42 protein-coding genes are annotated in these 42566 nt (G+C 28.1%); 16 read left to right on the forward strand and 26 right to left on the reverse strand.

Going from position 1 to position 42566, the window contains the following annotated elements; translation table 11 throughout:
* Window positions 1-256: 256 nt before the first annotated feature.
* The 5 genes from aldA to AVBRAN9331_RS07635 form a co-directional block, all read right to left on the reverse strand.
* On the reverse strand, window positions 257-1699 hold the full coding sequence (aldA, locus tag AVBRAN9331_RS07615) for an aldehyde dehydrogenase (RefSeq protein ID WP_336612734.1): 1443 nt from the start codon (window positions 1697-1699) through the stop codon (window positions 257-259).
* A 165-nt stretch (window positions 1700-1864) separates the two neighbouring features.
* Window positions 1865-3814: a BCCT family transporter gene (locus AVBRAN9331_RS07620; RefSeq protein ID WP_214118060.1), complete on the reverse strand. Its 1950-nt coding sequence runs from the start codon at window positions 3812-3814 to the stop codon at window positions 1865-1867.
* A gap of 710 nt (window positions 3815-4524) precedes the next feature.
* On the reverse strand, window positions 4525-4947 hold the full coding sequence (locus AVBRAN9331_RS07625; RefSeq protein WP_336612735.1) for a MarR family winged helix-turn-helix transcriptional regulator: 423 nt from the start codon (window positions 4945-4947) through the stop codon (window positions 4525-4527).
* 30 nt (window positions 4948-4977) lie between these two features.
* On the reverse strand, window positions 4978-5835 hold the full coding sequence (gene bla, locus AVBRAN9331_RS07630; RefSeq protein WP_336612736.1) for a metallo-beta-lactamase: 858 nt from the start codon (window positions 5833-5835) through the stop codon (window positions 4978-4980).
* A gap of 68 nt (window positions 5836-5903) precedes the next feature.
* Window positions 5904-6827 (reverse strand): hypothetical protein, encoded by a 924-nt coding sequence (locus AVBRAN9331_RS07635; protein ID WP_214118062.1) that lies wholly within the window; start codon window positions 6825-6827, stop codon window positions 5904-5906.
* Window positions 6828-6932: 105 nt separating this feature from the next.
* On the opposite strand from AVBRAN9331_RS07635, the gene AVBRAN9331_RS07640 reads away from it, so the two are divergent.
* Both AVBRAN9331_RS07640 and AVBRAN9331_RS07645 read left to right on the forward strand, forming a co-directional pair.
* Complete coding sequence (locus tag AVBRAN9331_RS07640) at window positions 6933-7355, forward strand: MarR family transcriptional regulator (protein ID WP_214118064.1); 423 nt, start codon at window positions 6933-6935, stop codon at window positions 7353-7355.
* Window positions 7356-7412: 57 nt separating this feature from the next.
* A complete protein-coding gene (locus AVBRAN9331_RS07645) occupies window positions 7413-7772 on the forward strand; it encodes a cupin domain-containing protein (RefSeq protein ID WP_239802943.1) in 360 nt (119 codons plus the stop codon).
* Between the two features lie 23 nt (window positions 7773-7795).
* Here the strand turns inward: AVBRAN9331_RS07645 and gltS are convergent, their stop codons facing one another.
* The 10 genes from gltS to prfB form a co-directional block, all read right to left on the reverse strand.
* Window positions 7796-8986 (reverse strand): sodium/glutamate symporter, encoded by a 1191-nt coding sequence (gene gltS / locus AVBRAN9331_RS07650; RefSeq protein WP_239802944.1) that lies wholly within the window; start codon window positions 8984-8986, stop codon window positions 7796-7798.
* Entirely contained in the window at window positions 8983-9855 is an 873-nt protein-coding gene (locus tag AVBRAN9331_RS07655; RefSeq protein WP_214150026.1) for a formimidoylglutamase, read from the reverse strand. Before AVBRAN9331_RS07655 ends, gltS begins: the two co-directional genes overlap by 4 nt.
* 113 nt (window positions 9856-9968) lie before the next feature.
* Complete coding sequence (gene citF, locus AVBRAN9331_RS07660) at window positions 9969-11513, reverse strand: citrate lyase subunit alpha (RefSeq protein ID WP_214118076.1); 1545 nt, start codon at window positions 11511-11513, stop codon at window positions 9969-9971.
* A gap of 2 nt (window positions 11514-11515) precedes the next feature.
* Window positions 11516-12406: an aldolase/citrate lyase family protein gene (locus AVBRAN9331_RS07665; protein ID WP_214119889.1), complete on the reverse strand. Its 891-nt coding sequence runs from the start codon at window positions 12404-12406 to the stop codon at window positions 11516-11518.
* Window positions 12400-12690, reverse strand: coding sequence for a citrate lyase acyl carrier protein (gene citD / locus AVBRAN9331_RS07670; protein WP_239802947.1), 291 nt, complete (start codon window positions 12688-12690; stop codon window positions 12400-12402). Before citD ends, AVBRAN9331_RS07665 begins: the two co-directional genes overlap by 7 nt.
* 56 nt (window positions 12691-12746) lie before the next feature.
* On the reverse strand, window positions 12747-13745 hold the full coding sequence (citC, locus tag AVBRAN9331_RS07675; RefSeq protein ID WP_336612737.1) for a [citrate (pro-3S)-lyase] ligase: 999 nt from the start codon (window positions 13743-13745) through the stop codon (window positions 12747-12749).
* On the reverse strand, window positions 13745-14656 hold the full coding sequence (locus AVBRAN9331_RS07680) for an SDR family NAD(P)-dependent oxidoreductase (RefSeq protein WP_214118083.1): 912 nt from the start codon (window positions 14654-14656) through the stop codon (window positions 13745-13747). The genes citC and AVBRAN9331_RS07680 overlap by 1 nt, the downstream gene beginning before the upstream one ends.
* Before the next feature lie 9 nt (window positions 14657-14665).
* Window positions 14666-15466 carry a DnaJ domain-containing protein gene (locus AVBRAN9331_RS07685; RefSeq protein WP_275591982.1) on the reverse strand — a complete coding sequence of 267 codons (801 nt, stop codon included), beginning with the start codon at window positions 15464-15466 and terminating at the stop codon, window positions 14666-14668.
* Window positions 15463-15930, reverse strand: coding sequence for a TM2 domain-containing protein (locus tag AVBRAN9331_RS07690; protein ID WP_336612738.1), 468 nt, complete (start codon window positions 15928-15930; stop codon window positions 15463-15465). Before AVBRAN9331_RS07690 ends, AVBRAN9331_RS07685 begins: the two co-directional genes overlap by 4 nt.
* Window positions 15931-15957: 27 nt before the next feature.
* On the reverse strand, window positions 15958-17064 hold the full coding sequence (gene prfB, locus AVBRAN9331_RS07695) for a peptide chain release factor 2 (RefSeq protein ID WP_239802950.1): 1107 nt from the start codon (window positions 17062-17064) through the stop codon (window positions 15958-15960).
* An 80-nt stretch (window positions 17065-17144) separates the two neighbouring features.
* Between prfB and rimO the strand changes: the two genes are divergently transcribed.
* The 3 genes from rimO (at window position 17145) to AVBRAN9331_RS07710 (ending at window position 21786) form a co-directional block, all read left to right on the forward strand.
* On the forward strand, window positions 17145-18458 hold the full coding sequence (rimO, locus tag AVBRAN9331_RS07700) for a 30S ribosomal protein S12 methylthiotransferase RimO (protein WP_239802951.1): 1314 nt from the start codon (window positions 17145-17147) through the stop codon (window positions 18456-18458).
* Window positions 18448-19446, forward strand: coding sequence for a tRNA lysidine(34) synthetase TilS (gene tilS, locus AVBRAN9331_RS07705; protein ID WP_239802952.1), 999 nt, complete (start codon window positions 18448-18450; stop codon window positions 19444-19446). Before rimO ends, tilS begins: the two co-directional genes overlap by 11 nt.
* A 399-nt stretch (window positions 19447-19845) precedes the next feature.
* Window positions 19846-21786 (forward strand): TonB-dependent receptor, encoded by a 1941-nt coding sequence (locus tag AVBRAN9331_RS07710; RefSeq protein ID WP_336612749.1) that lies wholly within the window; start codon window positions 19846-19848, stop codon window positions 21784-21786.
* A 308-nt stretch (window positions 21787-22094) separates the two neighbouring features.
* On the opposite strand, the gene AVBRAN9331_RS07715 is transcribed toward AVBRAN9331_RS07710, so the two are convergent.
* The 3 genes from AVBRAN9331_RS07715 to AVBRAN9331_RS07725 are packed head-to-tail and all read right to left on the reverse strand — an operon-like array spanning window position 22095 to window position 26816.
* Window positions 22095-23246, reverse strand: a complete 1152-nt coding sequence (locus tag AVBRAN9331_RS07715) for a M20 metallopeptidase family protein (RefSeq protein WP_336612739.1) — start codon at window positions 23244-23246, stop codon at window positions 22095-22097.
* A complete protein-coding gene (uvrA, locus tag AVBRAN9331_RS07720; RefSeq protein ID WP_336612740.1) occupies window positions 23243-26041 on the reverse strand; it encodes an excinuclease ABC subunit UvrA in 2799 nt (932 codons plus the stop codon). Before uvrA ends, AVBRAN9331_RS07715 begins: the two co-directional genes overlap by 4 nt.
* Window positions 26034-26816: a sulfite exporter TauE/SafE family protein gene (locus tag AVBRAN9331_RS07725; RefSeq protein WP_214118121.1), complete on the reverse strand. Its 783-nt coding sequence runs from the start codon at window positions 26814-26816 to the stop codon at window positions 26034-26036. The genes uvrA and AVBRAN9331_RS07725 overlap by 8 nt, the downstream gene beginning before the upstream one ends.
* A gap of 85 nt (window positions 26817-26901) precedes the next feature.
* Between AVBRAN9331_RS07725 and AVBRAN9331_RS07730 the strand changes: the two genes are divergently transcribed.
* From AVBRAN9331_RS07730 to thrB, 7 genes are read left to right on the forward strand one after another with little or no spacing between them, the layout of a single operon-like run.
* Window positions 26902-27330, forward strand: a complete 429-nt coding sequence (locus tag AVBRAN9331_RS07730; RefSeq protein ID WP_214118123.1) for a chemotaxis protein CheX — start codon at window positions 26902-26904, stop codon at window positions 27328-27330.
* Window positions 27330-27632: a flagellar motor switch protein FliN gene (gene fliN, locus AVBRAN9331_RS07735; protein WP_214118125.1), complete on the forward strand. Its 303-nt coding sequence runs from the start codon at window positions 27330-27332 to the stop codon at window positions 27630-27632. Before AVBRAN9331_RS07730 ends, fliN begins: the two co-directional genes overlap by 1 nt.
* Complete coding sequence (locus AVBRAN9331_RS07740) at window positions 27632-28429, forward strand: hypothetical protein (RefSeq protein WP_214118128.1); 798 nt, start codon at window positions 27632-27634, stop codon at window positions 28427-28429. The genes fliN and AVBRAN9331_RS07740 overlap by 1 nt, the downstream gene beginning before the upstream one ends.
* A 9-nt stretch (window positions 28430-28438) precedes the next feature.
* Window positions 28439-29815 (forward strand): M23 family metallopeptidase, encoded by a 1377-nt coding sequence (locus AVBRAN9331_RS07745; RefSeq protein WP_214118130.1) that lies wholly within the window; start codon window positions 28439-28441, stop codon window positions 29813-29815.
* Window positions 29816-29824: 9 nt separating this feature from the next.
* Entirely contained in the window at window positions 29825-30718 is an 894-nt protein-coding gene (gene lpxC / locus AVBRAN9331_RS07750) for a UDP-3-O-acyl-N-acetylglucosamine deacetylase (RefSeq protein ID WP_214119904.1), read from the forward strand.
* 8 nt (window positions 30719-30726) lie between these two features.
* The gene (locus AVBRAN9331_RS07755) at window positions 30727-31143 is read left to right on the forward strand and encodes a tRNA threonylcarbamoyladenosine biosynthesis protein TsaB (RefSeq protein ID WP_214119905.1); all 417 of its coding nucleotides are present in this window, start codon (window positions 30727-30729) and stop codon (window positions 31141-31143) included.
* Window positions 31144-31151: 8 nt separating this feature from the next.
* Window positions 31152-32042: a homoserine kinase gene (gene thrB / locus AVBRAN9331_RS07760; protein WP_442862297.1), complete on the forward strand. Its 891-nt coding sequence runs from the start codon at window positions 31152-31154 to the stop codon at window positions 32040-32042.
* On the opposite strand, the gene recG is transcribed toward thrB, so the two are convergent.
* The 7 genes from recG to rarD are packed head-to-tail and all read right to left on the reverse strand — an operon-like array spanning window position 32039 to window position 38720.
* A complete protein-coding gene (gene recG, locus AVBRAN9331_RS07765; protein WP_214118136.1) occupies window positions 32039-33838 on the reverse strand; it encodes an ATP-dependent DNA helicase RecG in 1800 nt (599 codons plus the stop codon). The genes thrB and recG overlap by 4 nt on opposite strands.
* Window positions 33831-34961: a M16 family metallopeptidase gene (locus tag AVBRAN9331_RS07770; protein ID WP_336612741.1), complete on the reverse strand. Its 1131-nt coding sequence runs from the start codon at window positions 34959-34961 to the stop codon at window positions 33831-33833. The genes recG and AVBRAN9331_RS07770 overlap by 8 nt, the downstream gene beginning before the upstream one ends.
* Window positions 34954-36108: a dehypoxanthine futalosine cyclase gene (locus AVBRAN9331_RS07775; RefSeq protein ID WP_214118140.1), complete on the reverse strand. Its 1155-nt coding sequence runs from the start codon at window positions 36106-36108 to the stop codon at window positions 34954-34956. Before AVBRAN9331_RS07775 ends, AVBRAN9331_RS07770 begins: the two co-directional genes overlap by 8 nt.
* Window positions 36109-36115: 7 nt before the next feature.
* On the reverse strand, window positions 36116-36931 hold the full coding sequence (locus tag AVBRAN9331_RS07780; RefSeq protein ID WP_336612742.1) for a fumarylacetoacetate hydrolase family protein: 816 nt from the start codon (window positions 36929-36931) through the stop codon (window positions 36116-36118).
* A 1-nt stretch (window position 36932) separates the two neighbouring features.
* Window positions 36933-37415 carry a hypothetical protein gene (locus tag AVBRAN9331_RS07785; RefSeq protein ID WP_214118144.1) on the reverse strand — a complete coding sequence of 161 codons (483 nt, stop codon included), beginning with the start codon at window positions 37413-37415 and terminating at the stop codon, window positions 36933-36935.
* A 1-nt stretch (window position 37416) separates the two neighbouring features.
* Complete coding sequence (locus tag AVBRAN9331_RS07790) at window positions 37417-37860, reverse strand: hypothetical protein (RefSeq protein WP_336612743.1); 444 nt, start codon at window positions 37858-37860, stop codon at window positions 37417-37419.
* A complete protein-coding gene (gene rarD, locus AVBRAN9331_RS07795) occupies window positions 37857-38720 on the reverse strand; it encodes an EamA family transporter RarD (protein WP_336612744.1) in 864 nt (287 codons plus the stop codon). The genes AVBRAN9331_RS07790 and rarD overlap by 4 nt, the downstream gene beginning before the upstream one ends.
* A gap of 72 nt (window positions 38721-38792) precedes the next feature.
* Between rarD and AVBRAN9331_RS07800 the strand changes: the two genes are divergently transcribed.
* Together AVBRAN9331_RS07800 and AVBRAN9331_RS07805 are read left to right on the forward strand one after the other, a co-directional pair.
* Window positions 38793-40127 carry a class II 3-deoxy-7-phosphoheptulonate synthase gene (locus tag AVBRAN9331_RS07800; RefSeq protein WP_214119911.1) on the forward strand — a complete coding sequence of 445 codons (1335 nt, stop codon included), beginning with the start codon at window positions 38793-38795 and terminating at the stop codon, window positions 40125-40127.
* A complete protein-coding gene (locus AVBRAN9331_RS07805) occupies window positions 40124-40720 on the forward strand; it encodes a shikimate kinase (RefSeq protein WP_336612745.1) in 597 nt (198 codons plus the stop codon). The genes AVBRAN9331_RS07800 and AVBRAN9331_RS07805 overlap by 4 nt, the downstream gene beginning before the upstream one ends.
* 1 nt (window position 40721) lies before the next feature.
* On the opposite strand, the gene AVBRAN9331_RS07810 is transcribed toward AVBRAN9331_RS07805, so the two are convergent.
* Window positions 40722-41042: a winged helix-turn-helix transcriptional regulator gene (locus AVBRAN9331_RS07810; protein WP_336612746.1), complete on the reverse strand. Its 321-nt coding sequence runs from the start codon at window positions 41040-41042 to the stop codon at window positions 40722-40724.
* Window positions 41043-41139: 97 nt separating this feature from the next.
* Here AVBRAN9331_RS07810 and AVBRAN9331_RS07815 point away from each other — a divergent pair, with 97 nt between their 5' ends.
* Together AVBRAN9331_RS07815 and AVBRAN9331_RS07820 are read left to right on the forward strand one after the other, a co-directional pair.
* The gene (locus tag AVBRAN9331_RS07815; protein ID WP_336612747.1) at window positions 41140-41727 is read left to right on the forward strand and encodes an NAD(P)H-dependent oxidoreductase; all 588 of its coding nucleotides are present in this window, start codon (window positions 41140-41142) and stop codon (window positions 41725-41727) included.
* 167 nt (window positions 41728-41894) lie between these two features.
* A partial coding sequence (locus AVBRAN9331_RS07820; RefSeq protein ID WP_336612748.1) for a cache domain-containing protein occupies window positions 41895-42566 on the forward strand: 672 nt, incomplete at its 3' end.

The following is a 42566-nucleotide window of genomic DNA, read 5'->3' on the forward strand; positions in this document are numbered from 1 at the left end:
CTTCGTGGGAGTGATTATGGTGTTCTTGTGAGTGATTATGGTGTGAGTGATTGCAAGAATGATTGTTTGAATGTTGTTTTATTGGTTTATGAATTAAGTCTTGATAGGTGCAAGTCATTGTTTTTCCTTTAAATTTAGTTTAAACAAATAAATAACAAATGTAACATTTATTTCTTAATTTAAAATAAACTTAAAAAATATATTTGAATTAAAATTAAAATATTTTATAATTTTAGGAGCTAAAAAGCTCCTATTTTTAGCCGTTGAATTTAGTATTGTAATCAAGATAAACAACATGAGTTGCAAGGTATTCATAAAGTCCGTGCTTACCATCAGCACCACCTATGCCACTTTTTCTAAATCCTGCGTGAAAGCCTTGCATAGCTTCAAAATTCTCACGATTGATATAAGTTTCGCCAAACTTAATCTCACGGCAAGCTCTCATAGCTGTGTTTAGATTTTCTGTATAAATACTACTTGTAAGTCCATATTCACAATCATTTGCCATATCAATTGCTTCATCTAGTGTATCAAAACTTGTAACTGGTAAAATCGGCGCAAAGATTTCTTTTTGCATAATATCACTCTTATGGTCTGCATTGCTAAGTAGTGTAGCTGGGTAGAAATATCCACTAGTATCAGTAATCTTACCACCAACTTCTAATTTTGCACCTTGCTCAAGTGCGCGTTTTAGCGTTGCATCAGCATTTTTAACACCCGCTTCATTTACAAGTGGCCCCATATCAAAATTACCTTTTGCAGTATTTCCGAATGTAATTTTGCTAAATTCATCAGCCATTTTATTAATAAACTCATCATATCTTGATTTATGCACATATACGCGTTCTGCACAATTGCAAACTTGTCCGTTATTACAAATTCTACTTGCTTTAATTGCAGGAATTACTAAATCCATATTTGCATCTTTACATACTATTGCAGGTGCTTTTCCACCAAGCTCAAGATTTACTTTTATAACATTTTTTGCAGCTGCTTGCATAACTCTAACTCCAGCTTCTACGCTACCTGTTACGCTTACCATTCCAATAAGTGGGTTTGAGCTTAGCTCATCTCCAACCTCACTTCCTTTTCCGCTAACAAGTGAGAAAACTCCTTTAGGAACTCCAGCTTCATGAGCTAATTTTGCAAATTCAAATGCGTTGTTTGGAGTTTCGCTACTTGGCTTAATTACTATTGTATTTCCTGTTACAAATGCAGGTGCAAGTTTTCTAACTATTAAGAAAAACGGGAAGTTCCAAGGTAAAATCCCTGTCGTAACACCAATTGCAGTTCTAAATAAAAATATATTTTCATTTGCCCTATCACTTTGAATAATTTCGCCTTCATAAGTTCTTGCAAATCCTGCCATATAATCTAAATAATCAGCCGCAAAATCAATCTCAACTTCAGCTAAACCTCTAACCTTGCCTTGCTCTTCTTGTAAAATATCAGCTAGTTTTACTCTATCTCTACGAATTAATTGTGCGATTTTTTTAAGGTAATTTGCGCGTTCAACTGCTGGAAGTGCTTCCCATTCTCTACCCGCTCTTTTTGCAGCTTCAAGCGCTCTTTTAGCATCATCTCTTGTGCCTAGTGGATATTCACTAACTTGCTCTTTTGTAGCAGGATTATAAACAGGTGCCATTTCCCTTTTTTCGCGTACGAACTCACCATCAATATACATTTGATAACTCTTCATAACTTCTCCTTTTTTAAATGATTTTGAAATATCTTATCAAGGAATATTAATTATTTTTGTATATTCAAAAAAAATTATAATTTTTTTACGAGAATGTGAAAAAAAGTAACACTTTAGTATTTTTAAAAAAAGAATTTGAAATAAGTATTTCAAATTCTGTAAAAGTTATTTTCTATAACCCATTGTAAATATTTCATTTGAGCTATCATCTAAAAGATTTAAATACCTTTCATAATGCTTTAAAATATCTACTATTATTTCTTTTTCATTTAAATATTTTATATCATAACCTAGTCTATCATCGCCAAAAAATGTTATAGGTCTATATTCAAATTCCTTTGATAAATTAGGCAAATTCTCATCATCTAATAAGGTTTTATTTACTTCGTGTTTTTCTATTTTTACCCCGTAAATAAAATCTTTTGATAAGTCTTTTTTAATCACTAAACTAATTTTATTTTTTTCTTCTTTTATTAGTGCTTTTAATCCACGCTCGCTTAATTTATCACAAATCTTTTGCATAGCAGGTTTTACAAGCTCGTTTAAAAACTCTTGCATATCTTTTATTTGAGATTGTTTTAAAATTAAATCAAGCCTTTGTTCCCAAAAATCTCCACTCCAATAAACACTAGCCTTGCTAACTCTTGTATTAAAATATCTACTATCAACTATTAAGCCTTTAAGTAGTGATGCACACATAATTACAAGCATTAAAGCAAACGGAAGTGCAACTATCATAGTAACGCTTAAAATAGTATCAAGACCACCAGAATATGATAAAGATATTGCAATAGCAATTAAACTAATGCCCCATAAAATACTTTGCCATTTATAAGGTTTTTCTTTGCCGCCACTTGCTAAAGAATTTAAAACAAATATCCCACTATCAGCAGAAGTGATAAAAAATAAAACTAAAACTACTAGAGCTAAAATAGTGCTAATTTGTGAAAATGGTAAAAGATTTAAAAACTCAAATAATAATTTTTCAGAACTTTGAGAAAAATTACTTAAAATTTCATTATATTTTAAAGCAGAATTTCCAAATACACTAAACCATAAAACATTAAAAGAAGTAGGAACAATCAAAACTCCAAATATAAATTCTCTAATAGTTCTACCACGAGAAATTTTTGCTATAAAAAAGCCAACAAAAGGCGCCCAACTAAGCCACCAAGCCCAATAAAAAATAGTCCAAGAATTAAACCAGCTAATATAATCTTTATTATATGTATAGGTTTTAAAACTAAGCTCAACTATATTTGAAAAATATAGCCCTAAATTAGAACTAAAATCAGATAATAGCTCAACCAAATCACCACTAACTAATACAAAAATCATTAGTAAAAACGCTAAAAGCAAATTAATCTCGCTTAATATTTTAAGCCCTTTATTAACTCCACTAATAGCTGAAATAGTAGATAAACTAACAACTATTAATATAATAATTGCTTGTTCGCTAAATGAAATATCACTAAGCCAAGCAATATTAACAAGTCCTGCATTTAAAGAACTTGCAGAATATCCAAGTGTTGTGCTAATTCCAAAAACGGTTACAATTAATGCCAAAATATCAATAACATTGCCCCAAAATCCGTAAATTTTATCTTTTAAAAAAGGATAAAAAGCACTTCTTAAAGTTAAAGGCATTTTATAACGAAAACCAAAATAAGCCATAGCTAAAGCACAAACCCCATAAATAGCCCAAGGATGAATTCCCCAGTGAAATAGAGTATGAATTAAAGCTTCTTTATCATCTATATTTAATGATTTTTTATGAATTATAGGCTCAGCCACACCAAAATACATAAGCCCAACGCCCATTCCAGTAGCAAACAACATAGAAAGCCACGAAAAAAAGCTAAAACTAGGCTCATCATCATCTTTACCTAATTTTATATCTCCAAATTTAGATAAAGCTAATAAGACCATAAATCCTACAAAAAAACTAACACTAAGTATAAAAAACCAAGAAAAATTAGTAAAAACTGAAGTTTTAATATTATTTAAAATACTACTTGTAAATTCTGGTAAAAATATACTTAGTAAAACTAAAATTACAATAAATACTATGCTTGGAACAAACACAGCGGGTAAAAAACTCGTTTTTATCTTCATATTTTCTCCTTGAGTTTTCAGTCTAACAAGGCTTAGTTAATGAGATTTGCAAGATTTAGATGATAATTACATAATTTGTCTATATAAAAGAAAAATTAGCCATTAACCTAAAAAATTTTTTATATCAATTTCTTCAAAAAAATTTATATAGTTTTTAATAAATTTTTTATAAATATATATGTAATAATCATAAAAGATAATAATAAAAAATAAAAATTATAATATGCAAAAACACTTAAAAAATCTAAAATTAAAATATTATAAGATTTTAAAAAAGATTGATATATCAGCATATTAAGAATTAAAATAGCTAATATAAATAACTTAATAAGTAAAGATTTTTGACTTGTATTAGTGTTTATATTAGTATTAAGATTTGCAAAATCATTATAAATAAAAACAACAATAAAAATACAAAATTAAACCCTAAAAATAAAGCTTCACTTTTTAATAAATAATAATTTATAAAAGGATAAGATAAAAATAAAATCAATAAAATATTTTTATATACTTTCTTAACCCTATAAACCAAGCTAATGCCTAGAATATAAAGAAAAATAAATACAAAAGATATATTTAAAATTTGAAAAACATATTCAAATAATATATAAAAAAACAAAAAATATACCTATTAAAGCTAGGAATTTAAAATAAAGTTTTTTAGATAAATCTATATGAAATTTAATAAAAATATATTTAGCAAAATCTCTTTAATTTCTTTCATTTTCAATAATCTTTTGTATATTATCTAGCTTATTTATAAAATAATCAAGCTCATTTTTATCTTTAAAAACACTTAGAATTTTATCTAACATAATATTGTCTATTTTGGTGCAAATTAGTGCTAATTCTTTGGCTTTTTTTGTAGGACTTAAAATAAAGGCTCTTTTATCATTTTGATTAGTTTTTCTAATTACTAAATCTTTTACAACAAGCTTATCAACTATTGCTTTTATGGTGTTTTGGTCTTTTTGGGTAAGTTCTGAAAGCTCTTTTTGTGAGATTTTTGGGCTTTTACATAAAGCATTTAAGACTATCCATTGTTCAGGTGTAATGTCTAAGTCTAAAAATGATTTATGTAAATGCTGATAAATAATCCTAGCAGTCGCACAGATTTTAATACCTATGTTCATATTATCTCCTTGCAACTGCTATTTTAACTATTAATTGTTATCTAATTTTGCTTTTATATGTCCTTTGTATTCTTTATACCAAGCATCTATGCCTTCTTTTCCTATGATATATGGATGGGTTTTGAAATTATTATTATAAATGTTTTCTAATTTTTCATATCCATTATTTCTAAATAAATGTGATTCTAGCTTTGCTACTACATTGTTTTTATCAAGCTCTTTTTTAAACTCATCTAAAGATTTATCATAAGCAATTTGTAGATTTTTATCTTTTGAAATTCCATTTCCACCCCATAAAAATACATTAAATTTCTTACCATTAAACGAGCTTTCAAAGATAATTGAAGTAGTTCCTATGGTATGCCCTGGGGTTAAGAAAGTTTTGATTTCTTTATTACCGAGCTTTATTATTTCTTTATCTTTTAGTAAATGATTAATCGTTGGCTTAGGGTATTTTGGGTCATTTGGGCCTTCGTTGTATGAATACATAAAATCCTTATCAATAGCACTCATCATAACTTTTGCATTATATTTATCTTGAAAATACTTAGCCCCACCATAATGATCGCCATGTCCATGAGTAATTAAGACAATTTTTACATCTTTTGGGTCTAAATTATAAGCTTTTAACCCATCTTCAATCACTTTTGCATCATCATTATCCCACATAGCATCAATTAAAATTATGCCTTCGCTAGTTGTTATTGCGTATGCTACAACGCTTTTTGTCCCAAGACAATAAACATCATCAAAAACCTTAGTAGGCTTTAGCGGAGTATGGTCGTGTAATAATTGTAAAAGCTCCTTAGGAGGCGTGTCATCATTAGCTAATAAATTAGCACCTAAAATACTAAATGCACAAAATAAAATCGTTGCAAATCTTTTCATACTAGACCTTTCTTTAAAAATTAATATGTATGCGTATTAAATTTACACCATAAAAATTAATAACAAACTTAAAACCTATTAATTATTTCTATTTCGCTTTGTTTAAAGTCTAGCGTTTGGGCTTTATTATTTAAATTAAGCTCTATATAAACAACATCACTTAAGCTAGATAAAATCAATACATCTTTTAATACATAATTTCCATCGCTTAATTTACAGATATTTTTCTCTCCTTTTTTAATATCACAATCATTAATATCTAGCTTTTTATAATTTATAAAATAACTCATATATAAACTATTTTTACTAACCACAATATCAGTTCTAAACCCACCAATATTGGCTAATTTAACAACTTTAATATCAAGACTAAAAAAATACCAAATAGAGCAAATTATCCAAATAATTTTTATAATCAAACTAAATCTTTTAAAAAAATATGCAAAAAAACATAAAGTAATAAATATAGCCATCATAACATTTAAGCAATGATTTATCGTTGGAAAAGTTACATTTTCGTTTTGATATATTTGAACTAAACTTAAAAATACTAATTCAATTATGATAATTACTATAATTACAAATAATAAAAATACTCTTTCATACAAAAAATTAAGAATTTTAAAGCCAAATTTATTTGACTTTTTTCTTTTACAAGCTAAAAGCACAACAAATTCAATCATAACATAAGGAATAATCCCAATAAAAATAGAATAAACAAAACACACATATCCAAATGTAAGTAATAAATTAAAATCAAATCTAGGCAAATACCCAACTTCAAATAAATAATATTTTGTATAAGCTATTACAGAAACAAAAGTTATTAAAACTAAAGAAAATCTCATAGTTTTTACAAATATATTGGCAAGTTTTAATAATTTAAAATAATTAAAATAAAGCCTTTTAAATTCTCTTTTGTAATTTAACATTAATCTTTTAGTATTCCTAGCAAAACAAATTCTAAATTTCTTTAAAAATTTATCAGACATTTTTACTCCTTTTTTTAAATTTAGCAAAAATATCTTTTACTTTTTAAAAAATTCAATAAATTTTTTAATATTTTTATATAATAAAAAAAATTATAAGGACAAAATATGAACTCAAGCTTATTTTTAATGGGAAGAATAAAAGAACTATCAAATGAATTGATTTTAAAAGAACTTAGCAAAAGAGTAGAATTTGATTTATCCTTTTCTCACGCTGATATTTTAAATATATTATTTGATGAAAAAGAATATTGTATGGTTCAAATAGCACAAAAAATACATAGAAGCAAGGCTACAATTAGCTCTTTAATAGACAAATTAGAACAAAATGGATATATCACAAAAAGCCAAAGTAGTAACGATAGTAGAATGTATTTAATAAAAGCAACTCAAAAAACTTTAGATTTAAAACCAATATTTGAAGAAGTATCAAATATAGTTTTTGAAAAATTACTTAAAAACTTTTCAAAAGCAGAAGAGTTGTTTTTAGAAGAATTATTAGAAAAAATGCTAAATAACATAAAAAATTAAAATATATTTAACTTTTTATGCAAAAATAGTTCGTTATCAAACTAAAAAGGAGTCAAAATGAGTAATGGATTTAGTGTAAAAAGTCTAGGAGAATTTAAAAATATTCAAAGAATTGATTTAAAAGAAGCTTTAGGATTTACATCTTGTGAAATAAGTATTAACACAATGGAAGCAAATACTAATGTGCCTTTTGTTCATCATCATAAAGAAAATGAAGAAGTTTATATTGTCTTAGATGGTAATGGGGAAATAAAGTTAGATAATGAACTAATTTTAATTAAAACAGGAGATATAATTAGAGTTGCACCTAGTGTAAAAAGACAGATTTTTGCAAAAACTAAACTAAATTATATCTGTATTCAAGCAAAAGAAAATTCTCTAACCCAATACACTTTTAGCGATGGCGTAGTAGAGTAATTTAACTTAGGAGCAATCCTAAGTTAAGCAAATATATTAATCAAATAAGTATTCAAAGGAATAGCCACAATATCTATCAAAACAGAACCACACAAAGGAACTATCAAAAACGCAGGTTTTGAGAATAAAGAATATCTATTGCAAGCAGCATTCATATTTGCAACCGCATTAGGAGTAGCACCCAAGCCATGTCCCATTAATCCAGCGCACATAATAGCACTATCATAGTTTTTCCCGCACAATCTAAACACAACAAATATTGCAAACAATACTAAAACAACAACTTGAACAAAAAGAGTAATCAATAAAGGCATAGCAACCACGCTTAATTCATTGATTTTTAAACTCATCATAGCCATAGTTAAAAATATTCCTAAGCTAAGCTCACTAATAGTATCTATTGTGTATTGATTTAGTTTAAATATATTAAAGACATCATTTATATTTCTAATTAGCATTGCTATTAACATAGCACCCACATAGCTTGGCAAAGAATAACCGCTAAGTTTTGTAAATAATGAACTTATATAAAATCCAATGCACATAATACAAAGTATTAAAAATAAAGATTTTAAAAATTCTTGATAACTTGCGTGATGAATATTGTGTTTTAGCGGGTCAATATCTTGTATATCTTCGTTTGTTTTTATCTCTAATTTATATTTAAGTATTAAATATCTACATAAAGGCCCACCGAGTAAAGAGCCGCTTATTAAACCAAAAGTAGCCGCTGCAATTGCTACTACTTTAGCATTGCTAAGACCACTTAAATCTTCCACCATACCACCAAAAGCAATAGCATTTCCGTGTCCTCCTTCTAAAGCAACAGCCCCACTTAAAATTCCATATAAACTATTTAGCCCAAAAGCATTCATCATAGTAATTCCAATGGCATTTTGCATAATAGCCATTGCCCAGCAACACGCTAAATATATTAAAAGCAATTTACCACCAACTTTTAATAATCTAGCACTTCCGCTAAGTCCTACAACACTAAAAAATACAACCATAAAAGGAGTTTGCAATGACTTATCAAATTCAATATTAATATCTATAAAGGTTAAAAACCATACTAAAATACTTACCAAAAATCCACCAACAACAGGAGCTGGGATACAAAATTTTTCTAAAAAATTGATTTTGGTTTTTAAAAACATTCCAAATAATAAAACACCAATGCTAATTGCCAATACGCTCAAACTATCAAAACTCATATAACAGCCTTTCTTAATAAAATATAAGCTAAATAAGCGCTTAATTTAGCAGTATGATTATCTATATCATATTTTGGATTAAACTCGCAAATATCAGCTAAAGCAACTTTTTTACTATCTAAAATAATTTTTAGTATCGGTAAAATTTGTTGCAAACTAATACCATAAACAGCAGGAGCACTAACACCTGGTGCATAGCTTAAAGAAAACACATCAATATCAATACTAAGATATAAAACATCGCAATCTAATATAAATTCTTTTACAATTTTTGCTGAATTATCAAAGTCTTTATCTAAAACATATTTAGCATTCATATCTTGCATAGTATTAAATAAAGCTTGAGTATTTGATAAAGTATTTGCCCCAATACATAAATATTTATAAGAATAATTATTTGATTTTGCGTATTTATAAGCTTCATAAAACGAATTACCTGAAGTGTGTTGGGGTTGAATTCTCACATCAAAATGTGCGTCAAAATTAATAACACCTACATTTTGTTTATTATCTAATAAAGCCTTAATTCCAGCCAAAGAAGTTTCGTGACCACCACCTAAAATAACGCAATAATCTTGATTTTTTAATACTAAATTAAGCTTATCGTATAATAAATCATCAGCTTCTTCTAGGCTTTTAAAATTATCAATATTACCTAAATCATCAAAGTTAAAATCATCAAATACAGCAAAATTTGCCATATTTTTTCTAATGATATTCGGTGCTAATTCGCTACCAACTCTTCCGTGATTTCTATCTACACCTAAACTAGAACAAAATCCTATTAATTTATTTGAAGATGAAGTATTTAAACATTTAAAAACTCTGTTATGAATACTTTCTTCGCCATCATTTCTTCCAATCCACATAAAACTCTCCTTAAATATCTTATACTTTAAATTGTTTTAATTAAATAAACAAGAAATACTTAAAAATTGAGTTTAATATGTGTAATTTGGTAATAAAATTAGGAAATAAATTCCTAATTTTGTAAAGATTTATAAATCACATCTAAAACGCTGCCATCACGATATTCTACAACGCCTACTACCTCATCGCCAAATTTAATACTAGCTGGTTTGCCTGTGATTTTTTCTGCCATTTCTTTTAGTTCTTCAATCGTATATAATTTAATACCTGCTTTTGTGAAATTCTCTATTAAATCAGTTCTTTTAGGATTTACTGCAATTCCGTAATCAGTGCAAACCACATCAACATTTGCTCCTGGAGTGCAAATCGTGCTTACATTATCAACTACGATTGGAATTCTAGCACGAATTAATGGTGCTAAAATCATTGCAATTTTTGCACCTTCAGCAGTATCTTGGTGTCCGCCTATTGCTTGATTAATAACACCTGTTGAAGTAGTAATTACATTTACATTGAAATTCGTATCAATCTCAAGCGCTCCTAACATTACAAAATCTAATTGATTTACCGCTGGAGTAACTAGATTTGGATTTGCATAAAAAGATGCTGATATTTCATAATGTTTTGGGTTTTTTGCAAGTGAGCTAACAGCATCTAAATCAAAACTTTGAGTATCAAAAAGCGCATCCATCAAACCATTTTCATGCAAATCAACTAAAGCAGCAGTGATACCACCAACACCTAAACTAGCAGTGATATTATGCTTAATCATCTCTTCTTTTAAAAGCTTAGTTACTGCTAAAGAAGCACCAGCAGCTCCTGTTTGGAAACTAAAGCCATTTTTAAATAAACCTGATGCTAAGATACATTTTAAAGCATTTTCAGCTATTAAAATATCTCTTGGATTATCATTAAAACGAATTGCACCTGATACTATACCTTTTGGATCGCCAATACTCTCAATCTCACAAACAAAATCCACCATAGTTTGGTCAATACTAGCAGGAAGATTTATTCCATCTACTAAATTATCAGTAATCGCAATAACTTTATTAGCATACATAGCATCAACCTTAGCATAACCTAAACTACCACACGCAGATTTGCCTGTATAACCATTAAGATTACCAAATTTATCACAACTTGGAGCACCAATAAATGCTACATCAATTTTAAGCGAGCCATCTTCAATAGCTCTAGCGCGACCACCATGACTTCTAATAATTACAGGAGTTTTTAATCCACCATTACTAATAAAAGAACCCAATGGCTCTCTTAGACCACTTGTTTGAAGACTTGTTACAACACCATTTTTAATATGCTCAATTAAAGGTTTATGGCAAGTTGAAAGAGAACTTGCTGCTACGCAAAGATTTTTAATACCTAGCTTGCTTATTTCTTCTAAAACTAGATTTAAAATATAATCTCCACTTCTAAAATGGTGATGAAAACTTATTGTCATACCATCTTTTAAGCCTGATTTTATAATAGCGTCTTTTATACTTGAGACTAATTTATCTTCTTTTTTGCCAACTCTAATAGCTGCACCGATTTTACGCTCTTTTGGTTGTTTTAATTCTCCACTATATACAACTACATCTTTATAATTAGCAATTTTATTAGGTATTTTTCTATTAACTGCATTTACTTTATACATAATCATTCTCCTTTATAAAGACCACTAGCTTTAGCTAATTCAAGCACTCTTAAAGCTCTAATAATAATTGGACCATCTACCATTTTGCCATCAACTGCAATTACACCTATGCTATTTTTTTCCGCTTCTTTAGCTGCATTTACTACTTTTAAAGCGTCTATTATTTCTTTTTCTTTTGGAGTATAAATATCATGAACTATTTTGATTTGACTTGGATGAACTACTGATTTGCCATCAAAACCTAAGTCTTTTATAAATTGCACTTCTTCAGCAAATGCAACTTTATCTTTTATATTTGAAAAAACGGTGTCAAAACAATATAAATTATTGCTTCTTGCTGCGTGAATTATCTGCTCTCTTGCATAATAAAGCTCCATTGCGTGTTTGCTTCTAGTTGTTTTTAAATTCGTTACATAATCTTCAGCTCCAAGAGCAATCCCCATTAATCTATCACTTGCCTTTGCAATCTCACAAGCATTAATAACCCCAGTAGCACTCTCAATTGCTGCTAGAATTAAAGTTTTTCTAGGACGATTTAATTTATGCTCAACTTCGCTTATTAACTCATCTACTTCTTTAACTTCGTTTGCATTATCAGTCTTTGGAAGTCTTATAACATCAACTCCAGCACTAACCATAGCTATTACATCATCTCTTCCATAAGGAGAATTTAAAGCATTTATTCTTACAACAACTTCAGTTGAACCATAATTAATCTTTTTAAGAGTTTCATAAGTTAGCATTCTAGCCGCATCTTTTGCTGAAATACTTACTGCATCTTCTAAGTCAATCATAATAGAATCGCTTCCATAAATATGTGCGTCTATTAATTTTGCAGGTGCATTTCCGGGCAAGAACATCATACTTCTTCTAAGTCTATCTTTATTTAGCATAATTCACTCTCCCAATCATAATCTTTTAAACTAGCTCTAAAAATAGCAGTTTTTAATCTCGCACGAATTACTAAATCAAGCGCTCCTTTATCTTCTATTTTTATTGTTACATTTTTAATATCATATTCATCTAATACTTCATTAACGCTAGCTAATATTTGTTCTCCAAATTGTTTATAAACACTAGAATTTAATTCAATTTTCCTTCCTACATTAGCAGGACTTACACTAATTAAAACATCGCCTGATTCTAATGAACCAGCACTTGCAATAGTTGTAATCATCAAATCTCCTAATTAATTAAATTTTTTAAGTTTTCTTTTATTATTGCAAAGATAACTTAATTTTTAGTTATTAAATTGTTTTTTAAATACTCATAAGTTGAATTAGCACAAAGGGATTTTAACTCCTTATTATTTAAATAATCCTTATCATTTAAAATAATTTTTCTAATCCTACTTGCACTTATTACTTTTTTATTCATTCTAGCTCTACTGATTTCATAGAATTTGATTTTAAATTCTTTTAAAATTTCTTTTGCTTTTTGGTTGTAATCTTTTGTTATTTTATCTTTTGGTTCTGTCCCAAAAAATCTCATATTTATCCCTAAAATAGGTGCTATTTTTGTAGCAAATAATGTAATATCGAGCCTTGAATAAATCTCATTAACATTAGCATTATCCTTTAAAAAATACGTAGGAAAAGTAGCTTTTGAAATAATATAATTTTTGCTTTCGTGAATTATTATATTTTTATAATCTTTTAATTCATTTCTTACAATCTCAAGCCTTGCTTTTGTATTAAACATACTTAAATCTTCGCTTAAAATAAATATATGCAAGATTTCGCAGTGTTTTAAGGCTTTTTGAATTAAATATAAATGCCCTTTACTCATAGGATTTAAATTCATTACAATTGAGCCAATTTTTTTTGCTTTTTTATAATGTTTAGCTAGTTCAAATTTATAATTTTCATAATTTAACTTTGTGTTTTCAAATAACGCAACATCTTTTGTAAGACATAATAAATAAAGCCCTAAACTCTCAAATACTTTTACATTACAAGGCTTTGTAAATATAAAATATTCATTTATATTTAATTCTCTTAATTTATCTGCAATTTGAGTTAGTAAAGTAGCACTAAAATTATTACCTTGTAAAGATTTATCAATTGCTATACACTTTACAATATTACCGCTTATACAAGCACTTGCTTTAATCTCTTCATTTTCTTCATAAACTAAAGCATATTCTATATCTTCATCGCATCTTAAATCAAATCTTTTTAAAAATAATTCTAATTTTTCTCTTTCATAAGCTAATAATAAGTATCTAAACATTAAAACCTAGCTTCGTGTTCTAATTGATTTTTGCAAATATCTTCTATTGAATACTCTAATTCATATTTTAATAAATTACAAGACTTAATTTTATCGCAATGGTCATTTTTTAAAGCTATTGTTATATCTATTTCTTTTTTGCTTAACTTTTCTACTAATTTAATTAGATTTTCTACACTTATACTTTCTTTGCTAGCTATTGTAGTGCATATATTTTCTTTGGTTGTATAAAGCTCGCTAGCTACTTTTAAATTAATATTAACAATATCATCAATATGTGCGAAATGATAATTCTCATCATAGTTAAAATCACGACCTAATTCAGACTTACCGCAAGCAATTCTTGTGATATTTTTAATAATTGAATAATGTTCAAATTCTCCTAAAAATATCTTAGAATAATACCCTGCAATATTGCAATATCTTAAAATTGCATAAGAAAAATCAGAATTGCTTCTAGCATAATCTTGTATCATATTTTCAGCTAAGATTTTTGTCTTAACATAAGCATCACAGGTATTTTCCAATCCTACATTAGCAAATATACTTGATGGATATATTAAAGTCTTAACTTTAAATTTTTTCATAGCTTTTAATAATTTAAAAAGATTTATGATATTGTTTTCATAAAAAGTTAAATTATCTTTTTTACTAAAATTCTCATTGCTAGTTGCTGCAAAATGAAATACCATATCAATTTTAAATCTTGACATTACATCTTCTAAAGCTTCGCTATTTGAAATATCAACTTCATAAAAATCAACTTCATAATATTTTTTTATATTTTTTATAGCTTTTTTGTTTTTACCGCTTAAATTATCAATTCCAATTACCTTATGCCCAGCTTCTAAAAATCCAGATGCAGTGGCTGAGCCAATATATCCTGCAACACCTGTTATTAAAACTACCACTTTACTTCCTTAACTTAATTTTTGTTTTAAAATCTCATAAGCTTCATTAATCTCATGAAATTTCTCTATCCCTGCTCTTAGCTCGCTTTCGCTAAGATTTTTTGTGTTTAACACATCAGGATGATATTTTTTAGCAAGTCTTCTATATGCTGCTTTTACTTCAACTAAACTAGCATTAGGACTTAATTCTAAAACCTCATAAGGGTCTTTTTTAATTTTATTATTATTTTGTTTGTTATTGTTGCCAAAATTTATAAATTGTGCAAATTCTTGTGTAACGCCAAAAATCTCTGCAATTTCTTTTAACGCAAAAATCTTTTTTTCACTAAAACCATCAATACTCGCACAATAAAGCAAACTTTGCATAATATTAAGCTTTTCATTTTTGCTTAAAATAAAATTATTTTTAAGCTCTTGTGCCACTATCCTATAATTTTCTGGATTTTCTTTAGCTTCTTTAAAAACCTTTTTTAATCTCTCACGCTCAACTAAATTATAAGAATTATTATCTAGTATTAATTTTATAAATTCGGCTTCTTTAGGCGAAATTACTCCATCAAGTTTAGCTATTTTTGCAATAAGTGCGACTAGGTATTCAGCATATCCACCTTTCATTTTAGTAAATTGATTATTTAAAATATTTCCTTTAAAAAATAAAGGTAATAAAATTGCTCCAATAAGCCCTAAAATAGCCGTTAAAATAGTCCCTAATATTATCGCAAAAAATGATATTATGGTTCTAATAATACCCTTACCTGTAATAAATCCTATAATTGCTAAAATTATTATTAATAATAAAAATATATTCAATTTTCTTCCTTTATAACACTTAAAATCTTTTGTAAATTATCCTTTTTTATCCCACGATAGACTAAAAACCAATCTAATATAACCCAAATAATAAATATAAACCATATTAAAATAAAAGAAAAAGCAACTATATTTAAATATATTTTTGATTGCAAAATAAATGGAGGTGGCGGTGCATCAGGTCCAGAATAAAAAAGCATTGCAAGTGGAATATGTAAAACAAATAATAAACAAAAATGAGAAATAAAAAACAAAATAAACTTAATAAATCCTAAAAATCCATCTCCTTTATAAAATCTATCAGCTCCTAAAATACCAAAAAATATCCCTAATATTAGTCCTATTTTTGGTTCTTTTAGTTTTATTTCACTAAGCTTATTTATATCAATTTGCTTATCTTCTAAGCTAAGCAAATTGATATCTTTAATTTTGTTATTTAAAAATAGTTTTTGGGCTGTATCCACGATAATCCTTTATGTTTATCACAATAATCAATCTTCGCTGCTATCCTTTTGAGCAATTAATACACCTTCTATCATTTTTTTAATATCGCCATCAAGTATCGCATCAACTTGGCTAAATGCCTCATTGCTTCTAGCGTCTTTTACTTGCTGATAAGGAGCTAAAACATATGAGCGAATTTGATGCCCGAAACTATTTTCGCCAACTCCTCCCGTATCTTTTCCATCGTTTAATTTCTCCATTTCAAGTTCATATAATCTTGAACGAAGCATTTTATAAGCTGTGGCTTTGTTTTTATGCTGACTTCTATCGTTTTGGCATTGCACTACAATTCCTGTTGGAATATGAGTAATTCTTACCGCACTTTCTGTCTTATTTACATGCTGACCACCTGCACCACTTGCTCTATAATAATCAATTCTTATATCTTTTTCTTCAATTTCAATTTCTATATCATCATCAATTTCAGGTGCAACGATTACGCTACAAAAACTCGTATGGCGTCTTGCATTGCTATCAAATGGGCTAATTCTTACAAGTCTATGAACCCCGTGTTCAGCCTTAAAATACCCATAAGCATTAAGCCCACGAGCAACAAAGCTAACATCTTTTATCCCTGCTTCATCGCCTTCTTGATAATCTAGTGTTTCAACTTTAAAGCCTTCTCTTTCACAAAATCTCAAATACATTCTATAAACAATACTCGCCCAATCATTACTCTCCGTTCCACCTGCTCCTGGGTGAATATTAATAATTGCGTTTTTAGTATCATTTTCCCCACTTAAAAGCATTGATATTTCAAGACTTTTAATAGTTTCTTCTAAATTAGGACTATCTATAAATAAAGCTTCTAAAGTCTCATAATCATTTTCTTTCACCGCAAGTTCAAACAACTCGCTAGTGCCTACTAATTCACTATTTGCAATTTCATATTTTGATACTAATTGATTTAATTTAGTTTTTTCTTTACCAAGCTCGGCTGCTCTTTTTGCATCAGCCCATAATGCTGGGTCTTCTTGCTCTTTTTCTATTTCTTTTATTCTTTCTTTTGCCTCGTTTGGTTTGATTATTTTTTCTATATTGTCAAGTTTTATTTGTAATTCTTTTAATAATTCACTAAATTCATAATTATCCAAATTTTGCTCCGTAGTTGTATTTTAAAGGCAAATCTTAGCTAAAATTTATTAAGATAATAGCTTTTTTAAAAGGAATTTAAATGAAATTATTTTTACAAAGTTTAGGCTGTAATAAAAACTTAGTTGATAGTGAAATTATGCTAGGTCGCTTAAAAGAATATGAAATTACTAATGAAGCAAGTGAAGCTGATGTATTGATAGTAAATACTTGTGGCTTTATAAAAAGTGCAAAAATTGAAAGTATTAATGCTATTTTAGAACTACACGAAATTAGAAAAAAAGGCTCAATTTTAGTAGTAACTGGCTGCTTAATGCAAAGATACAAAGATGAATTGGTTAAAGAATTGCCCGAAGTTGATTTATTTGCAGGAGTTAGCGAGTATGCAAAAATTGATGAATTAATAGCAAGTCGTGAAAGTAGATTTAGAGATTTTGTATATTTACAAGACGCAAATACTCAAAGAGTAATAACAGGCTCAAATACTCACGCTTATATAAAAATCGCTGAAGGTTGCAATCAAACCTGTAGCTTTTGTGCTATTCCTACATTTAAAGGCAAGTTAAAATCTCGCCCAATAGATGATGTAGTAGCTGAAGTTAAAGGCTTAGTTGCTAGGGGATTTTATGATTTTTCATTCATTGCTCAAGATACAAGCTCTTATTTAAAAGACTTAAAAATTAGCGATGGTTTAGAGAATTTAATTTCAGAAATTGAAAAAATTGAAGGCATAAAGGCTGCTAGAATTTTATACCTATATCCAAGCTCAATTAAGCCTAGTTTAATTACTAAAATAATTAATTCAAAAGTATTTGTGAATTATTTTGATATGCCACTTCAACACTCAAGCGATAAATTATTAAAAATTATGAAGCGTGGCTATGATAAGGCTAAGGCTATTAACTTTTTAGAGCAAATGAGAGCAGCTCCTAATAGCTTTTTAAGAACTGGTTTTATCGTAGGACACCCAGGAGAAAGTGAAGAAGATTTTGAAGATTTATGCGAGTTTATTAAAGAATTTGATTTTGATAGAATTAGCGTATTTGCTTATTCAAAAGAAGAAGATACCGCCGCTTACTCAATGCAACAAATCAATGCAAATACTATTAAAAGTAGGCTAAAAAAGATTGAAAAAATCGTAGATGCTAAAATCAATGCAAGTTTTGAAAAAATGCTAAATCAAGAAATAATAGCAAGTTGTTTAGGAGAATCTAGCGAAGGCGAGTTTTTTATAGGTGCTAAGCCGCTTTTATTTGATAGAGATATAGATGGAGAAATCTTAATAAATGAAAGTGAAATAGGAGAGCTAAAAGTGGGTGATTTAATAGTTTGTAAAATCACTCAAGTGCATGAAAAAACACTAATAGCAACTGCAATTAGACGCTATGAGAATTGAATATTTAGAAGAGCTAAAAGGTAAAAAAAACCTTTTAGCATTTTCACACGGGACTGATAGCACGGCACTTTTTTATGCACTTTTAGAACTTTGTGAGTTTGATTTATGCCTTGTGAATTATCAGACTAGAATTAATTCAAATAACGAAGAGCAAAGCGCTATAAAATTAGCAAAAGCTCATAATAAAAAAATCTTTACTAAAAAAGTAAATCTTGATAATAATAATTTTGAAAGCAATGCTAGAAAATATAGATATGACTTTTTTGATGAATTAATGCAAGATTATGATAATTTAATAGTAGCTCATAATTTAAATGATAGGTTTGAGTGGTTTTTAATGCAAATTACAAAAGGTGCGGGATTATGCAATCTATTGGGTTTTAACGGGATTGATACAAGGAAAAATTACAAAATAATTCGCCCATTAATCAATACTAGCAAAGATGAAATTATGCTGTATTTAAATGAGAATAGTTATGAATATTTTCAAGATGAAAGTAATTTTAATACCAAATATAAAAGAAACGAAATTAGATTAAATTATGCAAATGATTTTATAAAACACTACGCAAATGGCATAAGAAATACTTTAAAATATTTAGAATTTGATAAGAGTAAAATATGTAAAGATAGCTTGGTTTATAAAGGAATTTATTTTTGTAAAGATGAAAATTCTTTAGATAAAGCTATTAAAAAACTAGGTTTTGTAAGCTCATCAAAGCAAAAATTAGAGCTAAAAAACCAGCTAAATAAAAACAACGAAGCCGAGCTTTATTTTAGGACTGATTGTGTTTGTGTTTGCTTTTATAAAGGATTTTTTATGGTTTTTTTAAAGGCTATTACAAAGCTTAGTAAAGAGCAAAAAGACGCTTATAGACTAGCAAAAGTGCCAAAAAATCTTAGATTTTTCCTAGCGTTAAATAATATAAAACTAAATGAATTAATAAATCTTACAAAAAACCTAAAATCAACTCATAATAATTATTGATATTTGATTTTAGGAATTTCTTTTTATGTAAAGATTAAATATTTAAAATAATGATTTAATACTTAATTTGCTTATTTTATAGTAATTTTTACTAAAACCAATAACTACAATTTTAATCATTTTTAAAATATAAATAAAAAATATTTAATTTACTTCAAGCGAATTTGTTGTTTGGTGAAAATTTAAAATTCTAATAATTTATTTTATATAGATTTTAATAATCTTTATTAATATTATTATGTTTTAATATTGATATTTATTTTTAATTAGGAGAGATTATGCAGAGACTAAAAACTAGCTTGGCATTTATTTTACTTATGGGGGGGGGGTATTTATGCAAACGATGGAGTTACACTTGATTTAATCAATATTCATTCAAATGATAATACTTTAGATAATATTAAAATTCAGAACAAAAATACAACAAGTACAAGAGATATTTTACGAGAAATACCATCAGTATTTATGGGTGGAACTAATAATTTAAATCAAAAAATTTTTATGCGTGGTATGAGCGATAGAGCTGTTAATATTAGCATAGACGGAGCAAGAGAAAGCGGTAATAACTGGCATCACGCAGCTGATTTAGTAATCGACCTTGATATTTTAAAAGCAATTAATATTGATACGAGTATATTAAGTGTGGCTAATAATTCAGGTGCTTTAGCTGGGGCGGTAAAGTTTAATACCCTTAGTGCAATTGATCTTTTAGAAGATAAGCAAAACTTAGGAGCTAAGATAAAAACATCTTTTGCAAGTAACAATAAAGAATGGCAAAAAAGCATTATGACTTATGGTAAATTAGATAATGGTTTTCATTTATTAGCATATGTAAATCATAAAAATCATAGCTTTAGCAAAGACGCTTTAAAGCACGAAAGTGGCGGAAAAGGTAATAATCTTAGCTATTTTACTAAGGGCGGATTTTTAAAAGATGAGCATAATTTAAACATTAGTTATGAGAGCGTTTATTATAAAGGCGATTATCCTTTAGTGCCTGAGTGGGCTGGAAGTGTTGCTTATGATTATTATGATAAAGGCAATTTGGTTTTAGCAGGGACAAGGGGTTTTGATTTAATCAAACAAAAAATGCAAAGAAATACCGCTGTAATTGATTATAATTACGATTTAAATGAGCTTATAAATCTAAATTTTAAAACTTATTACACCAACAGAACCCTAACTTTAGATGATTGGATACAAACAAACGCATCAAAAGAAAAGGTTTTAGAGTATTTAAAGGGTGGTGTTAAGACTTTTGGCGTATATCTAAATAATAAAAGCAAAATAGAGTTTGATACTTTTACTCACGAATTGTTTTATGGTTTTGAGTATTTTAATACAAGAAGTTTTGTTAAAGATAATTATTATAAATATAACCTTAGTTTAAATAGTAGCATTAATGAAGTTTTTAAAGCTGCTGATGATGATATAGCTCAAAATTATTCTATATTTTTAGAAGATAAAATAAGTTTTTATGATTTAGCTTTAACAACGGGACTTAGGTTTGATAATTACAAACTCAATACAATTGCTAATCAAAATCAAAGCAGAATTAAGCACAATTTTAAGAGTTTTACACCTGCTATAAAGCTTGAATATAATGTATTGCCTGAATTACAAATCTATGCAGGATATACAAAGCTTTTTAAAGGTGCTGAACCACTTGAGATGATAATTTTGCGTGAAAATAGAGCAAATAAATTAAGAACTAATGAAGATTTAAAAACACAAAAAGGCTATGGTTATGAGTTAGGCATAGATTATAAAAAAGATTTTAATGAGCTTTATGTAAGAGCTAATGCTAAGTATTATGATAGATATTATGATAGTTTAATAAGAGAAGAAACCAAAAGAATAGGAGAAAGCGGTAGTTTTTATACTAGGCTAAACGGCGGAAAATACAATGTATATGGAGTAGATTTATTAGCTGAACTAACATATAAAGATTTTAAATCAAGATTATCATATTCAAGAGTAAGAACTAATGAAAATAACGATACTCTAGTAAGACAAGGATATGCCTTAGCATATAGTGACCCAGGAGATAAATATACATTAAATATTGAATATTTATATAATAATTTATTAATAGGCTATGATTTGATTTATTTCACTTCAAAAAGTATTAAAGATAGTAATTACATAAAACCATCATACGCAAAGCACGATTTATATATGCAATATGAAGTATTTAAAAATTTTGATATAGGCTTTAGCATTAATAATATTTTTAATAAGCTTTATTATTCACATTACAAAAGAAGCTATGGCGGGGCTAAAAGTGCTGACTGGGAAGCAGGAAGGGACTACAAAATCAGCTTTAATTATAAGTTTTAATGATTTAAGGAATTAGATTAATTCCTTAAATATTTTTATAAACCTAATAACTTATAATTTGTATATTGTATTAAAAGCATATTTTACTTTCAATTTATTCTATCTTTGCTTTATTTTCTACAATACACAAAATCTATCTTGTAAAACAAAAGTACTTTAAAATTCCATATCTAGTATTATTAAAATATAACTAGTATTTACTAAGGTTACATAACTTTTTAATAAATTTTTCATTATTAAAAACATAAAGATTTTTATATCAATACAAAATTGTTAGGAATTTTATAAATTAAAATTCCTAAATGAAATTATTTTAAGTATTTTAAACATACTCCTGAATAAAATGCAGCAGCATTAACTAAAGTATCATCATCATAAATATATCTAGGGTCATGTAGATAATAATCATTCTTATTTAAAATAAAGGCATAAGCACCTTTGCAATGCTCTAACATAAAAGAAAAATCTTCACTACCCATTAATGGCTCGTGAAATTCATCACAATTTTGCTCTCCAAATAATTCACACGCTACACCAAAAGCTAATTTTTGCGCTTCATCATCATTAATTGTAGCTGCTCCTATTTGAATAAACTCAAGCTCAACTTTTACCTTAAAAAGCAACTCGCAAGATTTAGCAATATTGTTTAATTGCTCTATTATCGTCTTTCTATCATCATTATTAAAGGTTCTAATATTAGCAAGTAATAATGCCTTATCTTGTAAGATATTAAAGCTAGTTTCATTTCCACTTAGAGCTGCTCCAAATGTTATAACAGCTTGATTTTTAGCTGCTATATTTCTAGCAGTTATAAATCCCGCTTGGGTTATAAAATGAGCCATCGCACCCATTACATCACTAGCCTTCTCAGGTGCACTACCATGCCCACCAACTCCACTAATATTTACCCTAAGTGCGTCAGCTCCTGCCATCATAGCTCCACGCTTAAGACAAAATAATTTATTAGTTTTGCTTGGGATATTGTGATAACCAAATATAAAATCACTCTTAAATCTAGTAAATAAATTATCATCAATCATAGCTTTAGCACCGCCTCTACCTTCTTCAGCAGGTTGAAAGACAAAATTAATAGTGCCATCAAATTCACTCTTGCTTAAATATTTAGCCGCTAATAATAAACTCGCCGTATGTCCATCATGCCCACAAGCGTGCATTAAACCTTCATTCTTAGAAGCATAGCTTACTCCACTAGCTTCGTTTATTACAAGTGCATCCATATCAGCTCTTAAAGCTATACTTTTATTTGAATTACCTTTCTTTAAAACCCCAACAACTCCTGTTACGCCTATATTTTCATAAACTTCTATGCCAAATTCTCTTAATTTGTTCGCAACTAACTTTGCTGTTTTAAATTCTTTTAATCCTAGTTCAGGATTTTCGTGAATACATTTTCTAATCTCTATAAACTCGCTTGAGAGTTTTTTAATCTCTTCTATCATTTTAACTCCTTTTTCATTTCTTTAAATTCTTGTGCCAAAAACTTTGCTGTATAGCTTTTATCAGCATATTTTTTAGCAAGTTCTAATGGATTACCTGTCGCAATTATCTTACCACCCCTAAAACCACCTTCAGGACCCATATCTATAATATAATCAGCGTTTTTGATTAAGTCTAAATTATGCTCAATTACAAAAACACTATTTCCAGCATCTACTAAATGCTGCAACACTTTTACTAATTTTTGAGTATCTGCAAAATGAAGCCCCGTAGTTGGTTCATCAAGTAAATAAAGTGTATTTCCTGTATCACTTCTGCTTAATTCTTTAGAAATTTTTATCCTTTGAGCTTCACCACCACTTAAGGTTGTAGCGTTTTGACCTAAGGTTATATAATCAAGCCCTACATCCATTAAGGTCTTTAATTTTTGCTTAATCTTAGGGTGTTTTGCAAAAAACTCATAAGCTTCTGCTACACTCATTTCTAAAATATCAGCTATATTTTTGTCTTTATATTTAATCTCTAATGTTTGATGGTTGTATCTTTTACCCCCACAAGCATCACAAGTAATATTTACATCAGGTAAAAAGTGCATAGAGATTTTAAGCTCACCTTCTCCGCTACATTTTTCACACCTTCCACCTGCAACATTGAAGCTAAAGCGACCGATTTTATATCCTCTAATCTGTGCTTCAGGAACATTTGCAAATAAATTCCTAATCTCATCCATAAGCCCTGTATATGTTGCTGGATTGCTTCTTGGAGTTTTTCCTATTGGACTTTGATCTAGGAAAATTACTTTGTCTAATTTATCAAGACCTTTGTATGTAATATCATTAATTACTGCTTTTGCTCTATTTAGATTTGCTCTTGCAATTGGTAGAAGTGAATGCAGCATTAATGAGCTTTTACCACTACCGCTTACTCCTGTTACACAAACTAAATTCCTAAGTGGGAATTTAACACTTAAATCCTTTATATTGTTTTGATTAATTCCACTTAATTCTAAATATTCATCACTCTTTCTAGCCTTATAAAGGTCTATGTCTTTTTTGCGATTTATATACAATGCAGTTTCACATTTGCTTTTAAGCAATTCTTTATAAGTGCCATTAAAGATAATCTCCCCACCACTAGTTCCAGCCCTAGGTCCAATCTCAACGATTACATCAGCACTCTCAATTGTCTTTCTATCGTGCTCTACTACTATTAGAGTATTTCCTTTAGCCTGCAAGCTTTTTAGAGTATTTATTAGTTTTTGCGTATCTCTTTCGTGAAGACCTATGCTAGGCTCATCTAATACATATAAAACCCCGCTTAATCCACTTCCAATTTGAGAAGCAATCCTAATTCTTTGAGCTTCTCCACCACTAATTGTCCTTGCATCTCTACCTAGTGTTAAATACCCCAAGCCAACATCATTTAAGAAAAATAATCTTTCATTAATTTCTTTAATAATAGGATAAGATATTTCATAATCTTGCTTATTTAAATTATTAAAATTCTCTATTTTAAAAAATTCGCAAATCTCTTCAATAGGTGTGCTAATAACTTCTGCTATACTTTTACCATTTACTAACACAGCTAAGCTTTGCTCGTTTAGTCTAAAGCCTTTACAAGATGGACAGGTTTTTTCTGTTATGTATTCGTTAAAATCTTTATCATCTTTTAAGATTTCATAACTTATCTTAATAGCTCCATCAAAAGTTTTTTTGATATTATGTTTATTCCATAAAAAGCTAAATTCCGTAGCACTTCCGTATAAAATAAGCTTTTTTTGATATTCACTTAATTCTTCATAAGGCTTATTTGTAGGGATTTTTTCTGCTTCGCAAAATGCTAAAAGTAACTTTGAATAGTAACTTTTATTAAAACCCATCATAGTGCGAACTGCACCATCTTCTATACTTCTTTCATAATTTATAATTTTTTCTTGGTCAATACTCATTCTAATGCCTAAACCATCACATAAAGAACAAGCTCCTTTAGGGCTATTAAATGAAAAGCTTAAAGGCTCAAGTTTATTAAATGAAATTTTGCATTTAAAACAAGCATTATGAAGCGAATAATGAATATTTTTATTACTTTCTAATAATTCTAACTCACACTCACCATAACTTAAACTTAAAGCTTTTTCAACAGCTTGAGCTAAACGACTTTTATTATCATCACTAATTCTTAGCCTATCAACTACTAATTTAATAGTATGCTTTTTAGTTTTAGCTAATTCTATTGGCTCATCTAGGCGTGTTAGTGTGCCGTTTATTAAAATATTTATAAAACCTTGAGCTTTTAGGCTTTCAAGAAGTGGTGCGAATGTGCCTTTTTTTTCTTTTACTAAAGGAGCTAAAATCATTGCTTTTTCGCTAAATTTTGCCATTTCGTTTATTATATCTTCTGTATCCATTTTATTGATTTTTTCTCCACATTTATGACAATGCTGAACTCCGATTTTTGAATACAAAAGTCTTAAATAATCATATATTTCAGTAATTGTTCCAACGGTTGAGCGTGGGTTTTTGCTAGTTGATTTTTGATCAATTGCAATAGCAGGGGTTAAGCCTTCTATTTTTTCTACATTTGGTTTTCTAAATTTATCTAAAAATTGCCTAGCATAAGCACTAAGGCTTTCTATATAACGGCGTTGTCCTTCTGCATAAAGCGTATCAAAAGCTAAAGTTGATTTTCCACTACCACTAAGCCCTGTAAAAACTATTAATTTATTTTTAGGTAGTGTTAGGTTTATATTTTTTAAGTTATTTTCACTTGCGTTTATAACTTGAATTTCATTATTCATTAAATACTCCGTGTTGTTTTAGAACTTCTATTATTGATAAGGTCAATACAAATAATAAAAATCCTATGAAAAGTTTTTTTTGCGTATTATTGCTAATTTTATGAAACAGCCAATTACCAACCCAAACTCCAGGCAAACTTGAAATAGCAATTATTGCACCAGCAGTATAATCAACATGATTTGTAATTGCCATAGAAACAAAAGCAGCACTTCCAGCAAAAGCTACAAAAAGACCGCTAAATGAAGCAGCTTTTTTGATATTAAAATTACAAATTGCAACTAAAGCAGGCGTAAGTAATGCTCCACCACCTATCCCACCACTTGTAGCAATTGCACCTATTATTAAACCTACGAAAAATTGCAATAATTTTGAATTCTTTTCAGGTTCAATTGGATTTGCAGGAGTAAAATAAAGTTTAACAATAGCCCAAATAATTAAAAAACAAATAATATAAGCAATCATTAAATTGCTTGCAAATTTCATAATAAAACCAACGCTAAAACCACCAACTAAACCACCTAAAGCAGGATATAAAGCATTTTTTACTTGCAATGTGCCTTTTTTATAATTTAAATACGAATTATAAAAAGATGAAAAAACCATTTGCATAACGCTAATTCCAACAGCAATCTTAGGTGAATACCCAACAAAAGTTGTCATAATAGGCACAACAGCAGTTCCGCCACCTATTGCAAAAAGTCCTGCAGTAAAACCAACTAAAAGCCCATCTAAAATAAAAATAATATAAGTAAGTAATGTATATTCTTCTATCATAAAAAACTCCTAAGGCGTAATCTTAATTAACTTAGCTTACACTTTTCTTTCTTATAATAATTAAAACTTATTTAAGGAAAGATTAATGCTTGATACAATTGATTATTCAGTTAAACATTTTTTTAAACATATTTTAAGAAGTAAATTAGAAACCACAAATTCTTTAGATGAAGCTGAATATTATGGTGCTAGTATTTGTTTAGGAGATAATGTAAAAGAATTATTTTGTTATTTAATATTTAAAAAAGAAAGCTTACAAGCTCTTGCTTCAAGATTATTAGGCGATGATGATAAGATGAGTGAAGATGATTATTGTGATTTATGTAAAGAAGTAGCAAATCAAATCATAGGTTATGCAAAAAGATTATTAGCTGATGCTTATGATGATTATTCAATTAGTGTGCCTGAATATTTAGGAAGGGTAAGTGATTTTAAATTAGGCTTTACTCATGAGTTTTTTTATAAATTAGAAAATAATACCTTTTGCGTTGGTATAGTAGAGAAGAAAAAATAATGCAAACACAAGAGCAACCTACTAGAATTCTAAATGCAACTTATGAAGAATTGCTAGATGTTAGCGTAGATTTTATAAGTGAGTTAGGAACTACACAACTTAGCGTTAGAGAATTTTTAGAACTTGGAATTGGCTCTGTTATTGATTTAGAAAAACCAGCAGGTGAGAGTGTAGAACTTTATGTAAATAATAGAATTTTTGGTAAAGGCGAAGTAATGGTTTATGAAAGAAATTTAGCAATTCGTATAAATGAAATACTAAGCTCAAAAACCGTTATTCAATATTTTAAAAAAGAGTTGTGATGAAAAAAATAATCTTACTACTAATTAGTTTAAATCTTTTTGCAAACAATATCATAAATTATAATATTTATAAAAGAGATGATAGGATTGATGTTATGCTAAGCTTTGATTCTCCATATAACGCAAAAGATGGAGATATTAGAATATTAAGTGGAAGCGATTATGTAGGCGTGGTATTAAATAATGTTAAAATTTCTGAAAGAAATTCTCAAATATTAAATATGCCTTACGCAGAACAATTATTAATGTATCCATTAGGCGAAAGCACGGTTTTAGAATTTAAAACAAAAGAAAAAATAAATGTCATTCCTGCACTTACAAAAGATGATGGTTTTGGACTTAGAATTAGAGTTATGCCAAAAACCACAAACCAAGTGCAAAATAATGAAATAAAATATGCAGAAGATAATAATATAGATAGTAAATTGTATTCAATGATAGGTGTTTTAGCAATATTGGTTTTAGTATTAATATTTGTAAAAAGACAACTTGCAAAAAAAGGTAAAATATCTAATTTAAATTCTAAGCAAAAAGTTGCTAGTTTTTTAAATATTAATGAAAATCAAGCCGTAGTAATTTGCGAAAAACAACTTGATAAAGATAACAAATTCATAGTTATTGATTATGAAAATTCAAGATATAAATTAATAATAGGAAATACAAATATTTGGCTTGATGCACCTAATCAAACTGAAGAGAATTTTGAAAGTTATTTTGAAGAAAACAAACAAAAATTACAAAATATGATAAAGCAAAATGCTCTTAATTCATATAAAGAAAAAATAAGTAAAATATAAGGAGTTAAAATGAGAAATAGAAATAAAAAAACAAAAATAACAATATTTTTTTCAATAATTATAGTTGTTGTATTGGCAAGTTTTATTGCTTTTTCAAATACTTTTGAAAGAATTGCTCCTAATATTTCTTTAGACAACAACCAAGAAGATACAATTTATTGGAATGCTAGAGATAAAATAAATTTAAAAGTTGAAGATAATTTAGGACTAAAAAATTTAAAAGTTGAATTTAGTAAAGATAACGAAGAAACAAAAAATATATTAATAAATAAGACTTTAAATGGTAAAGAATTTAATGTTGAATTAGACCTTCCAAAACCAAAATTTAATGAAAAATTAGATAAATACACAATATATATTAAAGCTAATGATAAAAGTTTGTGGAATTGGTTTGGTGGAAATGTAAGCGAAAAAATAATTAATGTTATAGTAGATAATAAAAAACCTCAAGTAAGCGTAATAGCTAATTCATACAATATAACTCAAGGCGGTGCTGCTAGCGTTGTATTTTACGCACAAGATGATAATCTAACTGATTTATATATAGAAGTTAATAATAGAATTTTCAAAGTTGCTCCTTTTATGAAAGATGATTATTACATAGCTTTAATTGCTTGGGACTTAAGAGATGGAGATGAATTTGAAGCTAGAATTGTTGCAAAAGATAAAGCAAATAATATAATTAAAGAAAGAATTCCATATTATTACTCAAATAAAAAATATAGAGTTTCACATATTGAAGTAGGAGACGCTTTTATTGATGGTAAAATTAGAGATTTGTATGAAGCAAATTCTGATAATTCTTTAAGCGATAGAGCTTTAATATTTGACTTTGTGAATGCGAAATTAAGACAAGAAAATGAAAAATTAATTCATAAAGTTACACAAGTAGTAAGCAATGAATTAGTAACTGATTTTAAGCTAAATGCGTTTTTACCACTAAAAAATGGTATGAAAGTTGCAGATTTTGGCGACCATAGATATTACAAATATAATGGAAATCAAATTAGTGAAAGCTATCATATGGGACTTGATTTAGCAAGTACAAAAATGGCACCTATTGTGTTAGGAAATGATGGTAAAATAGTTTTCGCACAAGATAATGGAATTTATGGATTGAATTTAATAATTGATCATGGTTTAGGTCTTTATACTTTATATGGACACTGCACTAAAAAAAATGTAGAAATTGGCGATATAGTTAATGCTAAAAGCACTATAGCTAATACAGGAACAAGTGGTTTAGCATTAGGGGATCATTTACATTTTGGTGTTTTGGTTCAAGGTGTTGAGGTAAGACCAGAAGAGTGGATGGATACTAAGTGGCTTAATGATAATATATTTGGAATTATCAAAAAAGCAAAAGAAGTTATAAACAAAAAATAAGGGAAAAAAATGTTACAAACTACAATAGCTAAAGAAGTAACAAATGTTGGAATTGGACTACATAAAGGTAGTGCTATTAAGATAAAATTTAGCCCACTAGGTGCTAATAGTGGAGTGGTATTTCATAGAACAGATATTAATAAATTTTACGAAGCAAATTATAAAAGCGTAATCAATACTCAAATGGCTACGGTAATTGGAGATAAAGATGGTTATATATCTACAATTGAGCATTTAATGAGTGCTGTTAGCTCTTATGGAATTGATAATTTATTAATAAGTATTGATGCAAATGAAGCACCTGTTTTAGATGGTTCAGCGGCTGGTTTTTGTGCTATGCTTGATGAAGCAGGTATTAAACAACTTGACGCTAAAAAACAAATATTTGTTGTTAAAAAAGAAATAAAAGTTCAAGAAGGAGATAAATTTGCAAGTCTTAGTCCTACAAATGCTCCTACTTATGATTTTACTATAAACTTTAAGCACCCATCAATTAATACTCAAAACTATATTTACAAGGCTAATAAACAAAATTTCATAAATGAAATTGCAAGTGCTAGGACTTTTGGGTTTTTAAAAGATGTTGAGTATTTAAAATCAAAAGGATTAGCATTAGGTGGTAGTTTAGAAAACGCTGTTGTTTTAGATGATAATGGCATATTAAATCCTGAAGGATTAAGATTTAGCAATGAATTTGTAAGACATAAAATCCTTGATGCGATTGGTGATTTATATATGTTAGGTAAAGCAACTTTTGCTAACTATAAAGCTTACGCAAGTAGCCACGATTTAAATCATAAACTAACTCTTGAATTGCTAAACAATCCAAATTCTTATGAATTAGTAACTCTTAGTGATGATACAAACAAAGATTTATTAAAGGCATTCACATTAAACTTTTAGTAGTGCCTATGGCAAATCTCATTGGAATATATGATGATAATAATTTGTTAAAAGAAGAAATCAAAATCATAAATAAAACCAGTGAAGATTTGCCAAAAATTATGCAAGAACTATTAAATAAATATAATTTTAGCGAATTAGCCTATGCTAATGGACCAGGCTCATATATGTCTTTAAAAATTGTTTATGTATTTTTAAGCACAATTGCCCTTGTTAAAAACATACCATTAAAAGCAATTAGTGGTTTTACATTTACAAAGAATAATTTAATAAAAGCTAATAACAACTTATATTTTACCCTTGCTGATGATAAAATCAAATTAATTAAAAATGATAATTTTAAAGATGAGTTTTTTATACCAAATGAGTATAATTTCAAATTCTTAGAAAGTAATTTGCCAAATTATTTTTTACCTGCTATTTAGGAATATAAATGAGAAACGAAATATGTTTAAAATCACCCGCTACTAGTGCGAATTTAGGTGCTGGATTTGATTGTCTAGGACTTGCTTTAGACTTTTATAATGAAACAATAATTAAAAGAAATAATTTTTTTAAAATATCTATTAAGGGTGAAGGTGAAGATAATCCTTATCTTAAAAAACATAATTTATTTATTACCATTTTTAATGAAACTTACATAAAGCTAACTGGTAAAAAAGACTTATTTAGCTTTAATTTCATAAACAATATCCCTTTAAGTCGTGGATTGGGTAGTTCTAGCTCTATAATTGTAGGAGCAATTGCTAGTGCTTATTATCTAGCAGGACTTGAAGTTAATAAAAATACTATATTAAACAACGCCTTAATATACGAAAATCATCCTGATAATATTAGCCCTGCAGCACTTGGTGGATTTGTTTGTTCGGTAGTTGATAAAGATAATGTAAAATATATAAAAACTGATATTTCTAGTGATGTTAAAGCAGTAGTTTGTATCCCAAATAAACAAATCTCAACAAATGTTAGTCGTTCGGCTTTACCTAAGCATTTAAGCCTTGCTGATACTAGCTTTAATATAAGCAGAAGCTCACTTACAACTGCAGCTTTTATGAGTAAAAATTATGAAATGTTAAAGATTGCAAGTTTTGACAAGCTTCACGAAAATCGTAGAATGAAAGCTGTTCCTGAATTATTTAAAGTGCGTGAATTAGCTCGTAAAAATGGTGCTTTAATGAGTAATTTAAGTGGTTCTGGTTCAACTTTTTTTAATCTATGTTATAAAGATGATGCAAAAAAACTAAAAGCCATACTAGAAAATAATTTTCCTAATATGAAAGTATTAGAGCTTAATTTCAATAATCAAGGAATAATAATAAGCTAATTTTGCTTATTTAAATATTCCTTAGCTTTATATAAAATATCCTTATCTAAAACCTCATCAAAATACTTAAAGCTAATTCCGTGCTGAACATCTCCATCTATTAAATCCCCGCTTTTGCGGTTTTCTAAGTCAATTTCGGCTATTTTAAATCCATCTAAGGTATTAGCAAATTTAATCAATCTATCACTAAATTCAAACTTACTAAGCAAATAACAATAGCTCTTAACTCCATTTCTTCCTACTCTTCCACGAAGTTGATGAAGTGTAGATAAGCCGTATCGCTCTGGTGCAACGATTACAATTATGCTTAATCTTGGCAATGAAATTCCAACTTCTACTATAGTAGTGCTTAGTAATACATTTCCATTTTCAGCAAATTGCAATAATATATTATCCTTTTCTTTATCCTTGCCGTGCGTATAATAAACTTTATCAAAATTCTTCTCATAAAAGCTAATAACACTCTCAAGTGGTTTATAAGATGAGCTTTTACTCTCTTCTATTAAAGGATAAACTATTATCGCTTGATGATTTTGTTTGTTTTCGCTTTTTATGTGATTAAATAATTCATTGCTATTTGCTATTGTGATTAGTTTTGTTTCTATTTCTTTTTTAAATGGTAGTTCTTTTATGAAAGAATAGCTGTAAATATCACTATGAATTAATGCGGTTGTTCTTGGTATTGGTGTAGCTGAAAACTCTATATAATGCGGATTTTCTTTATTGTTTGTAGCTAAATCTTTAAGCTTCATTCTTTGCTTAGCCCCAAATCGTTGTTGCTCATCAACCATAACTAAAGTAGCATCATCTAAACTAGCCCACAAAAGTGCGTGAGTGCCTATTACAAAATTTGCTTCTTTTAATTCATCTTGCATTAATTTAGTCTTGCTAGATACAAAATGCAATATCTTTAAAAACCCTGGCAAAAGTCTTTTAGCTTCATTATAAAGTTGTTGGGCTAAAACGCTTGTTGGTGCCATTAAAACCACTTTTTTAGGATAGCACATAAGTGCTGCTGCAAAAATCACTAAGCTTTTTCCACAACCAACATCTCCCATTACTATTCTAATTTTATGATGAATACTTTCAAGATCATTTTTAATATCATTTATCGCATTTATCTGGTCGCTTGTCGGCTTAAAAGGTAGAGATTTTAGCCATTTGTTTATATCAAAAGTTTTAATTTTTTTGTATAAAGTATCGTTTTTATAAGTTTCATTAAGTCTTTTTATGTGATGATAAATTTCAACAAATTTTAAGCATTCGTTTAATTCTTTTGAATTAAGCAATTTCATTGCTTCTTGGCTATTTTCTTTCATAATTAATAGCAATTTTATATGCTCATCTAATAAATTAAATTCTTTTAAAGCTTCGTAAGTTAAATATTTATTTTTTATCTTACAAATCTCTTTATCACTTACACCTTTTATCAAATAATTAGCAGTGATTTCTCCACTATCTTTAATGATTTTTGGATTAATAAACTGCAAAAGTCCTGCAAAATCGCCTAATTTCCCATAAATAATTAGCTCTTTATTTATAGCAAAAAGTGCATTATGAAAAGGTCTTAGATTAAATATAGTAATAGTGCATTCACACTCCCAATTATATGAATACGCAATTATACTAAGCCTTTTGCCTGGTAGTTGTTTTTTAGATTTTATTATAACTTTTGTGCAATTTAGCTCATTTAATATAGGCTCATTATTTAATCTTAAATCATCAAATTTTTTAGGCATTAAAAGAGCTAATTCAACTATATCTTTACAAGATAATTTTTCTAAATCCTTATTCATTATTACCTATTACATAAAAACTAAGCTCGGTAATACTTTTTTGATTTTTTAAAAAATCATTACAAGTTTTAAGCTCTAAATCTTTAATTATCTTTGTAACTTCTCTTAATTCGCCTTGTTTTAAATCACTAAAACACTCGCTACTTGCAATGCTATGACGATTTTGAGTGGTTGAGTATTTTAAAATCTCACTACCTACTAAAAAATCTTTAGCCTTTTTAAACTCATCTTCACTTATTCCAAATTCTACTAATCTTTTGAACTCTTCTTGAACTATTTTTATAGCTTCTTTTTTGCTTTCATTTTTTGTTTGTAAATAGCCTGAAATAAGATAATTTTTCTTAAACGCTACTAAAAACGCAAAAGCCGAATAAGCTAAGCCCCTTTTTACTCTGATTTCTTCTGTAATTCTTGAGCCAAATCCACCGCCTAAAACATAAATAGCAAGACTTATAATAGCTCTTTCATAAATGCTTTTAATCTCTACACTGCTTATAAACCTAACAAAAGCTTGTGATATTTCTTTGCTTTCTTCTTTGTAAAAACTCTCGTTTGTTTTTAATTTTTCATAAGAACTTTGCTTATTGTTTAAAAGTTTTTTAACTTTACTAATATCATCTAAATTTGCACTAATTACTATCTTATTTGCTTGATTTTTAAGGTTTAAAATATAGTTTTTAAATTCTTTTTCATCTAAAGCTTCAAAATCGCCAAATTTATCATTCTTAAAATCATTTTTAAAATAATTCTCATATAGTTTCATTTTCGCTAAATTATCATAATCTTGAATATGGATTAAAAAATAATTTTTTATTTTGTTTTTGATTAATTCAAAATTAGTAATTTCGGTATTTAAAAGCATATTATTAAAAGCATTTAAGCAATTATCAAGCTCTTTTTTAAGACAAACTATATCAAATGTAAAATCAAAATAATTAGCACTAGCACTAATATTAATTGCACTTTGCTCTAGTTTTATATAAAACTCATCATCTAAACTCTCATTGTAAAAAAACTCAGCTGCCATAGCATTAGCATTATGAAAAATCCTTCCATAATTAGGATAGCTAATACTAATATATACTAAATCATCATTGGTTTTTAAATGCACAAAATTATTCATTGTAGTATTCCAAAATATTATATGCTGTATCTCTTTTAGCTGGATTTTCGCCTAAATCACGGATTAATTCTATCATTTGCTGTTCATTCATTCTATATTTTGCACCTGCAGCTGCAACAACATTTTCTTCCATCATAGTCGAGCCTAAGTCATTTGCGCCAAATTTTAATGCAAGTTGCCCTACTGCACTTCCTTGAGTAACCCAAGAGCTTTGAATGTTTGCAAAATTATCTAAATATATTCTAGAAATTGCTAATAATCTTAAATATCTATTAGAACTTGCATTCATTAAATGTGGATTTTCAGCCTTTAATCTAGTGTTTTTACCTTGAAAACTCCATAAAATAAATGCCCTAAAGCCACCTGTTATATCTTGAAGATTTCTTAAATAGTCTAAATGCTCAATTATTTCTTCATCGCTTTCAACATGCCCAAACATCATAGTTGCACTACTAAGTAAGCCTAATTCATGAGCTTCTTTATGAATTCTTAGCCAAGTAGCAGTATCGCATTTACTAGGTGCTACCATATCTCTTACTCTATCGCTTAAAATCTCTGCACCTGCTCCAGGGATAGAAAATAGCCCACAATCGCTCATTCTTTTTAAGACTTCTTTAGTGCTAATTTTGCTAATTTTTGCAATATATTCAATCTCAACTGCACTAAAGCCGTGAATTGTAATACTAGGATAATTTGTGCTTATATATCTTAATAAATCTTCATACCAAGTAATATCAAGTTTTGGATGCACTCCACCTTGAAATAATATTTGAGTGCCACCAATTGCTAATAATTCTTCAATCTTTTGTCCGATTTGTTCGTATGTTAAAATATAACTATCACTATCCTTTGCGTGACGATAAAAAGCACAGAATTTACAATCAACTAAACAAATATTTGTGTAATTAATATTTCTATCTACTACAAAAGTAGTAAGTTTGCTTGGATGAAGCTTATTTTTTACTGCATAAGCAATCTGACCTAAAGTAGCTAAATCAGAATTTCTTAATAAATTAAGTGCTTGTTCTTTAGTAATTCTTGGGACTATTCCTTTTGGTGCATAAGGATTTTCCCAATCTTTATGGATATTAAATGCTGAAGTTTTATAATTTGTATTTATTTTTTTACTTAATAATGCTGCGTTCATATTGTCCTTACTTTATATAATTTATTAATGAGCCAAGATGCTCTATTCTACATTCAATCTTATCGCCACTTTTTAAAAATTTAGGTGGATTAAAGCCCATTCCAACACCACTTGGAGTGCCTGTACTAATGATAGTTCCAGCCTTTAAACAGGTGTAATTTGATAATTCTTTTAAGATATAAGGAATATCAAAAATTAATAAATTAGTATTAGAACTTTGTCTTAATTCATCATTTACAAAACATTCTATTTTTAAATTACTTGCGTCTTTTATACTAAGACTTGTATTTATAAAACTACCAAACGGGCAAGAATTAGCTAAACTTTTTCCCATATACCATTGCTTATGTTTATTTTGAATTGCCCTATCACTAATATCATTTAAAATGGTATATCCTAAAATATAATCATCAAAATCACTTGTATCATCTAATTTATAAGCGTCTTTTCTAAGTACAAATGCAAGTTCACATTCATAATCTAATTTTTCGCCACTAATATCTAAAATATCAAATGGATTAGAAAACTCATTTACTCTTTTTGCAAAATAAACAGCTTCTTCTCTTTTGCCATCAAACTCAATTCCTTTAAATTTATAGCTTTCTTTTGCGTGTTCTAAATAATTTATCCCTAAGCATATAATATCTTGATAAGGAGATTTGATTGGAGATAATAACTTAACTTCGCTAAGCATAAAAGCATCTTCAATCAATTCTAATCTATCAAAATAAGAAGAATAATTTTTAAAATAACCCACCTTATTATTATCGCCTAAATTCCCATGATAAACTACATTATCTTTCATAAATCTAATCAATTTCATACTAACCCCTTTTTACTAGATTTTCTAAAATATATTGCTCTAATTTAGTCTTAGGTATGCTAAGTTCATTTGCTTTATTATAAATTTCAACAACAATTGCGTTGTATTTTTCATATTCAAAATGCGATAAATGTATTTGCCACGCTGCTTTTATTTGTCTAAGACTTGCTATTTTTCTTGTATAAATCTTAAAAATATCAAAACATATAAAAATAGCAGAAGTTACAAATACAGCACTAATTAAACTAAAATGAAAGTCAATTTTTTCAAATAAAAAATGAGTAGCAATAGTTAATGGTGTAAGCACGATTAAGCACAATATAAAATATATAAAATAAGTATTAAAATAATTAAACTTAAAATGTAATTTCGCTGGGTCAATTAACATTCCTTCATTATAAAGGCTATTTGCTTCTATTAAATCTAAAAATTTTACAGGCTCATTTGAGAATTTAAAAAGCTTATTAATTAGTAATTCTTTCATTTCAATCCTTAAAAATTTCATTATATTTTAACGCTGCTAAATCAAAAAATTCTTTAGCTTTTTCATCTCCTAAAGATTTTTGAACGCACTCTTCAAATTCTGGTAAAAGTTTTAATAATTTATCTTTTAGTTCATCGCTAGGTAAAGTCTTTATGGTATTTAAAACAGATACTAAAGCTAAGGCTTTTTCTTTATCATTTTCAGGCATTAAATCTGCATATTTATTAAATATTTCTTCTAAATTATCGCACAATAATGCACATTTTTCGTTTTCATTATGAATTAGGCTCAAAACTTCTTCTTGAGTAAAATTAGCTGTATTTTTTTCTTCTTTTCTTACAAAATCTCCGTGTTTATCAAGCTCTTTAAAAACCTTTTTTAAAATAGTTACGAAAAACAATACTATAAAAATTATACCTATTACATAAATTCCAACTTCATTCATAGTCTATTTCCTTTTTTAAACACATTATCATAAACACTTAAAGCTACTGCTATAAAAATTATAATAAATGATATTAATTTATGTTGATTTATTGGCTCATTGTATAAAAAAATAGCAACTAAAAAAGAAATTATCGGGCAAATATATTGCATATATGAAAGTAATGTTAAGCTTAATTTTTGCGTAGCATAATTGTATCCTAACATAGGTAGCAAGGTTACAAGCCCACTAAGCGCAAGTAATACTCCTAAATAATCAATATCAAAATGAGCTAAATTCGTTGGGATAGAAAATAAAAATATTAAAGCAAAAGGAGTGATTAATAATGTCTCTAAGAAAAACCCATAAACGCTACTTACATAAACTTTTTTACGAATAATCGTATAAAAATTAACTAAGAGTGCTAAAGTAATTGATAATATAGGTAAAGCTCCTAAAGTAATTACTTCAAATAAACACGCAAAAATCACTAAACTAACACTAATAATTCCTAATTTACTCATATTTTCTTTTAAAAATACTTTTGCAAAAATTATCCCAAACAAAGGGCTTAAAAAATATCCTAAAGAAGTTTCTAAGATTAAATTCTTATTAACCATATAAATATAAAGACCCCAATCTCCGCTAATTAAAGCACCACAAATAAAAAGATTAAAAGCCATTTTTAAAGATTTTAATTCTTGTAAAGCTTTTTTAAATTGCCCTATAATTATTAAAAATATTGCTAAAAATATAACCGACCAAACTATCCTATGCGACATTACTACAAAGGCATCTAATGTATCAAGTTGTTTGTAAAAAATAGGCACTAAACCCCAAAATACAAAAACAACAAAAGCTACAAAAAATCCATAATTCATAAAAATTTTTCCTTAAAATGTAAAACTTATCTCATATAATCATAATTTACTAAATTAAAAAAAGGAGAAACGATGAATTGGTCGCTAGATTCATATAAAAATTATAAAGCTCTTCAGCAACCAAACTATGAAAACAAGGAAGAATTAGAAAATGTAGTAAATGAATTAAAATCGTATCCACCTTTAATATTTGCTATGGAAGCAAATGAATTAAAAAACGAATTAGCAGCAGTTTGTAAAGGAGATGCGTTTTTATTACAAGGTGGTGATTGTGCTGAAAGCTTTAATGATTTTAGTGCAAATAATATCCGTGATATGTTTAAATTATTTTTGCAAATGGCATTAGTTTTGCAATTTGGTGGGTCAAAAAAAGTAGTAAAAATAGCTCGTATGGCAGGACAATTTGCAAAGCCTAGAAGCTCTGATTTTGAGAATAAAGATGGTATAAGCTTACCAAGTTATCGTGGAGATATTATAAATGATTGTGAGTTTTGCGAAAGTGCAAGAGTGCCAAAAGCTAAAAAAATGCTAAAAGCTTATATGCAAAGCTCTGCTACGCTTAATTTACTTCGTGCATTTAGCGTAGGTGGATTAGCTGATTTAGCCCAAGTGCATAAATGGAATTTAGGTTTCGTAAGACGCGCTGATATTGATGATAAATATGCACTTTTAACCCAAAGATTAACAGAAGCACTTGATTTTTTTAAGGCTTGTGGAATAACTAGCTTAAATGATGCTAGATTGCATGAAACAAAAATCTACACAAGCCACGAAGCCTTGCTTTTACCTTATGAAGAAGCACTTACTAGAATAGATAGCTTAAGTGGAGCTTATTACGATTGTTCAGCTCATATGCTATGGATTGGCGAGAGAACTCGTGGGCTTGATGATGCTCATGTGCATTTTTTAAGTGGAGTTAAAAATCCAATAGGTGTTAAAATAGGACCTAGTGCTAGTGCTAGTGATATATTAGCCTTAGCTGATAAGCTAAATCCACAAGATGAAGCAGGAAGATTAAATATAATCATTAGAATGGGTGCTAGTAAGATTAAAAATCTTGAAAATATCTTTAAAGAATTAAGCAAAGAGCAAAGAAATATAATCTATAGCATAGACCCAATGCACGGCAATACTCAAAGCGTAAATGGTTATAAGACTAGAAAATTTGATGATATTTTAGATGAAGTTAAAAATTTCTGGCATATTGCAAGAGCTAATAATATAATTCCTGGTGGGGTTCATTTTGAAATGACAGGACAAAATGTAACCGAATGTTTAGGCGGAAGCGTAGGAGTTAGCGAAAGCGATTTAGCAAGACGCTATGAGACCCAATGCGATCCTAGATTAAATGCAGACCAAGCATTAGAACTTGCATTTTTAATAGCTGAATTAATGAAGCAAAAATGAAAAACATTGTTTTAATCGGTTTTATGGGCTGTGGTAAAAGCACAACTGCAAGAAGGCTTAGTAAGATTATTAAAAAAGAAGTAGTAGATACTGATAGCATAATCAAACAAAGAACTGGGCTTGAGATTAAAGAGATTTTTGAGCGTTATGGAGAAGAATATTTTAGGAATTTAGAAAAAGAATTAAGAGATGAATTAGCCACAAAAAGTGATTTAATCATCTCTTGCGGCGGTGGTTTTGCTAATTTACAAGATTTAAGAAAATTAGGTTTTGTAGTGTTTTTAGACCTTAGTTTTTACAAAATCGCAACAAGGCTTAAACACGATACTAAACGCCCATTATTTGATGAAAAGGCGAAATTGCTTTATGATAAAAGAATGCCACTTTATAATAACGCTTGTGATATAAAAGTAAATATTTTAAATCTAAAAGCAAGAGAACTTGCTAAGATTTTAGAATTTTTCTTAGGCACTAATATCACAAATGATGTTAGAAAAGCCTTTATAAAACCTAGCCTAAATAGAAAAATAAATCGCAAAATTAAACCTATAAAAACTGATAAGTTTAAATTAAACCCAATAAGAGCTAATTAACTTAGCTCTTATTATCGCTTCCCCATTTACACATCATATTAAGAATTGGTATTAATGATTTTCCTTTATTGCTTAGGCTATATTCAACCTTAGGTGGGATTTGCGGATATTCGGTGCGTATTATTAAATCATCTTGCTCTAATTCTTTTAATGCCTTTGTTAAACTCTTAAAAGAAATTCCAACAAGCATTCTTTTAAGTTCATTGTATCTTATAATCTCATTGATTGATAAAAGATACAAAATACTCATTTTATATTTTCCTGAAATTAAATCTAGTGTATAATAAATTCCACATTTATTATAATCATTTTTTCTTTTCATTACTCTCCTTTTGGTTAGTATCTAACAATTTTGTTCGTATTGACTTAAAATAAAGTAAAAATTATAATCTAATTTTATTTTTAAACAAGGAGAAATTATGAAAAATGTTTTATTAGTTAATGGTGCTAAAGCTTTTGCTAATGCAGGTGCAAGACTAAATGCAAGTTTGCAACAAGTTGCGTATGATACTTTAGTAGAAAATGGTTTTAATGTAGAACAAACCATAATTGATGATGGATATGATGTATTAGAAGAAGTAGAAAAATATGTAAGAGCTGATATTATAATTTATCAAATTCCAGGATTTTGGATGAATGCACCTTGGATAGTATGGGAATATTTTTCAAAAGTTTTTGGAGCTGCTTTTGGTAAATTATGTGCTAGTGATGGAAGAAGTAGAAGTGATGCTAGTAAAAAATACGGCTCTGGTGGGCTTAGTCAAAATAAAAAATATATGCTATCTTGGACTTGGAATGCACCTGAAGAAGCATTTACTGATAAAGAGCAATTTTTTGGTGGTGTTGGTATTGATGGAGTTAGCTTAAATCTTCATAAAACTCACGAGTTTTTAGGTATGAGTGCACTTAAAACTTTTGCTTGTTATGATGTAGTAAAAGACCCGCAAGCAGAAAAATATTTTAAAGACTATAAAAAACATATCTTAAATGAAATAGTAAAAAAATAATATTTTGGATTTAGTTTTTCTAAATCCAAAATTAAAAAAAATTAAATTTATTTTAAATATTTTTAATAATTTTTTAATTTAAATTACAAGCAAATAATTTATATTGTTTTAAGTTCATATAACCTATAATCAAAATCTTAATCTAAATCAACAAACAAGGAAAAATTATGAAACTATCAACCAAAATTGCATTGTTTTCATTCATTGGAATTTTAATTAATTCTATAGTTTTAGTATCACTTCATAAATACTATGATAACTACTCTGTAAATTACACAAAACATACGGTAGAAGATGAAATTTTAACAGCTAAAAAGCAGCAAGTTAAAGCTCTGGTAGAAAGTGTTATGAAGTATTCTGGTGCTATTTATGAAGAGTATAAAAATGATAATAACTTAAGTGAGTTTAAAAATAAACTACAAGATTATTTATCTAAAGTAAGATTTGGTAGAGCAAATAGTTATTACACCGTGTTTGATAAAGATGGAAACATATACTATCACCCATCTGCTTCTTGGATAAACAATAATAAATTTAACGAAAAAGACGCAAAAGGAATGTATTTCATACAAGAAATGATTAAGAGTGCTGATAATAATGATGGTTATATAAGATATTTTTATGAAGATTCAAATTCTAATAAAGTTACTGAAAAACTAGCATATACAGGTAAGGATAAAGCAAGTGGGCTTTATTTTATGACTTGGTTATCTTGGGAGACAATTAGCAAAACTTCAATAGAAAAAGTATCAAAAGATACAGAAGAACAAAGCTATAATAATATGATTACTTTTATAATCACTACTGCACTTATAATAATTGCGATTGTAAGCTTATCA

The organism is Campylobacter sp. RM9331, from assembly GCF_020137685.1.
Taxonomy (GTDB): domain Bacteria; phylum Campylobacterota; class Campylobacteria; order Campylobacterales; family Campylobacteraceae; genus Campylobacter_E.

Excerpts from the sequence above, each read along its gene's own strand:
- uvrA (WP_336612740.1), bottom strand. The coding sequence starts at position 26,041 with ATGAATAATGAAATTCAAGTTATAAACGCAAGTGAAAATAACTTAAAA.
- AVBRAN9331_RS07810 (WP_336612746.1), bottom strand. The coding sequence starts at position 41,042 with ATGAAAAGAAAAAATGATTATAATAAATGTGGAATTTATTATACACTA.
- AVBRAN9331_RS07785 (WP_214118144.1), bottom strand. The coding sequence starts at position 37,415 with ATGAAAGAATTACTAATTAATAAGCTTTTTAAATTCTCAAATGAGCCT.
- AVBRAN9331_RS07740 (WP_214118128.1), top strand. The coding sequence starts at position 27,632 with ATGAAAAAAATAATCTTACTACTAATTAGTTTAAATCTTTTTGCAAAC.
- AVBRAN9331_RS07620 (WP_214118060.1), bottom strand. The coding sequence starts at position 3,814 with ATGAAGATAAAAACGAGTTTTTTACCCGCTGTGTTTGTTCCAAGCATA.
- citF (WP_214118076.1), bottom strand. The coding sequence starts at position 11,513 with ATGTATAAAGTAAATGCAGTTAATAGAAAAATACCTAATAAAATTGCT.
- thrB (WP_442862297.1), top strand. The coding sequence starts at position 31,152 with ATGAGAAACGAAATATGTTTAAAATCACCCGCTACTAGTGCGAATTTA.
- tilS (WP_239802952.1), top strand. The coding sequence starts at position 18,448 with ATGAGAATTGAATATTTAGAAGAGCTAAAAGGTAAAAAAAACCTTTTA.
- gltS (WP_239802944.1), bottom strand. The coding sequence starts at position 8,986 with ATGAGTTTTGATAGTTTGAGCGTATTGGCAATTAGCATTGGTGTTTTA.
- aldA (WP_336612734.1), bottom strand. The coding sequence starts at position 1,699 with ATGAAGAGTTATCAAATGTATATTGATGGTGAGTTCGTACGCGAAAAA.
- bla (WP_336612736.1), bottom strand. The coding sequence starts at position 5,835 with ATGAAAAGATTTGCAACGATTTTATTTTGTGCATTTAGTATTTTAGGT.
- AVBRAN9331_RS07775 (WP_214118140.1), bottom strand. The coding sequence starts at position 36,108 with ATGAACGCAGCATTATTAAGTAAAAAAATAAATACAAATTATAAAACT.
- citD (WP_239802947.1), bottom strand. The coding sequence starts at position 12,690 with ATGATTACAACTATTGCAAGTGCTGGTTCATTAGAATCAGGCGATGTT.
- AVBRAN9331_RS07790 (WP_336612743.1), bottom strand. The coding sequence starts at position 37,860 with ATGAATGAAGTTGGAATTTATGTAATAGGTATAATTTTTATAGTATTG.
- AVBRAN9331_RS07730 (WP_214118123.1), top strand. The coding sequence starts at position 26,902 with ATGCTTGATACAATTGATTATTCAGTTAAACATTTTTTTAAACATATT.
- fliN (WP_214118125.1), top strand. The coding sequence starts at position 27,330 with ATGCAAACACAAGAGCAACCTACTAGAATTCTAAATGCAACTTATGAA.
- AVBRAN9331_RS07745 (WP_214118130.1), top strand. The coding sequence starts at position 28,439 with ATGAGAAATAGAAATAAAAAAACAAAAATAACAATATTTTTTTCAATA.
- AVBRAN9331_RS07715 (WP_336612739.1), bottom strand. The coding sequence starts at position 23,246 with ATGATAGAAGAGATTAAAAAACTCTCAAGCGAGTTTATAGAGATTAGA.
- rimO (WP_239802951.1), top strand. The coding sequence starts at position 17,145 with ATGAAATTATTTTTACAAAGTTTAGGCTGTAATAAAAACTTAGTTGAT.
- recG (WP_214118136.1), bottom strand. The coding sequence starts at position 33,838 with ATGAATAAGGATTTAGAAAAATTATCTTGTAAAGATATAGTTGAATTA.
- AVBRAN9331_RS07665 (WP_214119889.1), bottom strand. The coding sequence starts at position 12,406 with ATGCTAAATAAAGATAGACTTAGAAGAAGTATGATGTTCTTGCCCGGA.
- AVBRAN9331_RS07725 (WP_214118121.1), bottom strand. The coding sequence starts at position 26,816 with ATGATAGAAGAATATACATTACTTACTTATATTATTTTTATTTTAGAT.
- AVBRAN9331_RS07645 (WP_239802943.1), top strand. The coding sequence starts at position 7,413 with ATGAGTAATGGATTTAGTGTAAAAAGTCTAGGAGAATTTAAAAATATT.
- rarD (WP_336612744.1), bottom strand. The coding sequence starts at position 38,720 with ATGAATTATGGATTTTTTGTAGCTTTTGTTGTTTTTGTATTTTGGGGT.
- AVBRAN9331_RS07815 (WP_336612747.1), top strand. The coding sequence starts at position 41,140 with ATGAAAAATGTTTTATTAGTTAATGGTGCTAAAGCTTTTGCTAATGCA.
- AVBRAN9331_RS07655 (WP_214150026.1), bottom strand. The coding sequence starts at position 9,855 with ATGTGGATTGGAAGAAATGATGGCGAAGAAAGTATTCATAACAGAGTT.
- AVBRAN9331_RS07805 (WP_336612745.1), top strand. The coding sequence starts at position 40,124 with ATGAAAAACATTGTTTTAATCGGTTTTATGGGCTGTGGTAAAAGCACA.
- AVBRAN9331_RS07640 (WP_214118064.1), top strand. The coding sequence starts at position 6,933 with ATGAACTCAAGCTTATTTTTAATGGGAAGAATAAAAGAACTATCAAAT.
- AVBRAN9331_RS07625 (WP_336612735.1), bottom strand. The coding sequence starts at position 4,947 with ATGAACATAGGTATTAAAATCTGTGCGACTGCTAGGATTATTTATCAG.
- AVBRAN9331_RS07755 (WP_214119905.1), top strand. The coding sequence starts at position 30,727 with ATGGCAAATCTCATTGGAATATATGATGATAATAATTTGTTAAAAGAA.
- AVBRAN9331_RS07780 (WP_336612742.1), bottom strand. The coding sequence starts at position 36,931 with ATGAAATTGATTAGATTTATGAAAGATAATGTAGTTTATCATGGGAAT.
- AVBRAN9331_RS07800 (WP_214119911.1), top strand. The coding sequence starts at position 38,793 with ATGAATTGGTCGCTAGATTCATATAAAAATTATAAAGCTCTTCAGCAA.
- citC (WP_336612737.1), bottom strand. The coding sequence starts at position 13,745 with ATGTTTAGATACTTATTATTAGCTTATGAAAGAGAAAAATTAGAATTA.
- AVBRAN9331_RS07635 (WP_214118062.1), bottom strand. The coding sequence starts at position 6,827 with ATGTCTGATAAATTTTTAAAGAAATTTAGAATTTGTTTTGCTAGGAAT.
- lpxC (WP_214119904.1), top strand. The coding sequence starts at position 29,825 with ATGTTACAAACTACAATAGCTAAAGAAGTAACAAATGTTGGAATTGGA.
- AVBRAN9331_RS07770 (WP_336612741.1), bottom strand. The coding sequence starts at position 34,961 with ATGAATAATTTTGTGCATTTAAAAACCAATGATGATTTAGTATATATT.